Annotated in this window: 49 protein-coding genes; 23 read left to right on the top strand and 26 right to left on the bottom strand. The window is 72.4% G+C overall.

Annotated elements, in window-relative coordinates; translation table 11 throughout:
• Positions 1-492: 492 nt before the first annotated feature.
• Positions 493-1,722, top strand: a complete 1,230-nt coding sequence (locus ACGF3I_RS24845) for an MFS transporter (protein ID WP_393135668.1) — start codon at positions 493-495, stop codon at positions 1,720-1,722.
• 614 nt (positions 1,723-2,336) lie between these two features.
• Here ACGF3I_RS24845 and ACGF3I_RS24840 read toward each other — a convergent pair.
• The 8 genes from ACGF3I_RS24840 to ACGF3I_RS24805 form a co-directional block, all read right to left on the bottom strand.
• The gene (locus ACGF3I_RS24840; RefSeq protein ID WP_393135540.1) at positions 2,337-3,686 is read right to left on the bottom strand and encodes a carboxyl transferase domain-containing protein; all 1,350 of its coding nucleotides are present in this window, start codon (positions 3,684-3,686) and stop codon (positions 2,337-2,339) included.
• Entirely contained in the window at positions 3,679-5,247 is a 1,569-nt protein-coding gene (locus tag ACGF3I_RS24835) for an acyl-CoA synthetase (protein ID WP_393135538.1), read from the bottom strand. The genes ACGF3I_RS24840 and ACGF3I_RS24835 overlap by 8 nt, the downstream gene beginning before the upstream one ends.
• 320 nt (positions 5,248-5,567) lie before the next feature.
• Positions 5,568-6,272 (bottom strand): LysE family transporter, encoded by a 705-nt coding sequence (locus ACGF3I_RS24830; protein ID WP_393135536.1) that lies wholly within the window; start codon positions 6,270-6,272, stop codon positions 5,568-5,570.
• Between the two features lie 104 nt (positions 6,273-6,376).
• Entirely contained in the window at positions 6,377-7,954 is a 1,578-nt protein-coding gene (locus ACGF3I_RS24825) for a GAF domain-containing protein (RefSeq protein ID WP_393135534.1), read from the bottom strand.
• A 57-nt stretch (positions 7,955-8,011) separates the two neighbouring features.
• Entirely contained in the window at positions 8,012-9,049 is a 1,038-nt protein-coding gene (locus ACGF3I_RS24820) for a rod shape-determining protein (RefSeq protein WP_393135532.1), read from the bottom strand.
• 233 nt (positions 9,050-9,282) lie between these two features.
• Positions 9,283-9,849, bottom strand: a complete 567-nt coding sequence (locus ACGF3I_RS24815; protein WP_393135530.1) for a hypothetical protein — start codon at positions 9,847-9,849, stop codon at positions 9,283-9,285.
• A 152-nt stretch (positions 9,850-10,001) separates the two neighbouring features.
• Positions 10,002-10,682 carry a hypothetical protein gene (locus ACGF3I_RS24810; RefSeq protein WP_393135528.1) on the bottom strand — a complete coding sequence of 227 codons (681 nt, stop codon included), beginning with the start codon at positions 10,680-10,682 and terminating at the stop codon, positions 10,002-10,004.
• 549 nt (positions 10,683-11,231) lie between these two features.
• Positions 11,232-11,657 (bottom strand): MarR family winged helix-turn-helix transcriptional regulator, encoded by a 426-nt coding sequence (locus ACGF3I_RS24805; RefSeq protein ID WP_393135526.1) that lies wholly within the window; start codon positions 11,655-11,657, stop codon positions 11,232-11,234.
• Between the two features lie 205 nt (positions 11,658-11,862).
• Here ACGF3I_RS24805 and ACGF3I_RS24800 point away from each other — a divergent pair, with 205 nt between their 5' ends.
• The 4 genes from ACGF3I_RS24800 to ACGF3I_RS24785 all read left to right on the top strand — a co-directional run bounded on the left by ACGF3I_RS24800 (position 11,863) and on the right by ACGF3I_RS24785 (position 15,626).
• Entirely contained in the window at positions 11,863-12,891 is a 1,029-nt protein-coding gene (locus ACGF3I_RS24800) for an NADP-dependent oxidoreductase (RefSeq protein ID WP_393135524.1), read from the top strand.
• A 224-nt stretch (positions 12,892-13,115) separates the two neighbouring features.
• Entirely contained in the window at positions 13,116-13,541 is a 426-nt protein-coding gene (locus ACGF3I_RS24795) for an organic hydroperoxide resistance protein (RefSeq protein WP_100576701.1), read from the top strand.
• Positions 13,542-13,599: 58 nt separating this feature from the next.
• Positions 13,600-14,562, top strand: coding sequence for a prolyl aminopeptidase (gene pip / locus ACGF3I_RS24790; protein ID WP_393135522.1), 963 nt, complete (start codon positions 13,600-13,602; stop codon positions 14,560-14,562).
• 233 nt (positions 14,563-14,795) lie between these two features.
• A complete protein-coding gene (locus tag ACGF3I_RS24785; protein WP_393135520.1) occupies positions 14,796-15,626 on the top strand; it encodes an EI24 domain-containing protein in 831 nt (276 codons plus the stop codon).
• Between the two features lie 52 nt (positions 15,627-15,678).
• Here the strand turns inward: ACGF3I_RS24785 and ACGF3I_RS24780 are convergent, their stop codons facing one another.
• Together ACGF3I_RS24780 and ACGF3I_RS24775 are read right to left on the bottom strand one after the other, a co-directional pair.
• Positions 15,679-16,899, bottom strand: coding sequence for a pyroglutamyl peptidase (locus tag ACGF3I_RS24780; protein WP_393135666.1), 1,221 nt, complete (start codon positions 16,897-16,899; stop codon positions 15,679-15,681).
• A 117-nt stretch (positions 16,900-17,016) separates the two neighbouring features.
• On the bottom strand, positions 17,017-17,619 hold the full coding sequence (locus ACGF3I_RS24775; RefSeq protein WP_393135664.1) for a TetR/AcrR family transcriptional regulator: 603 nt from the start codon (positions 17,617-17,619) through the stop codon (positions 17,017-17,019).
• 237 nt (positions 17,620-17,856) lie between these two features.
• On the opposite strand from ACGF3I_RS24775, the gene ACGF3I_RS24770 reads away from it, so the two are divergent.
• Positions 17,857-20,304: a glycoside hydrolase family 3 protein gene (locus tag ACGF3I_RS24770; protein WP_393135518.1), complete on the top strand. Its 2,448-nt coding sequence runs from the start codon at positions 17,857-17,859 to the stop codon at positions 20,302-20,304.
• 946 nt (positions 20,305-21,250) lie between these two features.
• Here the strand turns inward: ACGF3I_RS24770 and ACGF3I_RS24765 are convergent.
• Positions 21,251-22,153 carry an SGNH/GDSL hydrolase family protein gene (locus tag ACGF3I_RS24765; protein ID WP_393135516.1) on the bottom strand — a complete coding sequence of 301 codons (903 nt, stop codon included), beginning with the start codon at positions 22,151-22,153 and terminating at the stop codon, positions 21,251-21,253.
• Positions 22,154-22,478: 325 nt separating this feature from the next.
• Between ACGF3I_RS24765 and ACGF3I_RS24760 the strand changes: the two genes are divergently transcribed.
• Positions 22,479-22,973 carry a DUF3145 domain-containing protein gene (locus tag ACGF3I_RS24760; RefSeq protein WP_393135514.1) on the top strand — a complete coding sequence of 165 codons (495 nt, stop codon included), beginning with the start codon at positions 22,479-22,481 and terminating at the stop codon, positions 22,971-22,973.
• A gap of 93 nt (positions 22,974-23,066) precedes the next feature.
• On the opposite strand, the gene fabF is transcribed toward ACGF3I_RS24760, so the two are convergent.
• From fabF to ACGF3I_RS24735, 5 genes are all read right to left on the bottom strand, one after another.
• A complete protein-coding gene (fabF, locus tag ACGF3I_RS24755) occupies positions 23,067-24,329 on the bottom strand; it encodes a beta-ketoacyl-ACP synthase II (RefSeq protein ID WP_362717158.1) in 1,263 nt (420 codons plus the stop codon).
• 78 nt (positions 24,330-24,407) lie between these two features.
• A complete protein-coding gene (locus tag ACGF3I_RS24750; RefSeq protein WP_393135512.1) occupies positions 24,408-24,656 on the bottom strand; it encodes an acyl carrier protein in 249 nt (82 codons plus the stop codon).
• A 59-nt stretch (positions 24,657-24,715) separates the two neighbouring features.
• Positions 24,716-25,711: a ketoacyl-ACP synthase III gene (locus ACGF3I_RS24745; RefSeq protein ID WP_393135511.1), complete on the bottom strand. Its 996-nt coding sequence runs from the start codon at positions 25,709-25,711 to the stop codon at positions 24,716-24,718.
• A 12-nt stretch (positions 25,712-25,723) separates the two neighbouring features.
• Positions 25,724-26,641 (bottom strand): ACP S-malonyltransferase, encoded by a 918-nt coding sequence (locus ACGF3I_RS24740; protein WP_393135509.1) that lies wholly within the window; start codon positions 26,639-26,641, stop codon positions 25,724-25,726.
• An 89-nt stretch (positions 26,642-26,730) separates the two neighbouring features.
• A complete protein-coding gene (locus ACGF3I_RS24735; protein WP_393135507.1) occupies positions 26,731-27,927 on the bottom strand; it encodes a PucR family transcriptional regulator in 1,197 nt (398 codons plus the stop codon).
• Positions 27,928-28,023: 96 nt separating this feature from the next.
• Between ACGF3I_RS24735 and ACGF3I_RS24730 the strand changes: the two genes are divergently transcribed.
• On the top strand, positions 28,024-28,680 hold the full coding sequence (locus ACGF3I_RS24730; protein ID WP_393135662.1) for a pirin family protein: 657 nt from the start codon (positions 28,024-28,026) through the stop codon (positions 28,678-28,680).
• Here ACGF3I_RS24730 and ACGF3I_RS24725 read toward each other — a convergent pair.
• Positions 28,667-29,485, bottom strand: coding sequence for a serine hydrolase domain-containing protein (locus tag ACGF3I_RS24725; RefSeq protein ID WP_393135505.1), 819 nt, complete (start codon positions 29,483-29,485; stop codon positions 28,667-28,669). The genes ACGF3I_RS24730 and ACGF3I_RS24725 overlap by 14 nt on opposite strands.
• Before the next feature lie 122 nt (positions 29,486-29,607).
• Between ACGF3I_RS24725 and ACGF3I_RS24720 the strand changes: the two genes are divergently transcribed.
• Positions 29,608-30,078, top strand: a complete 471-nt coding sequence (locus tag ACGF3I_RS24720) for a MerR family transcriptional regulator (protein ID WP_393135503.1) — start codon at positions 29,608-29,610, stop codon at positions 30,076-30,078.
• A gap of 5 nt (positions 30,079-30,083) precedes the next feature.
• The gene (locus tag ACGF3I_RS24715; protein ID WP_393135501.1) at positions 30,084-31,112 is read left to right on the top strand and encodes an aldo/keto reductase; all 1,029 of its coding nucleotides are present in this window, start codon (positions 30,084-30,086) and stop codon (positions 31,110-31,112) included.
• A gap of 20 nt (positions 31,113-31,132) precedes the next feature.
• On the opposite strand, the gene ACGF3I_RS24710 is transcribed toward ACGF3I_RS24715, so the two are convergent.
• From ACGF3I_RS24710 to ACGF3I_RS24680, 7 genes are all read right to left on the bottom strand, one after another.
• Positions 31,133-32,341 carry an acyltransferase gene (locus ACGF3I_RS24710; RefSeq protein ID WP_393135499.1) on the bottom strand — a complete coding sequence of 403 codons (1,209 nt, stop codon included), beginning with the start codon at positions 32,339-32,341 and terminating at the stop codon, positions 31,133-31,135.
• Positions 32,338-33,387 carry an alpha/beta hydrolase gene (locus ACGF3I_RS24705; RefSeq protein WP_393135497.1) on the bottom strand — a complete coding sequence of 350 codons (1,050 nt, stop codon included), beginning with the start codon at positions 33,385-33,387 and terminating at the stop codon, positions 32,338-32,340. Before ACGF3I_RS24705 ends, ACGF3I_RS24710 begins: the two co-directional genes overlap by 4 nt.
• Before the next feature lie 636 nt (positions 33,388-34,023).
• Complete coding sequence (locus tag ACGF3I_RS24700; RefSeq protein ID WP_393135495.1) at positions 34,024-34,707, bottom strand: response regulator; 684 nt, start codon at positions 34,705-34,707, stop codon at positions 34,024-34,026.
• Positions 34,704-36,128 carry a sensor histidine kinase gene (locus ACGF3I_RS24695; RefSeq protein ID WP_393135493.1) on the bottom strand — a complete coding sequence of 475 codons (1,425 nt, stop codon included), beginning with the start codon at positions 36,126-36,128 and terminating at the stop codon, positions 34,704-34,706. The genes ACGF3I_RS24700 and ACGF3I_RS24695 overlap by 4 nt, the downstream gene beginning before the upstream one ends.
• Positions 36,129-36,219: 91 nt before the next feature.
• Complete coding sequence (locus tag ACGF3I_RS24690; protein ID WP_393135491.1) at positions 36,220-37,104, bottom strand: DUF4429 domain-containing protein; 885 nt, start codon at positions 37,102-37,104, stop codon at positions 36,220-36,222.
• 117 nt (positions 37,105-37,221) lie between these two features.
• Positions 37,222-38,433, bottom strand: a complete 1,212-nt coding sequence (locus ACGF3I_RS24685) for an alpha/beta hydrolase (protein ID WP_393135489.1) — start codon at positions 38,431-38,433, stop codon at positions 37,222-37,224.
• A gap of 159 nt (positions 38,434-38,592) precedes the next feature.
• The gene (locus ACGF3I_RS24680; protein WP_393135660.1) at positions 38,593-39,225 is read right to left on the bottom strand and encodes a TetR/AcrR family transcriptional regulator; all 633 of its coding nucleotides are present in this window, start codon (positions 39,223-39,225) and stop codon (positions 38,593-38,595) included.
• A 137-nt stretch (positions 39,226-39,362) separates the two neighbouring features.
• On the opposite strand from ACGF3I_RS24680, the gene ACGF3I_RS24675 reads away from it, so the two are divergent.
• From ACGF3I_RS24675 to ACGF3I_RS24665, 3 genes are all read left to right on the top strand, one after another.
• Positions 39,363-40,961 carry an MFS transporter gene (locus ACGF3I_RS24675; RefSeq protein ID WP_393135487.1) on the top strand — a complete coding sequence of 533 codons (1,599 nt, stop codon included), beginning with the start codon at positions 39,363-39,365 and terminating at the stop codon, positions 40,959-40,961.
• A gap of 172 nt (positions 40,962-41,133) precedes the next feature.
• The gene (locus ACGF3I_RS24670) at positions 41,134-41,517 is read left to right on the top strand and encodes a peptidase inhibitor family I36 protein (protein WP_393135485.1); all 384 of its coding nucleotides are present in this window, start codon (positions 41,134-41,136) and stop codon (positions 41,515-41,517) included.
• Positions 41,518-41,570: 53 nt separating this feature from the next.
• Entirely contained in the window at positions 41,571-41,879 is a 309-nt protein-coding gene (locus ACGF3I_RS24665; protein WP_393135484.1) for a small hydrophobic protein, read from the top strand.
• A gap of 571 nt (positions 41,880-42,450) precedes the next feature.
• Here the strand turns inward: ACGF3I_RS24665 and aceE are convergent.
• A complete protein-coding gene (gene aceE / locus ACGF3I_RS24660; protein ID WP_393135482.1) occupies positions 42,451-45,180 on the bottom strand; it encodes a pyruvate dehydrogenase (acetyl-transferring), homodimeric type in 2,730 nt (909 codons plus the stop codon).
• A gap of 439 nt (positions 45,181-45,619) precedes the next feature.
• Between aceE and ACGF3I_RS24655 the strand changes: the two genes are divergently transcribed.
• From ACGF3I_RS24655 to ACGF3I_RS24630, 6 genes are all read left to right on the top strand, one after another.
• Positions 45,620-46,042, top strand: coding sequence for a DUF3052 domain-containing protein (locus ACGF3I_RS24655; protein ID WP_393135480.1), 423 nt, complete (start codon positions 45,620-45,622; stop codon positions 46,040-46,042).
• Between the two features lie 115 nt (positions 46,043-46,157).
• Entirely contained in the window at positions 46,158-46,616 is a 459-nt protein-coding gene (locus ACGF3I_RS24650) for a peroxiredoxin (RefSeq protein ID WP_393135478.1), read from the top strand.
• A 167-nt stretch (positions 46,617-46,783) separates the two neighbouring features.
• Positions 46,784-47,359 carry a TerD family protein gene (locus ACGF3I_RS24645; protein WP_345260924.1) on the top strand — a complete coding sequence of 192 codons (576 nt, stop codon included), beginning with the start codon at positions 46,784-46,786 and terminating at the stop codon, positions 47,357-47,359.
• A gap of 91 nt (positions 47,360-47,450) precedes the next feature.
• Entirely contained in the window at positions 47,451-48,026 is a 576-nt protein-coding gene (locus tag ACGF3I_RS24640; RefSeq protein ID WP_393135476.1) for a TerD family protein, read from the top strand.
• Positions 48,027-48,186: 160 nt separating this feature from the next.
• Positions 48,187-49,329, top strand: a complete 1,143-nt coding sequence (locus tag ACGF3I_RS24635; protein ID WP_393135474.1) for a DUF475 domain-containing protein — start codon at positions 48,187-48,189, stop codon at positions 49,327-49,329.
• A gap of 162 nt (positions 49,330-49,491) precedes the next feature.
• Positions 49,492-50,229: a Tellurium resistance gene (locus ACGF3I_RS24630; RefSeq protein WP_393135472.1), complete on the top strand. Its 738-nt coding sequence runs from the start codon at positions 49,492-49,494 to the stop codon at positions 50,227-50,229.
• Between the two features lie 28 nt (positions 50,230-50,257).
• Here ACGF3I_RS24630 and ACGF3I_RS24625 read toward each other — a convergent pair whose 3' ends face one another.
• On the bottom strand, positions 50,258-51,055 hold the full coding sequence (locus tag ACGF3I_RS24625) for a TerD family protein (RefSeq protein ID WP_393135470.1): 798 nt from the start codon (positions 51,053-51,055) through the stop codon (positions 50,258-50,260).
• A gap of 207 nt (positions 51,056-51,262) precedes the next feature.
• Between ACGF3I_RS24625 and ACGF3I_RS24620 the strand changes: the two genes are divergently transcribed.
• The 4 genes from ACGF3I_RS24620 (at position 51,263) to ACGF3I_RS24605 (ending at position 56,710) form a co-directional block, all read left to right on the top strand.
• The gene (locus ACGF3I_RS24620) at positions 51,263-52,426 is read left to right on the top strand and encodes an HpcH/HpaI aldolase/citrate lyase family protein (RefSeq protein ID WP_393135468.1); all 1,164 of its coding nucleotides are present in this window, start codon (positions 51,263-51,265) and stop codon (positions 52,424-52,426) included.
• 120 nt (positions 52,427-52,546) lie between these two features.
• Complete coding sequence (locus tag ACGF3I_RS24615; protein ID WP_393135466.1) at positions 52,547-55,123, top strand: phosphoribosyltransferase; 2,577 nt, start codon at positions 52,547-52,549, stop codon at positions 55,121-55,123.
• A complete protein-coding gene (locus tag ACGF3I_RS24610) occupies positions 55,120-55,935 on the top strand; it encodes an HAD family hydrolase (RefSeq protein ID WP_393135464.1) in 816 nt (271 codons plus the stop codon). The genes ACGF3I_RS24615 and ACGF3I_RS24610 overlap by 4 nt, the downstream gene beginning before the upstream one ends.
• A gap of 115 nt (positions 55,936-56,050) precedes the next feature.
• The gene (locus ACGF3I_RS24605) at positions 56,051-56,710 is read left to right on the top strand and encodes an O-methyltransferase (protein ID WP_393135462.1); all 660 of its coding nucleotides are present in this window, start codon (positions 56,051-56,053) and stop codon (positions 56,708-56,710) included.
• Positions 56,711-57,200: the final 490 nt, after the last annotated feature.

Raw genomic sequence — 57,200 nt, 5'->3', positions numbered from 1 at the left:
TGGGGCCCGTGCGACGCCTGTGAAGGTCCTGGGAATGGCGGGGAAAGCGGGGGCCGGATGGTTGACCCGGGCGGGCTCTGGGGCCGGGTGCTGTGAGGTGGCGGGTGTCCGGGGGGCGCTGGGTGGCAGGGGACTCCGGGTGGCTTGGGATTCCGGGTGCCTGGGGCTTCGGGTGTCTGGGGCTCCGGGTGTCTGGGGGGTGCTGGGTCCTGGGGGTGCTGGGCGGGGTTAGCATCCCGCGTGAGCGAACGAGCCGAGCGGCACACCGAAATACCAGCACCGTCCAGCACCACCGCCGGCCCCGGTGCCCCGGGCGGGGGCGATTCCGGCGCCGACTTCGTGAAGGTCGGCGGGGGCGGCTCGTGCGAGGACGGCTCCGGCCTCGGTGTCCCGCGCGAGGACGAGGCCGGTCTCCGTGACCCGTTCGACGGCGAGCCCGGCTCGCACCCCGGTGCCCCGGGCGGGGGCGATTCCGGCGACGGGGCGCGGCCCGTGCGGCGGCGGATACTTGCCGACCTCACGCCCTTCCGCATATCCGCGGACTACCGGCGGCTCTGGTTCGGCAACATGGTCTCCTGGGTCGGCAGCGGCATGACCGCCCTGGCGATCTCCCTCCAGGTCTACGACCTCACCGGCTCCAGCTTCTACGTCGGGCTGGTCGGCATCTTCACGCTCGTACCGCTCATCGTGTTCGGTCTGTACGGCGGCGCCATCGCGGACACCGTCGACCGACGCAAGCTCGGCCTCTACAGTGCGCTCGGTTCGGCCGTGCTCTCCGCGCTGCTCGCGGCCGGCACCTTCGCCGGGGTCGCCAACGTCTGGTTCCTGTACGCGGTGATCGCGCTCCAGTCCGTGTGCCAGGCGCTGAACGGGCCGGCCCGCTCGGCGATGATCCCCAAGCTGCTCCCGGCCGAGCACCTCCCGGCCGCCAACGCCCTCAACTCCCTGATCATGACGACCGGCACGCTCGTGGGGCCGATGCTGGGCGGGCTCGTCGTCGGCTTCGCCGGGTACAGGACGGCGTACCTCATCGACGCCATCACCTTCGGGGCCTCGCTGTACGCGATGTGGCGGCTGCCCTCGATGCTGCCGGACCGGGTCGGCGCCAAGCGGCCCTCCGTCCTGGAGGGGCTGCGGTTCCTGGCCACCCGGCCCAACCTGCGCATGACCTTCTTCAGCGACTTCTGCGCGATGATCCTGGCCCACCCCCGCGCCCTGTTCCCGGCCATCGCGATCCTCTGGTACGGAGGGGACGCCCGCACCACCGGACTGCTCGTCGCGGCGCCGGCGGTGGGGGCGATGCTCGGCGGGGTGTTCTCCGGGTGGCAGGGACGCGTCCACCGGCACGGGCTCGCGGTGCTGATCTCCGTGGGCGCGTGGGGTGCGGCCATCGCGGGGTTCGGGCTCACGCGGCAGCTGTGGCTCGGGCTCTGCATGCTGGGGGTCGCCGGGTTCGCGGACACGGTGTCCATGGTGTTCCGCAACACGATGATGCAGGTGGCCGCGCCCGATGAGATGCGGGGGCGGTTGCAGGGGGTGTTCATCGTGGTGGTGGCGGGTGGGCCCCGGTTGGGGGACTTCCTTGCGGGGACGGTTGCTGATCTCAGTTCGCCCGGGGTGATGGTGGTGGGGGGTGGGGTTGCCTGTGTTCTGGCGGTTGTGGGGTTGGGGGTTGGGCGGCGGGGGTTTGCGCGTTACGACGCGCGCAATCCGGTGCCCTAGCCGTCGCCCTGCTCGCCGAGCCGGCCCTGGGGCTGCGCCCCGGACCCGCTGAGGGGCTCCGCCCCTCGGGCCCCGGGGGGTTTGCCCACCCGCCCGCCCGTACAGGGGGTCGGATGGGCCCGGCCCCTGGGGCTGCGCCCCAGACCCCCTTGAGGGGCTCCGCCCCTCGGACCCCGGCGGGGGCTGCGCCCCCAGCACCCCTACGCGGGGACTTCGTCCCCTGCACCCCCCTCGGGGGCTGCGCCCCCGGACCCCCCTTCGCGCCTGAACGGCGCTCGTCCTCAAACGCCGGACGGGCTGAGGTATCCCGGTGCGGGCCAGCACCAGTCCTGCCAGGGGCGCGGGGAACTGCGCGAGGAGCGAGCACGGTCCGCAGGCGAGCGAGGGGTTAGGGGCGCGAGGAACTGCGCAAACCCCGGGCCCCCCGGCCCTGCCAGGGGCGCGGGGAACTGCGCAAGAAGCGACCACGGCATGCACGTGACCGGTGACCGGGGGCGGGGGCGGAGCCGCGCGGGAGCCGTGCAAACCCCGGCCACTCCCAGTCCCGCCAGGGGCGCGGGGAACTGCGCGAGAAGCGACCACGGTCCGCGGGCAAGCAGGGGCCGAGGGGGGAGTCAGGCTCCCACCACGCCCCTCGCCACCCCCATCCCCACCAACTCCTGCGGCCGCAACCGCAATTGCGACGCCACCCTCCGCACCTCCGACTCCGACTCCGGGCGTTTCAGGATGGCGGCCGCCAGTTCGGGGGCGATCACCGAGAAGTAGCTGTCCGCCGTCACCCAGGTGCGGTCCTGGGACGTCAGGGCCAGTGCTCCGCCCGAGCCGCCCTCGCCGATCACCAGGGTCGTCACCGGCACCCTCGCCGAGGCCACCGCCGCGAACGCGTCCGCGATGGCCGCGCCCTGGCCCTCCCGTTCCGCCGTCGCGTCGTTCGCCGCGCCGGGGGTGTCGATCAGGGTCAGGACCGGGATGCCCAGGCGGTCGGCCAGGCGGATGAGGCGGGTCGCGGTGCGGTAGCCCGCGGGGCGGGTCGCGGTGCCGGTCTGGGCGGCGTACGCGTAACTGCGTCCCCCGTGCAGGCCGAAGCCGCACAGCATGCCCGGGTCCACACCCCCGCACCGGTCGCCCACCAGCTCCTGCCGGTGCGGGAAGTACGCGTCCAGGTAGGCCTCGGCCCGAGGGCGGGCCTGCGCGCGGGCGCGGGTCACCGCCTCCCAGCCGTCCGCCGGGAGCCCGCTCACACCGAACGGCTCGGGGACGGGGGCCGGTTCGCGGAGCGGGCCGGGGTGCGCGGTGGGGGAAAGAAGCGTCAGCCAGCCCGCCAGGACGCCGCGCAGCTCCTCCGCGCGGACGATCGCGTCGATCTGGCCCACCGCGAGCTGGCCCTCCGCGCGGTAGGCCGCCGGGTCGGCGTCGGCCGGGCGCACCCGCGAGCCCGCGAAGCCGATCTGCACGCCCGGCAGGGCCAGCACCACGTCCGCGCCCGCGCCGAGCGTGGCCCAGCCGCCGCCCGTCGTCGGGTCGCGCAGGACCGCGATCTGCGGCAGCCCCGCCTCCCTCAGGAGCGCCGACTGCCGTGCCACACGCTGGAGTTGGATCAGTGCCTGCATGCCCTCCTGCATACGGCTGCCGCCCGTCGCGATCAGGGAGACCAGCGGGAGCCGCCGCGCCCGGGCGCTCTCGTACGCGCTCTCCAGACGGTCGCCCGTGCGACCGCCCAACGACCCGCCCAGGAAGCCGAATTCGAAGGAGATGAGCACGCACGGGCGGCCTTCGACCGTGGCCGTGCCGCAGACCACCGACTCGTCCTCGCCCGTACGCTCCCGCGCCCTCGACCGTGAAGCGCCGTACCCCTCCCAGGCCAGGGGGCCGTCGGCCGGGAAGTCCCGGTCCGGTACGGGCAGTTCCTCGAAGTCCGGCGTGACGGCCGCGATCGCCGCCCGCGCCGACAGCCGCTCAGGCATGCAGTGCTCGCTTCATGATCTTGCCCATGTCGTTGCGGGGCAGCTCGGGCAGGAAGTGCACCACGCGCGGGCGCTTGTGCGGGGCCAGTTGGGACGCCACGTGGTCCATCAACTCCGCAGTAGGCGGAGGCGATTGGGGGTTCCTCGGGACCACCCATGCCACGATGCGTTCGCCCAGGTCCTCGTCCGGTTCGCCCGTCACCGCCGCCTCGCGGACCTCCGGGTGGTCCAGGAGCGCGTTCTCGATCTCGCCCGCGCCGATCTTGTAGCCGCCGCTCTTGATGAGGTCCGTGGCCTTGCGGCCGACGATGCGGACCTGGCCGTCCGCGTCCACGCCCGCCATGTCGCCGGTACGGAACCAGCCGTCCTCGGTGAAGGCCGCCGCCGTCGCGTCCGGACGGTTCAGGTAACCGCTGAACAGGCTGCCCCCGCGCACCTGGATCTCGCCGATGCCGTCGGCCTCGTCGGCCAGGCGCAGTTCGACACCGGGCAGTGGGGCGCCGACGGTGCCGGGGCGGGCCCCGCCGGACGCGCGCTGGGCGCACAGCATCAGCGTCTCCGTCATGCCGTACCGCTCGATCACCGCCCGTCCGGTCGCGTCCGCGATGCGGCGGTGATCGGGTGCGGGCAGCGCCGCGGAGCCGGACACCAGCAGGCGCGCGCCGGCCAGCGCCTTCGTCAACTCCCGGTCGGATCCCACCACTTCGGCGATCCGGTGGTACATCGTGGGCACCCCGAACAGCATCGTCGCGCCCGTGGACAGCTCGCGCGTCACGCCCTCCACCGAGAACCTGCCGAGGTGGCGCACCGAGCCGCCGCGCCGCAGCGGGCCGAGGACGCCCAGGATCAGGCCGTGGACGTGGAACAGCGGCAGGCCGTGCACCAGGACGTCGTCGGCCGTCCAGGCCCAGGCCTCCTGGAGCGCGTCGAGCGTCGCCGCGATCGCCCGCCTCGGCAGCACCGCGCCCTTCGGCGGGCCCGTCGTCCCGGAGGTGTAGATGATCAGGGCCGCCGTGTCGTCCCCGGGCTCGGGGGGCAGGGCGATGTCTTGTACGGGCCCGCCCTCTACGGCGCTGCTCTGTGCGGTGTCCCTCTGCGCGGCGCTGCTCTGTACGGGGCCGCTCGCTGCGGCGCTGCCCTGTACGGGGCCGGGCTGCGTGGCGCTGCCCCGTACGCTCGCGTCCCGTTGCGTGGCCGCCGCCGCGTCCCCTTCGACCTTCACGTCGATGCGCGTCAAGTCGCCCAGCAGGGAGGGGAGTTGGTCGGCCTCGGCCGCCAGCACCACGGTTGGTTCGCTGTCGCCGATGATGTGGGCCAGCTCGCGCTCCCCGGTCTTCGGGTTCAGCGGCACCACCGGTACGCCCGCCACGAGCGCCGCCACCACGCCGACCACCGTCTGCGGGGTCGGCGTCGCCCACACCGCGACCCGCCCGGCGTCCGCGATCCTGCGGGCCAGCGCGCCCGCGGCGGCCGCGAGGCCGGCATGGGTCAGCGAGTGCTCGCCGAAGCGGATCGCCTCCCGCGGCTCGGCGGCGTACAGGGAGGGGAAGAGAGGGGGCACGTACGGGACTCCTCGTTGTCGACGGCGCGGGGCCCGAACCGTGCCGGGTCCCAGGTCGTCGACCCTACGCGGACCCCGCGCGGCACTGTCCGGGCGCATGATCGACATCCTGCCGCACGGGGCCCCGCGTTCTGCTGGAGTCGGGGGAGAGGGGAGGGTGAGGGTCGTCACGGGTGCGGGTGCGGGTGCGGGTGCGGGTGCGGGTGGGGGCGTGGGTGCGGGGGTGGGTGTGGTGCGGGCGTGGGACTCGGGGTGCTGTTACGGGGGTGCCGGGCCCGGCCGGGGCGCGGGATTCGGGCTGCCGTTACGTGATCCGCGCTTCACGGCAGGGGGAGTGCGACCTTCACCGCGTACAGCGCGACCAGGCCGTACCCGGCGCGGAACGTCCAGGCGCGGGCGGCCGGGGAGATGCGGGCGCCCGCGAAGCCGCTCGCGGCCACCAGGAACTGCTGCCAGAGGAACGAGGCCGCGAACACTCCCGCCACGAACACCGCGCCCGCCGCGCCGCCCGCGAGCGAGGCGCCCCGCGCGGTGGTCAGGGCGGCGAAGTACAGGGCGGTGGTCGGGTTGATGAGGGTGAGGGCCGCGAAGCGCCCGAAGGTACGCGCCGGCCCCGCGGCCCCGCCCACCTTTCCGGCACGGCCCACCGTCCCCCGCACCTTCGCGACCCCGCCCCCCGCCCCCGGCGCCATCCCCGCCGAGCCCCCAGCACCCCCCACCCCTTCGTCCCCCGGGTGCCGTGACGCCCGCAGTCCGCGTACCGCGATGGCCGTGAGTACCAGGGCCGAGGCCAGGCGCACCCAGGCCTCCACGCCGGACAGGGTGTGTGCGACCAGGGGGCCCAGGGCCGTGGCGAGGGCCGCGTACGCGAGGTCGACCGTGGCGACGGCCGCCGCCGCGGCCATCGCGCCACGCCGTTCGCGCATGCCCTCCTGGACGAGCAGCACACCGACCGCGCCCACCGGCACGGCCACCCCGAGGCCCGCCGCCGCACCCGCCACCGCCGTCGTCCAGAGCTCGCTCATGGCAGTCACTGTGGGACGCGGGGGGTTCCGTACGCAGCTGGTTTTCCGCGGCCGGGCGGCGGCGCTCATCGGTGGAGCGGGACCGGTCGGCGGGGCGGCGCCGGTCAGTGGAGCGGGGCCTGCCAGGTCAGGGTCGTGCCGCGGATGCCGTCCTCGCGCATGCCGTTGTCGACCACGGTCAGGCGCGCCCCGGGCCGCCCGTCGGGCAGCTCGGCGCCCGCGTCCACGACGACCCGGACCGAGGAGACTCCGGCCCTGCGGTGCGCCGCGGCCAGGGCGCCGCGCAGCGCGGCGACCAGCTGGGTGTCCACCGGCTCGCCGATCAGCGTGTCGACGGCGCCCTCGAAGCGCACCGAGGGGCGGAAGCCCAGCAGCGCGCCCGCGCCGGCCGTCTCGCGCAGGACGCGGCCGCGCAGGGTCGTGGGGGCGTCGGCCGGCGGTTGCTGGAGGGCGAAGATCGCGGTGCGGACCTCCTGGATCGTGGAGTCCAGCTCGTCGACGGCCCGGGTCAGCATCTCGTCGGTGTCGTCGGCCGCGCTCTTCTCGGCCCGGCGCCGGGTGGACTCCAGCATCATCTCGGTCGCGAACAGCCGCTGGACGACCAGGTCGTGCAGGTCGCGGGCGATGCGGTCACGGTCCTCGTACACGGCGAGCTGCTCGCGGTTGTGCTGCGCGTCGGCGAGGACGAGGGCGAGGGCGGCCTGGGAGGCGAACTGCGAGGCGAGCAGCCGGTCGACGTCCGTGTACGGGCGCGCGCCGCGCCGGCGGGGCAGCGCGAGCGTGCCGATCAGCTTGCCGCCGCTCTGCAGGGGCAGCATCATGCTCGGCCCGAAGCGGCTGCGTACGTGGGTGGTCATCCGGGGGTCGGTCGCCGAGTCCTCCAGGAACACCGGCTCCCCGCCGAGGAGTTGGACCAGGACGGGGGAGCCGGGCGCGATCGTCGTGCCCACGATGTCGTCGGGGTCGTCCGGGGCGGAGGCCGCGACGATCTCCATGCCGCCGGCCGCGGTCGGCTGGAGCACCACCCCGGCCGCCGCGTCCGCGAGCAGCCGGGCCCGCTCGGCGACCGTCGTCAGCGCGTCGGCCGCCGTCTCGCCGGTGAGCAGCGAGGTGGTGACGGCGGCGGCGCCCTCGATCCAGCTCTCCCGCAGCCGCACCGTCTCGTACAGGCGGGCGTTGCCGATGGCGATGCCCGCCTGCGCGGCGAGCACCCGAAGCAGCGCGAGGTCGTCCTCGGTGAAGGGACCGCCGCGCTTCTCGGTGAGGTAGAGATTGCCGAAGACCTGGGTGTGCACGCGGATCGGTACGCCGAGGAACGAGTGCATCGGGGGGTGGCCGGGGGGCAGGCCGGCCGAGCGGGGGTCGCTCCGCCGGTCGTCGATGCGCAGCGGACGCGGATCGTGGATGAGGGCGCCGAGCAGCCCGGTGCTGCCGTCGGGCAGCGCGCCGATCCGCTCGCGTTCGGCCTCCGTGAGCCCGGCCGTGAACAGGTCGGTGAGCCGGCCGCGCTCGGGGTCGACGACCCCGAGCGCCCCGTACCGGGCGTCGGTCAGCTCGGCCGCCGACTCCACGATGTGCTGGAGGGTGGTGCGCAGTTCGAGGTCGGTTCCGACACCGAGCACCGCCTCCAGAAGCATCGGCAGCCGGGGCGCCGTGCTGTCCGGACTCTCCGCTTCACTCATCCTTCGAGGATCCCCCACCGCGACGGCCCGCCCCCGCAGGGGCGGTTGTCGTGCCGCTCACTCGGCCAGCGGGTCGAGGACCATCGGCTGGATCCGGCCCTCCAGCATCGAGCCGAGGCCCTGGATCGCGCAGACGTCGGGCCGTTCCGCGATGTGCACCGGCATGCCCGTGGAATCGCGCAGCATCTGGTCGAGACCGGGCAGCAGGGCGCTCCCGCCGACCATCATGATGCCGCGCTCGGCGAGGTCGGCGACGAGGTCGGGCGGGCACGTGCGGAGGACCTTGCCGATGCCGTCGAGGACCGCGGTGAGCGGGGTGTGGATGGCGTTGCGCACGGCGGCCGTGTCGACCAGGACCGAGCGGGCCAGACCGGTCGCCACGTCGCGTCCGTGGATCTCGGTGGACGCCGGGCCCTGCGGGGTGAGGCCGTTGCCGCGCAGCGCGAGCTGGAGCGGACGCACCGACTGGCTCGGCAGCATCAGTTCGTGCTGGTGGCGCAGGTGCTGGATGACCGCGTGGTCGATGGCCTCGCCGCCGACCGGGATGCGTACGGCCGTCACGATGGCGCCGAGCGAGAGCACCGCGATCTGGGTCGTGGCCGCCCCGCACACCATGATCATGGTCGCGGTGGGCTGCTCCACGGGCAGGCCGCAGCCGACGGCGGCCGCGATCAGCGTGTCCACCAGCTCGACGCGGCGGGCGCCGAGGCCGACGAGGGTCTCCATCGCGGCGCGCTGGGCCAGCGGGTCGCTGTCGTGCGGGGTGCAGGCGGCGGCGCGCAGCCGGGGCTTGCGGCGCAGCTGACGGCGCAGCTTGTCGCCGAGCAGGTGACGCAGCATCCGCTGGGCCATCTCGATGTCGACCACGGTGCCGCCGGAGACCGGCCGCGCCACCCGGATGTAGTCGGGCGTACGACCCGTCATCTGCTCGGCGAAGGCGCCGACGGCGATCAGGGCGCCGGTACGGGTGTTGACGGCGGCCACGCTCGGCTCGTCCACGACGAGTCCGGCTCCCTTGACGTAGACCCGGGTTCTCGCGGCCCCGAGGTCGACTGCTACATGGCAACGGCGCAACTGCTCAAGACTGACGGTCACGGCAGATCCTCCCGAGAGCGGTACTTGTTTCGCATCTTGCGACCGCTCGCGGACCGCCGCGCGCTGGGATGCGCCGGTCGGGGTGGGCTCGGCTGACGACCAGCCAGAAAGAGGACGGTGCCTGCTTCGACGGGCTGCGATCGTGACGGGTGCGGGTGCGGGTGCGGGTGCGGGTGCGGGTGCGGGTGCGGGTGCGGGTGCGGCCTCGGCAGCCGTTCCGGCGCGTCCGCGCGCTACGGCAGCAGGCGCTGGAGCAGGCCCCAGGTGAACTCCGCGACGCGCGTGTCCCCGCCGGGCAAGGTGATCGACAGCTGCCAGCGCGTCGGCGCGGAGCCCTCCATCGGGCGGGCCGGGGGGAAGGCGCGTGCCGCCTCGTCCACCGTGCACGACCAGGGCCGCAGGTCCGCCTCCCCGAGCAGCTCGGGGCCCGGTGTGCCGGGGGCCCTGATCAGCCATTCGTTCCACACCGCGCCACCGGGCCCGGCCAGCACCTCGAAGCGCAGGTCGGGCCAGAGCGGCACCGGCCACAGGTGGGCCTCGCAGTCCAGGTCGCCGATCCGGCGCGGGGCCACGGCCTCGGGCGGCCCGAGCACCGACCGGTACCGCGACAGCGCGCCGCGCGAGCGGGCCGAGCGGACCATCGTCTGCCAGCGCCGGTTGGCCTCGCGCATGTCCGCCACCGAGGCGCCCAGCTCCAGCCGGGCCTCCTCGACGAGGCCCGGCTGGTGGTCGGCCATCCGCCGCAGCAGCACGAGTTGGAAGTCCTGCGGACCGAAGGGCCGCGTCACGGTTCCCGTCATGACGTCCATCCTGCCCGGCCCCACTGACAACGCCCCGGTCCGTGGCGATTCGTCACGCGGCCACCCGCCGGGTACGGCTCTTCCGCACAAGATCCACACATCTCCGGTCCCTTTTGTTGCCCGGCCGCCGCATAGCCTCCCTGGGCCATGGACTACTGCCACACCTGCCGACGGCACCTCAACGGCGCACTGGCCTGCGCCGGTTGCGGAACACCCGTCGAGGCGCTGGCGCCCGCGCCGGAGGACGAGCTCCTCGTGTACGCGGGGCCGCCGTCCGCCCGGGGCGCCGAGGTCCTCGCTTCGTCCGGCCACCGGCGTGCCCGCAAGGGGCGGCGGGCGCGGCGGAAGCGGGGCAAGGTGGTCCTGTTCGGCTCGGCCGGGCTCGTTCTGATCACCGGGGCGGTGGGGTTCGTGCAGCTGGCGATGGAGCCGGCCGGGAACGACCGGGCGTCCGCGGTGCGCGAGGACCAGATCTCCGATCCCCAGCCGCTGCCGTCGGGCAGTTCGGCGGGGGTGCCGGCGCGGCCGACCGTCGAGCCGGTGTCCTCGCGGGGGCGGGGTTCTGGTTCGGGCGTGGGTGCCGGGTCGGGTGGTACGGATGTGCCGCGGCACGCCAGTCCCTCGGCCTCGGCCAAGGTGGCGCCCTCGGCCGTCGCCGACGCCCGGCCCTCCTCGGCGGGGTCGGCCTCCGCGTCGCCCGGGGTCTCCGATTCGCCCCGGCCGGGCGAGCCCGGGCCCTCCGCGTCGGCCTCGCCTCCGGCGCCGCCGCCTCCGCCGCCCTCGCCGTCTCCGTCGCCGAGTGCGACGTGCCATCGGTTCTTGTGGTGGTACACGTGAGGGGGGTGGGGGGTTGGCCGGGTGGGGGTTCGGCTGCCCGTCGTGCGTGGCTGGTCGCGCAGTTCCCCGCGCCCCTTTAGGGGGTTTGCGCTGGGCGGGGCTGGTGGCGTGCCGGTTCGGGTGCGGGTCCGATGTGGCTGGTCGCGCAGTTCCCCGCGCCCCTTGGGGTGCCTGGGGTGAGTCGGGGCGCTTTGTGCGGCGGGGCTGCGGGGAGGGCGGTCGTGTGGCTGTCCACCGTGCGTGGCTGGTCGCGCAGTTCCCCGCGCCCCTCGGGGAGTCTGGGGTGAGCCGGGGCGCTTTGTGCGGCGGGGCTGCGGGGCGGGCGGTCGTGTGGCTGCCCGTCGTGCGTGGCTGGTCGCGCAGTTCCCCGCGCCCCTTTAGGGGGTTTGCGCTGGGCGGGGCTGGTGGTGGGCCGGTTCGGGTGCGGGGCCGATGTGGCTGGTCGCGCAGTTCCCCGCGCCCCTCAGGGTGCCTGGGGTGAGCCAGGTTGCGTCCTCCGGGGTGGCTGGGGCGGGGCGCGGTGAGGCCGGGGTGGCTGGGGGCGCTCAGGTGCCCAGCATGCGTTTCAGTAGGTTGCGCAGCACCGTTCGCTCCTCCGGCGACAGCTCTGCCAGGGGTTCTCTCGCGAAGTTCAGGGACTCGCGCAGATCCGTCGCCGTGGTCAGGCCCTCTGACGTAGGGGCGGCCAGTTTGACGCGGCGGTCGGCCGGGTCGGGGCGGCGCTCCACCAGGCCCCGCGCCTCCAAGCGGTCCACGATGCCGGTGATGTTGGACGGCTCGCACTTCAGCTTCTGGGCGATCCGCCGCATCGGCATCGGCTCCAGGGAGAGCAGCCCGAGCACCCGGGCCTGCGCGCCGGTGAGCGCGTGTGCGGCGGCGGCCCGCTCGTACTCCTCGTAATAGCGGCCGACGACCGTGCCGATCAGCTCGACCACTTCGAGGCTCACGGGGTCCATGCGGGGGGAGGGCATGCCCTCAGCCTACCCAGTTACTTGACAATCTCAAATATCCGGGCGCATTGTTCTTTCAGTACCTGAAGCATTCGGGACCGCCCGGGTGACATGACCCGCGCCGCGTCCGGACACCCGTACTGGTGTACCGGCGTACCGGTGACGCATCCGATGCCGTACGTACCCCGATGTATCGACCAGCATTGTTCGCAGGAGGACGCACCCCATGGCCACCTCGTCCGCACTTCCCGCCACCAGCCGTGAATGGCACCTCGTCGCCCGCCCGAACGGCTGGCCCGTACCGGGCGACTTCGCGCTGCGGGAGGCTCCCGTCGCCGAGCCGGCGCCCGGGCACATCCTGGTCAAGAACCTGTTCATGTCGGTCGACCCCTACATGCGCGGCCGCATGAACGACGTCAAGTCCTACGTCCCGCCGTTCCAGCTGGACCAGCCCATGCAGGGCGGCGCGGTCGGCGAGGTCGTCGCCTCCGGCGACGAGCGGTTCGCCGTGGGCGACCAGGTGCTCCACCCCTTCGGCTGGCGCGAGTACGCCGACCTGGACGCCCAGCACGGTGTGAAGGTGGACGGCGAGCTCGCCCCGCTCTCCGCCTACCTCGGCGTGCTCGGCATGCCGGGCCTCACCGCGTACGCGGGACTGCTGGAGGTCGCCTCGTTCAAGGAGGGCGACGCCGTGTTCGTGTCCGGCGCGGCCGGCGCGGTGGGCAGCCAGGTGGGCCAGATCGCACGGCTCAAGGGTGCCTCGCGGGTCATCGGCTCGGCCGGTTCCGACGAGAAGGTCAAGTGGCTCGTGGAGGAGCTCGGCTTCGACGCCGCGTTCAACTACAAGAAGGGCCCGGTCCTGGAGCAGCTGCGTGCCGCCGCTCCCGACGGCATCGACGTGTACTTCGACAACGTCGGCGGCGAGCACCTGGAGGCCGCGATCTCGACGCTCAACGTGCACGGCCGCGCCACCCTGTGCGGGGCCATCGCGGGCTACAACGACACCGAGCCCACCCCTGGCCCGCGCAACATGATGATGATCATCGGCAAGCGGCTCCAGCTCAAGGGCGTCCTGGTCGGCGACCACTACGGCATGCAGGAGCAGTTCGTGGGCGAGGTCGCGGGCTGGCTCGCCTCGGGTGAGCTCAAGTACAACGAGACCGTCGTCGAGGGCATCGAGAACGGTGTCGACGCCTTCCTCGGCATGCTGCGCGGCGAGAATACCGGAAAGATGGTCGTCTCGTTCGGCAAGTAGTCCGAACTCCGCCGGGCCGATGGCCCGGCGCCCGCCGGTCGAGCGGTCTACCAGCCCGCGCCCCCGAGCGACCGGGGTGTGCGCGCCGGCCTCCCGGGTACGCGGTCGGGCGACGTGACCCGTCGCACACTCCGTCTCTCGCTTTCCGCCATCCGATAAGGTTTTTCCACATCCCGGCGGCTGTCAGGCGCGAGCGGCCGCGTACCCAGGAGGAGCACCCCAGCATGTCCATTCAGAAGTCCGAGGTCCTCTACACCGCCGTCGCCACCGCCGAGAACGGCCGCGACGGCCGCGTCTCCACCGACGACGGTCAGCTGGACGTCGTCGTCAACCCGCCGAAGGAAATGGGCGGCAACGGGGCGGGCACCAACCCCGAGCAGCTCTTCGCCGCCGGTTACAGCGCCTGCTTCCAGGGCGCCCTCGGCGTCGTGGCGCGCAACGAGAAGGCCGACATCTCCGGTTCGACGGTCACCGCGCACGTCGGCATCGGCAAGAACGACGACGGCTTCGGGATCTACGTCGAGATCACCGCGACCATCCCGAACGTGGACCGCGCGACCGCCCAGGACCTCATCGAGAAGGCCCACCAGGTCTGCCCGTACTCGAAGGCGACCCGCGGCAACATCACGGTGAACCTCGCCGTCGCGTAACCCGCACCGACCGGAGGACCGCGTCCCGACGGGCGCGGTCCTCCGGCATGCTGACCCCATGACCTTTCCCGAGACGGCCCCGTACGACCACGGCATGCTCGACACCGGTGACGGCAACCTCGTCCACTGGGAAGTCTGCGGAAACCCCGACGGCAGGCCCGCCGTCGTGGTGCACGGCGGACCCGGCTCCGGCGCGGGGCCCTTCTGGCGCCGGTACTTCGACCCGGCGCGCTATCGCGTCGTCCTCTTCGACCAGCGGGGCTGCGGCCGCTCCACGCCGTCCGCCGGTGACCCGGCCACCTCGCTCGCCACCAACACCACCGGCCATCTGATCGGGGACATGGAGCGGCTGCGCGAGCGCCTCTCCATCGACAAGTGGCTCGTCTTCGGCGGCTCCTGGGGCTCCACGCTCGGTCTGGCGTACGCGCAGGAGCATCCGGAGCGGGTCAGCGCGCTCGTCCTCTTCTCGGTGGTGACGACGAGCCGCGCCGAGGTGGACTGGATCACCGAGGGCGTCCGGGTCCACTTCCCCGGGGCGTGGGCCGACTTCCGCGACGCCGCCTGCCCGCGCGAGGGCGAGCGGCTGGTCGACGCGTACGCCCGGCTGCTCGCCGACCCCGACCCGGCCGTGCGTGAGGAGGCCGCCCGCACCTGGTGCCGCTGGGAGGACACCCACGTACGGGCGGCCGGCACCCCGCTGGTCGACGACTTCGGGAAATCGCGCTACGCCGACCCCGCGTTCCGGATGACCATGGCGCGGCTGGTCACGCACTACTGGCGCCACGCCGCCTGGCTCACGGAGGGCCGACTGCTCGACGGGATGGGGGCGTTGGCGGGGATACCCGGGGCTCTCATCACCGGAGGGCAGGACCTCAGCTCACCGCCAGGACCGGCGCGCGACCTCGCCGCGCGCTGGCCGGGCGGTGACCTGCTCGTCCTGGAGGACGCCGGGCACGGCCTCGGCTTTCCCGCCATGGCCCGGGCGGCCCAGGCGGCGCTCGACGACTTCGCCCGCCGCTGAGGCGACGAGCACCCCGTTGACGCGGTGCGCGGGCGGCCCCGGGAGCGCCGGACGGGCCTTGCCTATCGTTGGATGGGCTTCGCCTACCGCCGGATGGGCCTCGTGCGCCGCCGAACCGGCCTCGCGGGCCGCCGAACCGGCCTCGCGGGCCGCCGAACCGGCCTCGCGGGCCGCCGAACCTGCCTCGCGGGCCACCGGATGGGCCTCGTGGGCCGCCGGATAGGGTCGGTGCCATGCGTGATCTAGGGGCGGGCTTCGGATATCTGGTCAAGGGACAGCGCTGGGCGGCCGGGCACGGCAGGTCGCTCGGCGTCGGACTGCTGCCCGGCCTCATCACCCTCGTCCTGTACGCGGGTGCGCTGGTCGGACTCGCCTACGGCGCCGACGACTTGGTGGGCTGGGCGACTCCGTTCGCCGATGGCTGGTCCTCGCCCTGGCTCGGTCTGTTCCGCGGCTTTTTGACCGCGCTGGTCTTCGTGCTCGGCCTGTTCCTCGCCGTGATCTCCTTCACGGCCGTCACGCTGCTCGTCGGCCAGCCCTTCTACGAGAAGCTGTCCGCCGACGTGGACCGGGCCGAGAGTGGCGGGGAGGCCCCCGAGTCGGGCCTCTCGCTCGCCCGCGAGCTGTGGATCTCCGCGCGCGACTCGCTGCGCATCCTGGTGCGGGTCGCCTGCTACGGCGTCCTGCTGTTCGGTCTCGGCTTCATCCCGGTGATCGGGCAGAGCGTGATCCCGGCGATCGGCTTCTGCGTCACCGGCTTCTTCCTCACCGAGGAGCTGACCGCGGTCGCCCTCCAGCGCCGCGGCATGGAGCTGCGGCCCCGCCTCACCCTGCTCCGCTCGCGCCGGCTGCTGGTGCTCGGCTTCGGCGTCCCCCTCGCGCTCGCGTTCGTCGTTCCGCTGGTCGCCGTGTTCCTGATGCCCGGCGCGGTGGCGGGCGCGACCCTGATGGTGCGCGACCTGCTGGGCGAGACGGAAGCCCGCCCGGACGACGAGGAGCAGCCGGACGCGCCGGGTCGCGCGGCCGGGCAGGGGGGCGACGGCGGGGCCACCGTCGTCCAGTGAGGCGGACCCGGCGCCCCCGCCGTCAACGCCCGCACCGTACGGGCGAGTTGGGCTACCGAACCGCGACCCCGACGATCGCCCGCAGCTGGGCCACGATGTCCAGGCGGTTGCGCACGAAGCCGGGGTCGGTCACCGTGCCGGTGTCCGGATCGGTGTTGCCGGGGCCGAACTCCAGGACCGGGGTGTGCACATGGCCACCGGGGATGGTCAGGCCCAGGCGGTCGCGGAGCAGGGTGGCGCGGTAGGCGATCTCGTTGGAGAGGTAGTCGCCGCCGCCCCCGGCCCGCGCGGCCGAGCCCGGGGTCGGGCCGTCGGAGCGGTCCACCGGGGTGGTGGCGCCGGCCGGGACCTCCGTCACGTCGGTGTGGTCGTACACCGGGAAGCGGCCGGTGTGCGCGGCCACGATGTCCTGGTGGGGGAGCGTGGTGCGGGTCCACTGGGGCTGGGACGCCGGATCGACCACGGGGACCGTTCCGGTGCTGGACGCGTTGACGTTGTCCCAGAAGCCGCCCCGCCAGGCCCCGTTGAAGCGCTCGACGTCGACGCGGCCGACGCGGCCCTGGCTCACCGTGGTGAACGCGTCCACCCGGGGCAGTACGGGCGTGAGGGCCCGCTCGACCACGCCGTCCGCGAAGTCCTGCCAGCGCACCGGGAACGTCATCGTCTCGATCCGGGCGCGCTGCCCGTCCGCGGTGCGGATCCAGGTGCCGTCCAGGGCCAGCGCGGTGGCGCCCGACGGGTTGCTGATGCGGATGTCGCGGTCCAGGGTGAACGGATCGAAGCCGGTGACCAGGACCTTCTTGTAGCCACCGCCCGCCGGGTATCCGACGTCGCTCTGGCCGCGCGAGGTCTGTTCCAGGCGGTCGAGGAGCGCCGCCCGCTGTGCGTCGGACAGCGCGAACCCGGCGTTCCAGGACCGCAGTTCACGGGTCATGCCGAGCCGCGCCCAGTACAGCGGACGGTCGTCGTCGCGGCTCAGGTCGCCGCCGGCCGGGCCCCGGCCCTGCGCCCGGTCCACCGCCCGCCGCCACAGCCGCGTCCCCTCCCGCTCCACGAGCCGCGCGGCCGCGTCGTAGGAGCGGGTGGCGGTGACCTGCCGGGCGAACCGCGGTGCCACGTCGGCGAATCCGCTGCGCGCCAGGATCTCCTTGGGGACCGCCCCGTCCAGGCGCAACTCCTCGACCGTGGCCCCCGTGGCTCCCGCGTGGCCGTCCGCGGCGGGCCCGGCCGCGGCCTGGGCCGCGGCCGGGCCGAGCAGTGCGCAGAACGTCATCGCCGCCAGCGCACAGCCGAGCCGCGCCATGCCTATCCGTCGTCGCACCACAGATCCTTCCGTCGAAGTCCGGTGGCGCCCAGTATTCGCTGTCAAGTCCCGTGAGAACAGGGGGACTTATGCGCCGCCGGGGCTGTCCGGGGCGTCCGGGCCGTACAGGAGCGTCACGAAGTCGCGGAAGGCGCCCGCCATGTCCACCGCGCCGGGATCCAGGAGCCACTGGAACTGGAGGCCGTCCATCACCGCCGTGAGCAACGGCGCCGCCCGCTCGGGGCTGAGGCCGCCGGGCAGCCGGTCGCCGAACTCGGCGCGCAGCACCCCCGCCATCTCCTCGCGCACCACGGCGTAACGGCCGGTGAAGAACGGCCGGGCCGGGTGCTCCTCGGTCACCGACTCGCCGAGCAGCGCCGAGAACGTCTGGACGATGCCGGGCCGCATCGCGTTGTACTCGACGAGCGAGGCGAGCAGATCGAGGCGCCAGCCCTCGGCGGAGGCCCGGCGCCCCTGGGTGTCCCACTGGTCGCGCTCTTCGAGGACCGCCACCAGCAGGGCCTCCTTGGTGGGGAAGTAGTGCAGCAGGCCCTGCTGGGTGAGGCCGACCCGCTCGGCGACCGCGCCGAGCGACGCGCCCCGGTAGCCGCGCTCCGCGATGACCTCAAGGGCGGCCCGCAGGATGTCCGCGCGCCGCTCCTCGCTTCTCGCGCTCCTGGTCCTCGCCATGCCCGCCCCCGCTTCGTGCTGTCGTGCTGCCGTCTGGTCGATCCGGTCGATCCGGTCGATCCGGTGCGTCCGCGGCCGTCCGGTCGCTGTCCGGACGCCGTCGGTCCGCCCGCGGACCGGTGTGCCGAGAGGACCGTACGACATCCTATTGTCACGGAAGGATAACTAACCCTACCGCTCTACAGGTAAACCGGTCACCATGGGCCCATCAGCGGACTTCTACGAGGAGGTACGGCCGTGGCAGGCGCACCCGTTTCCACCCCTGATCACACCGAGGCCGTCGAGGCGGCCCTGGGCAGGCTCGACCTGGAGGCCAAGGCGCGGCTGCTCGCCGGGCAGGACATGTGGTCGCTGCCGGCACTGCCCGAGATCGGGCTCCGTTCGCTCGTGATGTCGGACGGCCCGATCGGGGTGCGCGGCGTGCGCTGGAGTGCCGACGACCCGTCCATCGCGCTGCCCTCGCCGACCGCCCTCGCCGCCACCTGGGACCCCGAGCTCGCCCGCCGTGCCGGAACGCTGCTCGCCCAGGAGGCCCGCCGCAAGGGCGTCCATGTGCTGCTCGCGCCGACCGTGAACCTGCACCGCTCCCCGCTCGGCGGCCGGCACTTCGAGTGCTACTCGGAGGACCCCTGTCTCACCGGCGCGATCGCCTCGGGTTACGTGAACGGCGTCCAGAGCGGCGGCGTCGGCACCACCGTCAAGCACTTCGTCGCCAACGACGCCGAGACCGACCGCTTCACCGTCGACAACGTCGTGGACCCGCGCCCCCTGCGCGAGCTCTACCTCGCCCCCTTCGAGACCATCGTCGAAAACGCCCACCCGTGGGGCATCATGTCGGCCTACAACCAGGTCAACGGCACCACGATGACCGAGCACCACCACCTCCAGAACGAGGTGCTGCGCGGCGAGTGGGGCTTCGACGGGTTCATCGTCTCCGACTGGATGGCCGCCCGCTCCACCGTCGGCGACATCCTCGGTGGCCTCGACGTCGCCATGCCCGGCCCCAGGACCGTGTACGGGGACGCGCTCGCCGCCGCCGTCCGCAAGGGGGAGGTGGACGAGTCGGTGGTGGACGACGCGGTGCGCAACGTGCTGCGGCTGGCCGCTCGCGTCGGCGTCCTCGACGGCGTCGAGCCGGCCGTCACCGAGCTGCCCGCCCCCGTCGACGGCCAGGCCCTCGCCCGCGAAGTGGCCCACCGCTCCTTCGTCCTCGTACGCAACGAGCGCGGGACGCTGCCCGCCGACCCGGCCCGCGTCCGCAAGGTCGCGCTCAGCGGGGCAGCGGCCCGTGACGCCCGGGTGCTCGGCGGCGGCTCGGCCACCGTCTTCCCCGAGCGCGTGGTCTCCCCGCTCATGGGCCTGACCGCCGCGCTGCCCGAGGGCGCCGTCGCCTACACCGCCGGCGCCGACCCCAGCGACGAACTCGCCCCCGCCGACCAGGGGTTCGAGCTCCGCGCGGTCTGCCGCGACGCGGCCGGTCAGGTGCTGGGCACCGGTACGCTGCCCAGCGGCCAGGTCCAGTGGATCGGCGACGACCTGCCCGCCGGAGTCACCCACGAGGCGCTGCACTCCATCGAGGTCACCGGCACCTTCACCCCGCGCGAGAGCGGTGAGCACACCTTCGGAACCCGCGGCATCGGCGCCTTCGCGCTGTCCGTGGACGGGCGGGTCCTGTGGGAGGGCGCGCAGTCGCCGAGCAGCGGAGCCGACCCGTTCGAGGCGTTCTTCGGCGCACCCGCCGAGCGCGGCCGTGCCCGCCTCGTCGCGGGCGAGCCCGTCGAGGTGTCCCTGCTGCACACCGTGCAGCACAGCGCCGACGCCCCGCTGTCCGCCGTGATGTTCTCGCTCACCCACCTCGGCCCGCGGCGCGACGCGGACGAACTCATCGCCGAGGCGGTCGAGTCGGCGCGCGACGCCGACCTCGCGGTGGTGGTGGTCGCCACCACCGACCGCGTCGAGTCCGAGGGCTTCGACCGGCACGACCTGCGGCTGCCCGGACGCCAGGACGACCTGGTGCGCGCCGTCGCCGCCGTCAACCCGCACACCGTGGTGGTCGTCAACTCCGGCTCTCCGGTGGAGCTTCCCTGGCGCGAGGACGTCGCGGCGGTGCTGCTCAGCTGGTTCCCGGGGCAGGAGGGCGGCGCGGCGCTGGCCGACGTCCTGCTCGGCCTCGCCGAGCCGGGCGGGCGCCTGCCCACCACCTGGCCGGCCGCGCTGGCGGACGCCCCGGTCACGGAGGTACGCCCGAGGGATGGCCAACTCCCCTACTCGGAGGGCCTGTTCATCGGCTACCGGGCCTACGACCGGGCCGGCGTCGCCCCCGCCTACCCCTTCGGCCACGGGCTCGGCTACACGACCTGGGAGTACGAGTCCCTGGAGGTGACCCCGGCCCTCGCCACGGTGCGCGTACGCAACACCGGGGAGCGGGCCGGGCGCGAAACGGTCCAGATCTACCTCGCGCCGTCGGCCGACCCGGTGGAACGCCCCGAACGCTGGCTGGCCGGCTTCGCCTCCGTCGCGGCGGCCCCGGGGGAGACGGCAGAGGTCGAGATCCCGCTGCGCGGGCGGGCGTTCGAGGTGTGGGACGAGGAGGGGGGCGGCTGGAGTTTCGTGCCGGGGCAGTATGAGGTGCGGGCCGGGGGGTCGTTGGGGGATGTTCGGTTGCGGGTGGTGTTGGGGGTGTGAGGGGTGCGGGGGGGGTGTTGGGGGTGCGGGGTGGCCGGGGGGTGCTCCGGGGCAGCTCCCCGGCCCCCCCCGGTACCCACCGGCCCCGCCCGGCCGGACCGCATTTGCGCAGTTCCCCGCGCCCCTAGCCCCCTGGTTCGTGTGCGGGCCGTGCGTGGCTGGTCGCGCAGTTCCCCGCGCCCCTAGCCCCCTGGTTCGTGTGCGGGCCGTGCGTGGCTGGTCGCGCAGTTCCCCGCGCCCCTGGCGGGACCGGTGCCGGGCAGCACGTGTATCCCGGCCTGCCTTGCGCAGTTCCCCGCGCCCCTGCCCCCCGGTCATCTGCGGACCGTGGTCGCTTCTCGCGCAGTTCCCCGCGCCCCTAAGCAGCACCGGTGCTGGCCCGCACCGGGCACCTCAGCCCGTCCGGCGTTTGAGGACGAGCGCCGTTCAGGCGCGATGCGGGGTTCGGGGGCGCAGCCCCCGAGGGGGGTGCAGGGGACGAAGTCCCCGCCGGGGTTCGAGGGGCGGAGCCCCTCAGGGGGTCTGGGGCGCAGCCCCAGGGCCAGGCACCCTCCAACCCCCGTCACGGGCGGGCGGGTGGGCAAGCCCCTCGGGGGTGCAGGGGGCGGAGTCCTCGCCGGGGTTCGAGGGGCGGAGCCCCTGAGGGGGTCTGGGGCGCAGCCCCAGGGCCAGGCACCCTCCAGCCCGCTGCACGGGCGGGCGGGTGGGCCAGCGCCCTCGGGGGTGCAGGGGGCGGAGCCCCCGCTGGGGTTTGAGGGGCGGAGCCCCTCGGGGGGTCTGGGGCGGAGCCCCAGGGCTCAGCCCGTACAACCCCCTGCACGGGCGGGTGGGTGGGCGAACCCCTCGGGGTCTGGGGCGGAGCCCCAGGGAGCCGGGCCCATCCCCCCCCGCACGGGCGGGCCCCCCAGGGCTCAGGCAATTCGCCCCGCTGCGCGGGACGCCGGGGTCAGGTGGGGGAGGTCACTCGGGCGTAGGCGAGCTCGGCCAGGCGGGTCTGGCCGTTTCGGCTGGGGTGGAACCAGTCCCAGGGACTGAGCTGCTCCCCGTCAAAGGCGTAAGCAAAAACCGCCCCACCGTCATAACGACAAGCCCGATCCCCCGAACACACCTCCCCCAGAACGGAGTTGTACGCCACGACCCGGTCGTACACGGCCTGCCGCCGAGCCTGCGCAGCCGTCCCCAGATCGTCCGCGTCGGCCAGCATCGAAGGGCAGATCCCCAGCTTCCAGATCTGCTTGCCCAGCGGGCTCCCGCGCCCGGTCGCCCACAGCCGCTTCAGATCGGGCACGCTCGCCACGTACACCTGGGACGCGGGGGAGACGGCCCGCAGGTTCTTCAGCGCCCGCTCGAACTCCGCGCGGAACGTGGCCACCGGCGTCATCGCCGCCACATCGGAGCGGCACGCGTCGTTCGCGCCGGTCATCACGGTCACCAGTCCCGGGTGATGGGCCGCGGCCCGGTCCATCTGGGCCGGCAGGTCGGCCATCGTCGCGCCGGTCTTCGCGTGGTTCCAGCTGCGGGTGGCGGCCGAGGGGCCGAGGAGGCGCAGGGCGAGCGAGTCGACCCCGGGGTCGCTCCCGGTCGCCCAGGAGACCTCGGGGCAGTCGGCCAGGACCGTACAGGCGTCGAAGCCGCGGGTGATGGAGTCACCGGTGGCGGCCACCGATGCGGGGTGCGCGTTCCAGGCGGGGGAGTGGCTCGGCGAGGGCTTCTTCGAGGCGGCGGGGCCCGCCCCGGACCGGCCCCCGCCAGAAGTGCAGCCGGCGGCCAGGACGAGGGCCGCCCCGGCTATGACGGCCGTCGTGACGCGGGCACGACGGCCACGAGGCCTTCGGCGGTCGTCCGGCATCCAGGGCCCCCTTCGTGCGGTGGTCGTCGGGCTTTCGCGGCGTCCTCGCGAGTGAAAGCTTGGTGTTCGAAGGCGCTCCGACCGACATTACGACACCCTGGGCACGGCTCCGCGCGGTAGCTTTGGCCCGTCCAGCCAGAGGAACCACGCCAGACGACTCCGGTAAATTACATCACGTCACATACTGTCCCATTTCAGGAGATTAGCTCCCGATGCTGTTTACTGTTGATCCCAGGGGCAGAATGTCAGGTGCTGTCCTGACCGGGAACGGCAGGGGCGCGAGGCCGCTGGGGAAGGCGAACCTCGAACCGCACTGGAGGTCCCGGTGACGACACGTGGAGTTCTCTACGTCCACTCCGCCCCGCGCGCGCTCTGCCCGCACGTCGAATGGGCGGTGGCCGGCGTCCTGGGGGTGCGCGTCCAGCTCGACTGGATCCGCCAGCCCGCCTCGCCCGGCACCTGGAGAGCCGAGTTCTCCTGGCAGGGCGAACCCGGCACCGCCTCCAAGCTCGCCTCCGCACTGCGCGGCTGGCACCTGCTGCGCTTCGAGGTCACGGCCGAGCCCTGCGCCACCGCCGAGGGCGAGCGCTACAGCGCCACGCCCGACCTCGGCATCTTCCACGCCGTGACCGGCATGCACGGCGACATCCTGATCCCGGAGGACCGGCTGCGGGCCGCCCTCGCCCGTTCCCTCCAGGGCGAGACCGACCTGGAGGCCGAGATCGCCAAGCTTCTCGGCAAGCCCTGGGACGACGAACTGGAGCCCTTCCGCTACGCGGGAGAGGGCGCCCCGGTGCGCTGGCTGCACCAGGTCGTCTGAGCCACACCCCACCCCGCGTACGCGAAAGGGCCCCACCGGAGCGGTGGGGCCCTTTCAGCCGTGTACGGCCCGACCCGGAGGGCCGGGGGCCGCTCAGACCGAGCGGAAGGCGAGCACCACGTTGTGGCCGCCGAAGCCGAACGAGTTGTTGATCGCGGAGATCGAACCCTCGGGCAGCTTGCGGGGCTCGCTGCTGATCAGCGCCGCGTCGACCTCGTCGTCGAGGTCGTCGACGTTGATGGTCGGCGGGGCCGTGCGGTGGTACAGCGCGAGGACCGTGGCGACGGTCTCGATGCCGCCCGCGCCGCCCAGGAGGTGGCCGGTCATCGACTTCGTCGCGGAGATCGCCACGTGGTCCAGGTCGTCGCCGAGGACCTTGCGCAGCGCCTTGATCTCGGCGATGTCGCCCTGCGGCGTCGAGGTGGCGTGCGCGTTGAGGTGCACCACCTCGGACGGCTTGAGGTCCGTCGAGTCGAGCAGGTTCTGCACCGCGGCGGCGACGCCGCGGCCGGTCGGCTCGGGCTGCGCGATGTGGTGGCTGTCGGCCGACAGGCCCTGGCCCAGCACCTCGCAGTAGACCCGGGCACCGCGCTTGGCCGCGTGCTCGGCGGACTCCAGGACCACCACGCCGGCGCCCTCGCCCAGGACGAAGCCGTCGCGGGCCTTGTCGTAGGGGCGCGAGGCCTGCTCGGGGTGGTCGTTGTTCTTGGACATCGCCATCATGTTGGCGAACGCCGCGATGGGCAGCGGGTGGATGGCCGCCTCGGTGCCGCCGGCGACCACGACATCGGCGCGCCCGGTGCGGATCATCTCGACGGCGTACCCGATGGCCTCGGCGCCCGAGGCGCACGCGGAGACGGGGGTGTGCACGCCGGCGCGGGCGTTGACCTCGAGGCCGACGTTGGCGGAGGGGCCGTTCGGCATGAGCATGGGCACGGTGTGCGGGGAGACGCGGCGTACGCCCTTCTCCTTCAGCACGTCGTACTGGTCGAGCAGGGTGGTGACACCGCCGATGCCCGACGCGATGACCGTGCCGAGCCGCTCGGGAGCGATGCCCGCCTCGTCGCCCGCGGGGGCGGTGAAGCCGGCGTCCGCCCAGGCCTCCTTGGCCGCGATCAGCGCGAACTGCGCCGAGCGGTCCAGCTTGCGGGCCAGCGGGCGCGGCAGCACCTCACCGGGGTCGACCGCCGCCGGAGCGGCGATGCGGACCGGCAGTTCGGCGAAGCGCTCGCCCTCCAGGGGACGGACACCGGAGCGTCCCGCCAGCAGACCTTCCCAGGTCGAGGCGGTGTCGCCACCCAGCGGTGTGGTTGCGCCGATACCGGTGACGACCACGGTGCGATTGGTCGAGCTCACAGGAAGTTTCTCCACGTGTGTAAGGGACGTGAATCAGCGGCGCCACCGCTGGGTGGCAGCCCGAATTCAGGTCCTGAATCAGGCCTGGTGCTTCAGGATGTAGCTGGCGGCGTCGCCAACGGTCTTGAGGTTCTTGACGTCCTCGTCCGGGATCTTGACCTCGAAGCGCTCCTCGGCGGCGACGACGACCTCGACCATGGACAGCGAGTCGACGTCCAGGTCGTCGGTGAAGGACTTGTCCAGCTGGACGTCCTCGACCGGGATACCAGCGATCTCGTTGACGATCTCGGCGAGACCCTCGAGGATCTCTTCCTGCGTGGCGGCCATGTTGGCGCTCCTTCGGTGTTAATGCTTCGAATTACGGGCTTCCGGAAGATCCGGAGTGCCTAGGGGAGGGTAACGACCGTCGCGGCGTACACGAGACCCGCCCCGAAGCCGATGACGAGCGCGGTGTCGCCGCTCTTCGCCTGTCCGGTCGCCAGGAGCCGCTCCATAGCGAGCGGGATCGAGGCGGCCGAGGTGTTGCCGGTGGTCTCCACATCGCGGGCGACCGTGACGTGTTCCGGCAGCTTGAGAGTCTTCACCATCGAGTCGATGATCCGCATGTTGGCCTGGTGCGGAATGAAGACGTCCAGGTCGTCCGGGCTGATTCCGGCCGCGTCCAGCGCCTGCTGGGCGACCTTCGCCATCTCGAAGACGGCCCAGCGGAAGACCGCCTGGCCCTCCTGCGTGATCGCGGGGAACTTGCCCGAGCTGTCGTACTCGGTCCACGGCACGGTCTGCTTGATGGTCTCCGACTTGTCGCCCTCGGAGCCCCAGATCGTGGGGCCGATGGCCGGCTCGTCGGAGGGGCCCACCACGACCGCGCCCGCGCCGTCGCCGAACAGGAACGCCGTCGCACGGTCCTGGAGGTCGGTCAGATCGCTGAGCCGCTCCACGCCGATGACCAGGACGTACTCGGCGGAACCCTCGACGATCATGCCCTTGGCCAGGGTCAGACCGTAGCCGAACCCCGCGCAGCCGGCCGAGATGTCGAAGGCGGCCGCCTTGCCGGTGCCCAGCTTGTCGGCGATCTCGGTGGCCACCGCCGGGGTCTGCTTGAAGTGCGAGACGGTGGAGACGATCACCCCGCCGATCTGGTCGGCGGCGATGCCGGCGTCGGCGATCGCCTTGCCGGAGGCCTCGATCGACATCGCGGCCACGGTCTCCTCGGCCGAGGCCCAGTGCCGGGTGGCGATGCCGGAGCGCGAACGGATCCACTCGTCCGAGGAGTCGATCGTCTCCAGGATCACCTCGTTCGGCACCACCCGCACGGGCCGGTAGCCGCCCACGCCCATGATGCGCGCGTACGGAGCGCCCTTGCTGGGCCGGATCTTCGACATGGCTCTCGCTCCTTAGGCGGATGCGTGCTCGGCGATGAGCGCGCGAGCCGCGTCGAGGTCGGCGGGGGTCTTCAGGGCGACGGTCTTGACGCCCGGCATCGCGCGCTTGGCGAGGCCGGTCAGCGTGCCGCCCGCGCACAGCTCGATCAGCGCCGTCGCGCCGAGGGCGTTGAACGTCTCCATGCACAGGTCCCAACGGACCGGGTTGGAGACCTGGTTGACCAGGCGGGTCACGATCTCCTGGCCGCTCGTCACGGCCTTGCCGTCCGCGTTCGAGACGTAGGTGAACCTCGGCTCGGCGACGTCCAGGGACGTGGCCGCCTCGGCGAGCTCCGCCACGGCCGGGGCCATGTGGTGCGTGTGGAAGGCGCCGGCCACCTTGAGGGCCACCACGCGGCGCACGCCCTCGGGCTTGTCGGCCTCCAGAGCCGCGAGCTGCTCGGCGGTGCCGGCGGCCACGATCTGGCCCGCGCCGTTCACGTTCGCCGGGGTCAGGCCGAGCTTCTCCAGGTGCGGCACGACGTGCTCGGGCTCACCGCCGAGGAGGGCGGCCATGCCGGTCGGCGTGGCGGCCGCGGCCTCGGCCATGCCCAGACCCCGCTTGCGCACGAAGCGCAGCGCGGCCTCCTCGGACAGGACGCCCGCGAACGCGGTGGCGGTGATCTCACCGACGCTGTGTCCGGCGACGGCGCCGGGGGAGACATCACCCAGTGCCGAGGCGGAGAGCAGGCCCGCGGCGACCAGCAGGGGCTGGGCCACGGCGGTGTCGCGGATCGCGTCGGCGTCCGCCTGCGTGCCGTAGTGGACGAGGTCAAGACCGATGGCGTCCGACCATGCGGCGAGCCGGTCGGCAGCGCCGGGGAGGTCGAGCCAAGGAGTCAGGAAGCCGGGCGTCTGAGCGCCTTGGCCGGGAGCGACGAGTACGAGCACTCTCACACTCTCTCTTGTGGACGGCTCCGCACGCCCGTGGGGACAGGGACGAAGAACCGTCGGGGGAATTGTGGGTGTCCGACAAAAGTCTAGGACTGTGAATCTCCGTCGGCCAGGCGCCCCAGGATCAGCGCGATCCTCAGCGTGAACGCGGAGCGCACATCGGACGGCGACCACCCGGTGACGTCCGTCACACGTCGGAGCCGGTAGCGAACGGTATTGGGGTGGACGAACAACATCCGGGCCGCGCCCTCGAGGCTGCTCGCCTGCTCCAGATAAACGCTCAAGGTTTCCAGGAGCGCGGAGCCGGCTTCCTCCAGTGGTCTGTAGATCTCCTCCACCAACTGCTCGCGCGCGGCAGGATCCGAGGCGATGGCCCGCTCCGGCAGCAGATCGTCCGCGAGCACCGGGCGCGGGGCGTCCTGCCAGGCCGAACACGCCTTGAGGCCGGCCGCCGCCGCCTGCGCGGACCGGGTCGCCGCCAGCAGGTCCGGCACGATCGGCCCGGCCACCACGGGCCCGGCGGCGTACGGGCCGATCAGGCTCTTGGCCACCTGGAGCGGATTGTCGCTGCCGCCCGCGATGACGACGAGACGGTTGCCGAGCACCCCGGTGAGCACCTGCAGCTTGGCGTGCCGGGCGGCCCGCCGGATCGCCTCCACGGTGAGCTCGCTGTCGCCGTCCGGCGCGGTGCCGAGCACGACGCACACGTGCTCCGGCGAGTTCCAGCCGAGCGCCGCGGCCCGGGACACCGCGCCCTCGTCGGCCTCCCCGGACAGCACCGCGTTGACGACCAGGGATTCCAGCCGGGCGTCCCAGGCGCCGCGGGCCTCGGCGGCCTGCGCGTACACCTGGGCGGTCGCGAAGGCGATCTCGCGGGCGTACACGAGCAGGGCCTCGCGCAGGATCGACTCGTCGCCCGGGGCCGCGACCTCCTCGATCGCGGTCTCCATGACCTCGATCGTGGTGCGCACCATCTCGACGGTCTGGCGCAGCGTGATCGCGCGCGTCAGCTCGCGCGGAGCGGTGCCGAAGACGTCGGTGGAGATCGCCTGGGGCGTCTCGGGATGCCGGAACCACTCGGTGAAGGCCGCGATGCCGGCCTGGGCGACCAGACCGATCCACGACCGGTTCTCCGGCGGCATCGCGCGGTACCACGGCAGCGTCGCGTCCATGCGCGCGATCGCGTTGGCGGCGAGCCGCCCCGAGGACTGCTCAAGACGCTTCAGGGTCGCGGCATGCGGATGGGCGTTCTTCGCGGGGTGTACGGGATCGGGTGCTGGCACGGGGACAAGACTGCCTTATCCGGAACACTCCCCGCCGGGCCGGGTCCGCGGTGTCCGGAACCTTCCCCGCCCGCCGGGTCTACGGTGGGGGGCGTGATGTCAGTCAGGCGCGGCGACGAGCGCTACCGAGGCGGGGACCCGGGCGCGGGGATCGAGTCCCTGCACGCCTTCTCCTTCGGCCGGTTCTACGATCCGGACAACCTGCGCTTCGGGCCGGTCCTGGCCCTGAACGAGGAGCGGCTCGCGCCCGGCGCGGGGTTCGAGGAGCATCCGCACAGCCACACCGAGATCCTCACCTGGGTCGTCGAGGGCGAGCTCACCCACCGCGACTCGGCGGGCCACACCACCGTGGTGCGCCCCGGCGACGTGCAGTGCCTGAGCTCCGCCGGCGGCGTCCGGCACGAGGAGCGCAACGAAGGACGGGAGCCGCTGGTCTTCCTCCAGATGTGGCTCGCCCCCGAGGACCCCGGCGGCGAGCCCGCGTACGACGTCGTGCGCGGCATCGCCGACTCCACGCCCTACGCGGTGCGGCCGGCCGGCGCCCTGCTGCACGTACGGCGGGTGGCGGCCGGCGAGCGCACCGCGGTGCCGGACGCCGCGGGCGTGTACGTACACGTCGTACGCGGCCGGGTGGCGCTGGCCGCCGAGGAGCTGGGGCCGGGCGATTCCGCACGGATCACCGGGGCGCCCGGCCCGGAGCTTACGGCGCTGGAGGACGCCGAGGTGCTGTTCTGGGAGCTCAGCGCCGTGTGAACTCGGCGAGCACCGCATCGCTGAAGGCCGGCCACACCTCGGCCGCCCACGGCCCGAACGCGCGGTCCGTCAGGGCGACACAGGCAAGGCCCGCGTCCGGGTCGATCCACAGGAACGTACCGGCCTGGCCGAAGTGGCCGAAGGTGCGCGGCGAGGACGAACTGCCCGTCCAGTGCGGGGACTTGGCGCCGCGGATCTCGAAGCCGAGGCCCCAGTCGTTGGGGTTCTGGTGGCCGTAGCCGGGCAGCACGCCCTTGAGGCCGGGGTACTGCACGTGCATCGCCTCGGCGACGGTGGCCGGATGCAGCAGCTGCGGCACCTGCACCTCGGCCGCGAAGCGCGCCAGGTCCTCGACGGTGGAGACGCCGTCCTTGGCGGGCGAGCCCTCCAGGGAGCTGGCCGACATGCCGAGCGGCTCGAACACGGCCTGGCGCACGTAGTCGGCGAAGGGGATGCCGGACTGCTTGGCGATGTGGTCGCCGAGCTCCTCGAACCCCGCGTTGGAGTACAGCCGCCGGTCCCCGGGCGGCGCCATGACGCGGTGCTCGTCGAAGGCGAGCCCCGAGGTGTGCGCGAGCAGGTGCCGTACGGTCGCCCCGGTGGGCCCGGCCGGCTCGTCGAGCTCGATCGCCCCTTCCTCGTACGCGACGAGCGCCGCGTAGGCGGCGAGCGGCTTGGTGACGGAGGCCAGCGGGAAGCGGTGGGACACCGGTCCGTGCGTGCCGGCAAGCGTTCCGTCCGCCCGCACCACGGCCGCGGCGGCGGTCGGTACGGGCCAGGTCTCGATGATCCGCAGGCTGTCCATGCACAGGAGCCTAGTAGGCACGGTGAGCGGGCCGCGCGGGGGGAACCCGGACCGCGGCACGACACGAGAACGTCACTCGATGGGCTTGCTTGGAGTGCACTCCAAGGTTCTAGCGTGGAGGCATGACGGTGATCGACAGCACAGCGGTGAAGGTGGCGGCGCGGGTCCGGCAGGGCCTGCGCGCGACGGAGCGCCCCCATCCGCGCCCGGACGGCCAGGACCGCTACACGATCAGCGAGGTCGTGGCGTGCACCGGACTCACCGCGCACACCCTTCGCTGGTACGAGCGGATCGGGCTCATGCCGCACGTGGACCGCTCGCACACCGGGCAGCGCCGGTTCACCAACAAGGACCTGGACTGGCTGGCCTTCGTCGGCAAGCTGCGGCTCACCGGCATGCCGGTCGCCGACATGGTGCGCTACGCCGAACTCGTCCGCGAGGGGCCGCACACCTTCGAAGCCCGCCAGGAACTCCTGGAGCAGACCCGGCGCGACGTCATAGCGCGCATGGCGGAGCTCCAGGACACGCTCGCCGTACTCGACTACAAGATCGACTTTTATGCCGGCGCCTGCAAGGCGCCCGAAAGGGCCTGACCACCATGAGCAACAGCCCGCTCGAAAAGATCAGCACCGTCCAGCTCGGCACCGATGGCCCGCAGATCGGCGTCCAGGGCTTCGGCGCCATGGGCATCAGCGAGTTCTACGGCGACACCGACGAGGCCGCCGCCCGCGACACCCTGGAGGCGACCGTCGAGGCGGGCGTCACCCTGATCGACACCGCCGACATCTACGGATCCGGGGCGAACGAGGAGTTCCTCGCGCCGTTCCTCGCCGCCCACCGCGACGAGGTGACCCTGGCGACCAAGTTCGCCATCGAGCGCCGCGCCGACGACCCGCACTACCGCGGCATCAACAACAGCCCCGCCTACATCAAGAAGGCCGTCGAGGCGAGCCTGCGCCGCCTGAACGTCGACGTCATCGACCTGTACTACATGCACCGCCGCAACCCCGAGGTGCCGCTCGCCGAGTCCGTGGGCGCGATGGCCGACCTGGTGCGCGAGGGCAAGGTCAAGTACCTGGGCCTGAGCGAGGTCACCGGCGCCGAACTGCGCGAGGCGCACGCCGTGCACCCGATCGCCGCCCTCCAGTCGGAGTGGTCGGTCTTCAGCCGCGACGTCGAGCGCAGCGCGGTGCCGGCCGCCGCCGAACTCGGCGTCACCTTCGTGCCGTACTCGCCGCTCGGCCGGGGCTTCCTCACCGGCGCCTTCGCGGACGCGGGCAAGGACCTGAGCGCGGGCGACTTCCGCGCCTTCCAGCCGCGCTTCACCGGCGACAACGCCGCCGCCAACGCCGCCCTCCTCGAACCCCTGCACAAGATCGCGGCGGCCCACGGCGCGACGACCGCGCAGGTCGCCCTCGCCTGGGTGCACCAGCGCTCGCAGGTCCACCACCTGACCGTCGTCCCGATCCCGGGCACCCGCAAGCGCAGCCGTCTCCTGGAGAACACCGGCGCCACCCGCCTCACCCTGAGCGCCGAGGAACTCACGCTCCTGGAGCCCATCGCGGGCCAGGTCGCCGGCGACCGCTACCCCGACATGTCCTCCACCTCGGCGGCCCGCGAGCAGTAGGCCCCCCACCGCGCCGGGCCTCACGCGAGCCCGAGCGCGAACACCGCGAAGCCCGCCGCGAGCAGCCCCGCCGCTGCCCGGCGGGCCTTCGTCGCCTTCGTCCAGGGCGCCTCGAAACCCCGCGCGTACCGGGCGATCAGCACCAGCAGCACCGCGAACACCGGCATCCAGGCCAGCCGTTCACCGATCCACGCCCAGCTGTCGGGCGCGGTGGTGAGACCCGGCACCCGCCCGGCGAAGGACGCCGGCACGGCCGCCGCGAGCAGCGCCGTCTGGTGCCAGCACAGGATGGTCATCGCGGACAGGTTGACCACCACGACGGGCGCCCACAGGGCGGGCCGGCGCAGCCAGCCGGCGATCCGCTCCCGCAGCAGGATCGCGGCGCCCGACTGGGCCGATGCCAGCGCGAGCACGAGCAGCGACGGCGGATGCGAGTTGGTCCGCGCCGCGCCGGGCACCCCGACCATCGAGGCCGGGTAGTGGAAGACGACGAGCAGCACGGCGAACAGCAGCGCCCCGCCCCCGAGCAGCAGCCGCGCACCGCGCCGCCCGATCCTCTTCTCCCCCCAGCAGACGCCGAGTTGATAGGCGAACAGCCATCCCGGCAGGATGTTGACGAGGGACAGCCAGGACGGCATCGCGTCGGCGAGGGGCCCGTACCGCAGGAAGTCCACGAGCGCGACGACGGCGAGCAGCGGCGCCGCGGCCCACCCGCCGAGGGCGCGGGCCGCGCGCACGCAGTACGGCGTGAGCGCGGTGACCGCGACATACACCCCCACGAACCACAGGGGCTGGATGACGAGCGTCGATCCGGTGCGCAGGGTGTCGTGCGGGACGCCGAGGGCGTAGAGCACGGGGATCATCGCGGCCCACACCGCGGTCACCCCGAGCACCGGCCGCCCCAGCCGGGCGACCCGCCCCCGGAGCCAGGAGCCGGTGCTGCCCTTCCTCCGGCGGAACGAAAGGACGGAGGCGTAGCCGCCCACCAGGAAGAAGATCCCCAGCATCTGCAGGATCCAGGAGGCCGGGGCGAGCGCGCCGAACGCGGACAGCGGGCTGGCGTTGTGCAGCGAGCCCTGCGCGTCCCGGGTGAATCCGCCGAGCAGCCAGTGCCCGGTGGGCACGGCGAGCAGGGCGAGGGCGCGCAGCCCGTCGATGGCGCGGTCGCGGTGGGCGGGGGTCGCCGCTTCGATGCGGGCGACGGCCCTGGTCAGTGCGGGGTGCTTCATCGGACGTCTCCCAGGGCGATGGCGGCGAAGGAGCGCAGGGACTCGGTGCCGGGGGCGAAATAGCCGGTGTGGCCCACGGCGTCGGCGGCGGGCACCCGGCGCGCGCCGAAGGCGGGGTCCGTGGGGTCGGTGCCGTGGCCGAGGCCGGCGAACTCGACGTGCGGCACGTCGTCGATCCAGTCCGAGGGGTCCTTCGCGGCCCAGACGCGGGCGCCGGTGCCGAACTCCGCCGCGGTGTCGGCGCGCATGCCGGGGGAGCCGAGCGCGACGATGTCGACGGCGTCCAGGTCCTTGTCCCGGGCGGCGAGGCCGCAGACCACGGAGCCGTAGCTGTGGCAGAACAGGACGGGATCGGGGGCGCCGACCGCGTCGAGCCCCTCGGTGAACCGGGCGAGCCGCCCGGCCCCCGCCTCGGCGAGCCGCCCGGACGCGGCGTCGAGACCGACCCCGACCGGTGTGGTGTAGCCGACCCAGGCGATCACGGCGACGCCGCCGTGGGTGGCGCCCCGCAGGGCGGCCGCCATGCCGGCGGGGGTGCCGTAGCGGTCGTTCGTACGGTCGAAGGTACGGGCGTCGATGTCGGACCCCGGCACGACGACGGACACGTGCTCGGCGTGCTCCAACTCCCCGTACACCTCGGCCACTTGACCCCGCCCCCGGGGATCGAAGGCAAGAATGTGCCGGTCGCTCGCGGCGAGCCGGGTGTACCGCGGGTCGTGCGTCGCGGTGAGGGCGATGCGATTGGCCTCGTAGCGCAGCGGCACCGGGGCGCCGTCGAGGTTCCCCACGACACCGGGATGCCGCCGGACCAGCTCCTGGCTGCGCCCCTCGCTCAACTCCCCGAAGAACGAGGCGACTTCCCGCGGGGTCGCGGTGACGGGATCGGGCAGCGGGTGCCCGTGGGCCCTGTCCGCCCGCCAGGCGGCGGTACCGGGCGGCGGCCCGGTGACGGCCTCCTGCGTGGTGGCCCCGGCCCACCCGCCCGTCCCCACCCCCACCCCGACGACGAGCGCCCCCGCCACCAACACCCTCCGGATCCGCCCCATGCCCCGACTCCCTCATCCCGTCCGTATCTCCGACGAGGGGGAAGGTAGGGAGGGGGTGGGGGGTGGGGCGTCGTGCTGGGGGGGTGGTGTGGGGGTGCTACTGGGGTAGGGGGTGGATGGGGGGTTTTCCCCACCCCGCCCCTTCCCGAGACCCTCCGGGGGTTGGATCCGACGTGCGGGCCGTGGTCGCTTCTCGCGCAGTTCCCCGCGCCCCAAACCTGCGTTCGTCCGCGGACCGTGCGTGACTGGTCGCGCAGTTCCCCGCGCCCCCAACCCCGCGGTCGTGTGCGGACCGTGCTCGCTTCTCGCGCAGTTCCCCGCGCCCCTAACAGGACCGGTGCGGGCCAGTAAGCGCATCCTCAGCCCGTCCGGCGTTTGAGGACGAGCGCCGTTCAGGCGCGATGGGGGGTGCAGGGGGCGGAGCCCCCGCTGGGGTTTGAGGGGCGGAGCCCCTCAGGGGGTCTGGGGCGCAGCCCCAGGGCTCAGCCGGTACAACCCCCTGCACGGGCGGGCGGGTGGGCGAATCCCCCGGGGTTTGGGGCGGAGCCCCAGGGAGCCGGGCCTCCAACCCCCTGTGCAGGCGGGCGGGTGGGCAAGCGTCGCCGGGGTCTGGGGCGGAGCCCCAGGGGGCCCCGGTCAGCCGGGGTCGCCGGGGCGGACCACGCCCGTCTCGTAGGCGAAAATCACCGCCTGCGCCCGATCCCGCAACCCCAACTTCCCCAACACCCGCCCCACATGCGTCTTCACCGTCTGCTCGGCCAGCACGAGCCGCCCCGCGATCTCCAGATTGGACAACCCCCGCGCCATCAGCTCCAGCACCTCCGCCTCCCGAGGCGTGAGCCCGTTGAGCCGCAGCGCCACCGCCCCCCGCCGCGGAGCGGGCCGCTGCGCCGCGAAGTCGGCGATGAGGCGCCGCGTGACGGACGGCGCGAGCAGCGCATCGCCCGCCGCCACGACCCGTACCGCTGCGATGAGATCGGCCGGAGGCGCGTCCTTGAGCAGGAACCCGGACGCCCCCGCGCGCAGCGCCTCGTACACGTAGTCGTCGACGTCGAAGGTGGTCAGCATGAGCACCTTCGGCCGGTGCACCACCCCCACCGGCGGGTCGACGATCGCGCGCGCCGCGGCGAGCCCGTCCATCTCGGGCATGCGGACGTCCATGAGGACGACGTCCGGGTGGACGGAGCGGGCGAGGTCCACGCCCTGGCGCCCGTCGGGCGCCTCGCCCACGACGTCGATGTCGGCCTGCGCGGACAGCAGCGCGGCGAACCCCGCACGGACCATGGCCTGGTCGTCGACGATGATCACGCGGATGGTCAACTGGCGTCCTTCGCAGCGGAGTTGGGAAATGGGTCGGGGTCGGAAGGAGCGGACGTTCCCTCGACGGGCGACCCCTCGATGGACGGTCCCTCGACGGGCGCCCCCTCGATAAACGGTCCCTCGACCGGCGACCCCCCGATGGTCGACCCCGCGACGGGCGCCCCCAGCGGCAGCCGCGCCACCACCCGGAACCCCCCGCCCGGCAAGGGCCCCACATCCAGCGACCCCCCGGTCAACCGTACGCGTTCGCGCATCCCGACCAGCCCGTGCCCCGTCCCCGCCCCCGACGGTTCGAGGGGCGAACCGGGCCCCGCCGCGGGCCCGTTGACGACGACCACCGTCAGATGCCGGCCGTCGCACGTCACGGAGACGCGGGTCGCGGCGCCCGGCGCGTGCCGTACGACATTGGCCAGCGCCTCCTGCACGATCCGGTACGCCGACAGGTCGACCGCGGGCGGCAGCGCCGGCAGGCCGGCGGCGAGCGAGAGCGTGGCGTCCTGCCCGGCCCGTACCGTCGCCTCGACCAGCTGCTGGAGCCGGTCCACCCCGGGCTGCGGCGCCCGCTCCCCACCGCCCGCGGCCTCCCTGCCCTCGCTGCGCAGCACCGAGAGCAGCCGCCGCATCTCGCTCAGCGACTCCCGCGCCGCCGACGCGATGGACGCGAACTCCTCGCGGGCCGCCTCGTCGAGCCCGCTCAGCCGGTACGGCGCGGAGTCGGCCTGCACGGTGATCACCGACATGTGGTGGGCCACCACGTCGTGCAGCTCGCGCGCGATCCGGGCGCGCTCCTCCAGAAGGGTGCGCTGGGCCCGCTCGGCCTCGCTGATGGTCTCCTGCTCCGCGAGCAGCCGCTCGGCCTCCTCGCGCTGGTGCACCGCGCCGGTGAAGGCCAGGACCACGCCCGAGAGCACGATCAGCAGGACGTACGTGCTGCTGGAGCCCGTGGGCGGAAAGGCGCCGAGGGCGAGACCGGCCGCGCTCGTCACCAGCCACACCGCCACCAGCGTGCGGGTCGACTCGCGCAGCCCGAGGCACACCATGAGCAGGAGGTGGCCCACGATCACGGCCGGCGGCCACGGCCAGGAGCGGGACACCGTGTCGGCGTCGTACAGGAGCACCGCGCCCAGCACGTCGAAGGCGAGGATGATCACCCACGCCTGGAGCGGGCGGGTCACGGCGAGCACCAGCGGCACCGTCTGGGCCACTCCCAGTGCCCCGGCCCAGCCGCCGCCCAGGTGGTAGTCGTTGATCAGGACGGTGATGGTGACCGGCAGCAGCGCCGCCACGGCCGAGCCGGTCACGACGTACGGACTCCACCGCTGCCAGCGCCGTGGCGCCCGGGAGAACAGGGGCCGGGTGGCCTCGGCGGGGGGCCGCAGCAGCTCGCGCACGCGGTGGACGAGGGGTGTGGTGGTCTTCATGACCCGGCCAGCGTAGGCAGGCCGCAGGCCGCCGCGCGTCATACCGGGGTGCCACCCGCACCCCGGACCCAGGTATCACGGCCCCCAGGTGTCACAGCTCCGCCAGCAGCTCCGCCTTCTTCGCGCTGAACTCGTCGTCCGTCACCAGGCCCGCCCGGTGCAGGTCACCGAGGTGGCGGATCCTTTCCGCGATGTCGGCGGGGTCGCGCCGGCCCGCCGCGGCCGGCACCGTCTGGTGCGGGATCGCGGGCCCGCCCCCGCCGCGTACCGCCGCGAGGACCGCCGCCGCGAACGGCAGCGACTCGTGCACCGGGCCGTAGCCGAGGCCGAAGACCACGGACGCCGGGTCGCGGTCGGCCTGTGCGGGGGCGCCGCCCGGGTCACCGCCGCAGTCGGACGCGCGGCGCAGCAGGCGCAGATGCCCGTCGAAGACCTCGGGGGAGCGCCACTCGACGCCGCTGAGCGCGGCGACGGGGAAGTTCTGGTCGCCCGCCTTCCACTTTTCCGACGAGGCGCCCGTCCAGAACCAGCGGAACGTGACCTGACGCCCGTCGAACGCGGCCCTGCCGTCGTACGCCTTGAAGTGCAGCGGGGTCTCGGGCGCCGCCACCAGATGGCGCTCGGCGGGCTTCGCCGCGTCCGGCGCCAGCGAGCCGCGCAGTTCGTCCGCGTAGTACTCGGCGAGCGTCTCGCGTTCGGCGGGCACAACCAGGCGATAGGGGTCGCAGGCCTCCTTCAACTGGCCCGCCGCGGCGTCCATCAGCGGGTCGGCGCCCGGTCTCGGCACCGCGTGCAGCACGACCGTGCCGCGTTTGCCCTGGGACAGCGACACCGACTCCAACGCCTCGTAGGGGATGCGCCGTTCGCGCAGCGCCTGGAACAGCTTCGGCGCACGGATCCCCCGTTCGAAGCGGATGAGCACGGAGTCGGACTCGAACTCCCAGGTGGCATGAATTCCGGCCAGCACATCACCCATGCGCCTCATCGTAGGCGGCGCACGCCCGCGCGTCCCCCTTCGGAGAAAACCCCGTTGTCGCGCGCGACTCCGGGCGAACCCACGGCGTCTACCCGTGTCCGCCCGCAAGTGCGTCCGTCAAGCCGCCGACCGGTCGAAAATATCGCTGCCGCAGTCGGTGTCGGACGCGGCGCAGCCGACCGTCTGATACGCGCCAACTCCGATGGCGGCGAAGTTGGCCAGGCTCTGGGTGCCGGGTTCGAAATACCCGGTGTGCCCGATGGCTCCGGTGGCCGACAGGACCCGGGCGCCGAACGCCGGCGACACCGGGTCGGCGCCGTGGCCGAGGCCCGCGACGTCCAGATACGGCACGTCCTGGATCCAGTCGTCCTTGTCGCGCATGGCCCAGACCCGGGCCCCGGTGTTCAGCTGCGCGGCGTCGCGCACCCGCATGCCGGGGCTGCCGGCCACCGCGATGTCGCTCACGCGGGACGGCAGTTCGCGCGTCGAGACCCCGCACACCACGGAGCCGTAGCTGTGGCAGAACAGCTCGACCGAGGAGTTCCCGGGCAGCGCGCGCACCAGCGCGGAGAGCCGCACCGCGCCTTCCTCGGCCAGCCGTCCGATCGCCGCGTCCATGCCGAGACCGGCCGGCGCGGTGTAGTCGGCCCAGGCGATCACGGCGGTCCTGGTGTCCGGGGACGCGGCGTGCTCGGCCGCGTACAGGGACTCGGCCATGCCGACCGGGGCGGTGTTGCGACGGCTGGACTTCTCGAAGGTCAGCACATTGGTGTCGACACCGGGGACGATCACCGAGACCCGCTGGGCGCGGTCCAGGTCGCCGAAGACCTCCGCGACCCGGCCGGTGTCGGAGGGGTCGAAGGCGAGGATCTGGCGGTCGTCGTCGAGCAGCGAGTCGAACCGGTGCATCCGGCGCCCCGCGTCCTGGCGGCCGTCGGCCGAGAGGCGCGGGTCGACCATGCGTTTCTCCTCGACCGCGCGCGCCTCGGCCAGCGCGAGCCGGTTGGCCCGGTAGCGCAGCGGTACGGGGGCGCCGTTGAGGTTGCCCACGACCAGCGGGTAGCGGTCGGCGAGGCGGTCGCGTTCGGCGGCGTCGATCGAGCCGAAGAAGTGGGCCAGCGCCGGGGCGGAGGCGTCCGCCCCGGGCAGCTTGTGGCCTTCTATGGTGTCGCGCGCCCAGGCGGCGAGGGCCTTGGTGCGGGGCTCGGAGTCGCCGGAGTGGCCGCGGATCGCCGTCCAGCCGGAGGTCGCGAGCATGACGAACACGACGGCGAGCGCGAGCAGCGCGCGCCAGGCGTTCAATGTGGGGGAGGAGTCGAAGGAAGTCACTGCTGAACACAGTAGGAGACCCTGAAGGTCCACTGGGCTGACAGTGACTCAGATCACGTTTGAACGGGGAGCGGCCTCACCTTGAGCGCGCGCGGGCGCACGCTCCGTTCCCCGGGAGGGCTGTTTCGAGCCACTCCGCAGCCCGTCGGGTGATGCCGCTCACGTGCGCCAGTCGTCGGCCAGCGCCGGGCCCAGATGGTCCAGGTAGGCGGCGGTCAGCTCGCGGATCGCGAGCACGCTCGGGTCCCCGCCCTGACCCCACAGGCCGCCCGCCACGCGCATCACCCCGGTGAAGGCGGCCACCGCCACCCGGGGCCTCGGATCCGCGTCGATGTCGAGGCCCTCGCGTTCCGCGATCAGCCGCGCCACCTGCTCCTCCAGCTCCGCCGAGCGCCGCAGGTGGACCGCGAGCAGTGCCGGCGTCGATTCGATCACCTGGTACGTCCGCATGTAGAGGGTGACCGGCACGACGGGGGACAGCAGTTCCTCGATGGTGTCCCAGGCCGAGAGCGCGGCCCGGCGCATGGCCGTGAACGGGCCCTCCGCGGAAGGCCGTTGGCGCAGCGCGTCGACGAAGTGCGACTCGATCGTGTCCTGCGCCGCGAAGACCACGGCCTCCTTGTTGGCGAAGTAGCGGAAGAAGGTGCGCTGCGACACGTCCACGGCGTCCGCGATCTCGTCGACGGTCGTCCGCTCGTACCCCCGGGTGGTGAACAGTTCGAGGGCCGCCCGCAGCAGGGCGTCGCGGGTGCGCTGCTTCTTCAGCTCGCGCAGGCCGCCCGCGGGCGCCATCGGCTGCTGCTCCACCGTCACTTCGAAGTCCTCTTTCGGTCAGTTTGGCGTGTTCAGTCTAGCTGTGAGCGACGTGACAGTTACCGACTTGTGAAATGGTTTGTCAACTGTCAGCGGCTGACACTAGCCTCGATCGCATGACTAGTCAGACCACCGTCGAAAAGGCGCCACAGGACGAGATACCGGGGCCGGCCAAGGGGCTGCGGGGCCACCCCTGGCTGACGCTCTTCGCCGTGGCCATCGGCGTGATGATGGTCGCGCTCGACGGCACCATCGTGGCGATCGCGAACCCCGCCATCCAGAAGGACCTCGGAGCCTCCCTCCAGGACGTCCAGTGGATCACCAACGGCTACATGCTGGCCCTGGCCGTCTCGCTGATCACCGCGGGCAAGCTCGGTGACCGGTTCGGCCACCGCCAGACCTTCCTCATCGGCGTCGTCGGCTTCGGCGCCGCCTCCGGGGCCATCGGCCTCTCCCACAGCGTCACCTTCGTCATCGCCTTCCGGGTGCTCCAGGGCCTGTTCGGAGCGCTCCTGATGCCGGCCGCGCTCGGACTGCTGCGCGCCACCTTCCCGGCCGAGAAGCTGAACATGGCGATCGGCATCTGGGGCATGGTCATCGGCGCCTCCACCGCCGGCGGCCCGATCCTCGGCGGTGTGCTCGTCGAGCACGTCAGCTGGCAGTCGGTCTTCTTCATCAATGTGCCGGTGGGCCTGATCGCGCTGGTCCTCGGTCTGCTGATCCTGCTCGACCACCGGGCCGAGAACGCCCCGCGCTCCTTCGACATCCTCGGTATCGGGCTGCTGTCGGTGGCGATGTTCTGCATGATCTGGGCGCTCATCAAGGGCTCGGAGTACGGCTGGGGCAGTGGGAAGACCCTCCTCTTCATCGCGGTCGCGGTGCTCAGCTTCGTCCTCTTCGCCCTGTGGGAGACGAAGGTCAGGGAGCCGCTGATCCCGCTCGGCCTGTTCCGCTCCGTGCCGCTGTCGGCGGGCACGATCCTGATGATCCTGATGGCGTTCGCCTTCATGGGCGGCCTCTTCTTCGTCACCTTCTACCTGCAGAACGTGCACGGCATGTCGGCCGTCGACAGCGGGCTCCACCTGCTGCCGCTCACCGGCATGATGATCGTCGCCTCGCCCGTCGCCGGTCTCCTGATCACCAAGTTCGGCCCGCGCGTCCCGCTGGTCGGCGGCATGGTCTGCACCGCGGTCGCCATGTTCGGCATGTCCCGCCTGACCATCGACACCGGCACCGTCACCATGTCGATCTGGTTCGCGCTGCTCGGCATGGGCCTGGCCCCCGTCATGGTCGGCGCCACCGAGGTCATCGTCGGCAACGCGCCGCTGGAGCTGTCCGGTGTCGCCGGCGGCCTCCAGCAGGCCGGCATGCAGGTCGGCGGCTCGCTCGGCACCGCGGTCCTCGGCGCCGTGATGTCCTCGCAGGTCACCTCCAAGCTCCCGGACAACTGGGCCGCCGCCCAGCTGCCGCCGCTGAGCCCCGAGCAGTCCGCGGGGCTCTCCAAGGCGGTCGAGGTCGGCATGGGCCCGGTCCAGCCGGGCACCCCGCCGCAGGTCGCGGCCAAGATCGCGGGCGTCGCGCACGACACGTTCGTGTCGGGCATGAGCGCCGCGTTCACCGTCGCCGGGATCGTCGCGGTGCTCGCCGCCGCGGTCGCGATGTTCACCAAGCGCGGGGTGAACGCGGAGGCGGGCGCCGGCGTGGGCCACATCTGATCCCGCCCCACCCCGTCAACTCCGTTGTACGAAAGCCCCGCCGGGCGCGACCCGGCGGGGCTTTCACCTATTCGGATGGTTGTGCGCGCCGCTCCGCGCAGACCGGAACCGCCCCCGGGTGCCGACCGTTCTCCGAGTCCAACTGATCGAATCGACACGGGGGTTGACATACATGCGCACGACCATGACCACGCCCATGACCACGGCGGCGGCCCTCCTCGCCGCGACCGCCCTCCTGCTGCCCGCCGCCCCGCAGGCCGCCGCGGCCCCGCGCCTGGGCGACTGCGCGGCCGGCGAGCTCTGTCTGTGGACCGGGCCCGCCTTCAAGGGGGCGCGCCAGGTGTACGACCTGACGCGCATCGAGATCGAGAGCTGCACCCCGCTGCCGCCGGGCACCGACGTCCAGTCCCTGGCCAACCGCACGGGGCGGCCCGTCACCGCGTACCAGTCGGCCGAGTGCGAGGAGACCGCGGAGTTCGACACCTACCCGGGCAAGGGCACCTGGGCGCCCCAAGTCCCGTACCGAATGCGGGCGTTCAAGGTGTGGGAGCGCTGAGACGTGGTACCCGAACCAAAGGAGGCCGAGCCGACCAACCTCAGGGAGTGATGATGGCGGGCTTCGGACACAGCACGCGTACGCGCAGGACCCCCCGGTCACGGAACCGCATGTGGCCCCGGACCGGGCCGGACCGCGCAACGCTCGGCATCATCGGACTGGTCTGCGCGATCGCGGGATTCTTCGTCCTCGGGATCGTGCTCGGACCCGTCGCGATCGTCTGCGGCTGGCAGGCCATGGGGCGCCGCTGGAACTCCGGCTCGGTGCCCGCCCTGGTGGCCGTGATCCTCGGAGCCATCGACACGCTGCTGTCCCTCATCGCCCTGATAGCGACGGCGTCCCTGGGCAACGGCATCGTCTGACCGTGCCGTAAGAGGAAGGGTGATGGTCCCCCCTGGGGGACCATCACCCTCCCCCTCTGCGCGCGAAAGCCGGGCAGCCTCCGACCAAGCCGCTCGGGCCCACCTACAGGGGCGCGGGGAACGGCGCGAGAACCGACCACGACCGGCACGTCCGATCCGAGCCCGCGGCAGCAATGGAGCCGAGGCTGAGCAGCCCTCACCACCGCGACCCCGCCCCACCTACAGGGGCGCGAGGAACGGCGCGAGAAGCGCCCACGACCGGCACGTCCGATCGAGCCTGCGGCAGCGGCGGGGCCGAGGCCGAGCAGCCCTTACCACCGCGACCCCGCCCCACCTACAGGGGCGCGAGGAACGGCGCGAGAAGCGACCACGACCGGCGCGACCGATCCGAGCCCGCGGCAGCAATGGAGCCGCGGCCGAGCAGCCCTCACCACCGCGACCCCGCCCCACCTACAGGGGCGCGGGGAACGGCGCGAAAAGCGACCACGACCGGCACGGGCGATCGAGCCTGCGGCAGCGGCGGGGCCGGGGGAGAAACCCCGCAGCACCCACCGCACCCCGCACCCAATCCCTAGGCGTCCCCGCCGGCAGCCCCCGGATCCGCCGAAGCGACATCCAGCAGCTGGTACCGATCGACCGCCTGCTTGAGCGCGGACCGGTCGACCTTCCCTTCCCGCGCCAGCTCCGTGAGGACGGCCAGCACGATCGACTGCGCGTCGATGTGGAAGAAGCGCCGCGCCGCACCCCGCGTGTCCGCGAAGCCGAACCCGTCCGCGCCGAGCGACTGGTAGGTGCCCGGCACCCAGCGCGCGATCTGGTCGGGAACGGCCCGCATCCAGTCGGAGACGGCCACGAACGGCCCCTGGGCACCCTGGAGCTTCCGGGTGACATAGGGGACGCGCTGCTCCTCCTCGGGGTGCAGGAGGTTGTGCTCCTCCACCTCGACGGCCTCGCGCCGCAGCTCGTTCCAGGAGGTGGCGGACCAGACGTCGGCCCGTACGTCCCACTCCTCGGCGAGGATCCGCTGCGCCTCGACGGCCCACGGCACGGCCACGCCGGACGCCATGATCTGCGCCGGGACGGAGCCCGCGGTGCCCGGGGCGTAGCGGTGGATGCCCTTGAGGATGCCGTCCACATCGACGTCCGCCGGCTCGGCCGGGTGCTGGATCGGCTCGTTGTAGACGGTGAGGTAGTAGAAGACGTCCTCGCTCTGCGGGCCGTACATCCGGCGCAGACCGTCCTGGACGATGTGCGCGATCTCGTAGCCGAAGGCGGGGTCGTAGGCGACACAGGCCGGGTTGGTCGAGGCGAGCAACTGCGAGTGCCCGTCCGCGTGTTGCAGACCCTCACCGGTCAGCGTCGTGCGTCCGGCGGTCGCGCCGAGCACGAATCCGCGCGCCAGCTGGTCGGCCATCTGCCAGAACTGGTCGCCGGTGCGCTGGAATCCGAACATCGAGTAGAAGACGTACACCGGGATGAGCGGCTCGCCGTGCGTGGCGTACGCCGAGCCGGCGGCGATCAGCGAAGCCGTGCAGCCGGCCTCGGAGATGCCGTCGTGCAGCATCTGCCCGGTCGGCGACTCCTTGTAGGCGAGCAGCAGTTCGCGGTCGACGGCCTCGTATTGCTGGCCCAGCGGGTTGTAGATCTTGGCGCTCGGGAAGAACGCGTCCATGCCGAAGGTGCGGTACTCGTCCGGCGCGATCAGCACGAACCGCTTGCCGATCTCCTTGTCCCGCATCAGGTCCTTCAGGATGCGGACGAACGCCATCGTGGTGGCGATCGACTGCTGGCCCGAGCCCTTCTTGGCGACGGCGTACGTCTTGTCCTCGGGCAGCGCGAGCGGCTTGGACCGCACGACGCGGGTCGGCACGTAGCCGCCGAGCCCGAGCCGGCGGTCGTGCATGTACTGGATCTCCTCGGACTTGCGGCCGGGGTGGTAGTACGGCGGCGCGCCGGACTCCAGCTCGCGGTCCGTGATCGGGATGTGCAGCCGGTCCCGGAAGCCCTTGAGGTCGTCGACCGTCAGCTTCTTCATCTGGTGGGTCGCGTTGCGGCCCTCGAAGTTCGGGCCCAGCGTCCAGCCCTTGACGGTGTGCGCCAGGATCACGGTCGGCTGGCCCTTGTGCGCCTTGGCCGCCGAGAACGCCGCGAAGATCTTCTTGTGGTCGTGGCCGCCGCGCCCGAGGTGCAGGATCTGCTGGTCGGTCATGTTCTCGACCATGGCGCGCAGCCGCTGGTCGTCACCGAAGAAGTGGTCCCGGATGTAGGCGCCGGTCTCGGTGGCGTACGTCTGGAACTGGCCGTCCGGCGTGGTGTTCATCCTGTTGACCAGGATGCCGTCGCGGTCCTGGGCGAGCAGCGGGTCCCAACTGCGGTCCCAGATCAGCTTGATGACGTTCCAGCCGGCGCCGCGGAACTGCGACTCCAGCTCCTGGATGATCTTGCCGTTGCCGCGGACCGGGCCGTCGAGGCGCTGGAGGTTGCAGTTGACGACGAAGGTCAGGTTGTCCAGGTTCTCGCGGGCCGCGATGGACAGCTGGCCGAGCGACTCGGGCTCGTCCATCTCGCCGTCGCCGAGGAAGGCCCACACGTGCGAGTTGGAGGTGTCGGCGATGCCGCGCGCCTCCATGTAGCGGTTCATCCTCGCCTGGTAGATCGCACCGAGCGGGCCGAGGCCCATCGAGACGGTCGGGAACTCCCAGAAGTCCGGCATGAGCCGGGGGTGCGGGTAGGAGGAGAGCCCGTGCGGCGCCTTCGACTTCTCCTGGCGGAACGCGTCGAGCTGCTGCTCGCTGAGCCGGTCGAGGAGGAAGGCGCGGGCGTAGATGCCGGGGGAGGCGTGGCCCTGGAAGAAGATCTGGTCGCCGCCGTCCTCCTCCTTGCCGCGGAAGAAGTGGTTGAAGCCCACGTCGTACAGCGAGGCGGAGGAGGCGAAGGTGGCGATGTGGCCGCCCACGCCGATGCCGGGGCGCTGGGCCCGGGAGACCATCACGGCCGCGTTCCAGCGGGTCGCGTTGAGGACCTTGCGCTCGATCTCCTCGTTGCCGGGGAAGAACGGCTCGTCCTTGGTGGCGATCGTGTTCACGTAGTCCGAGCTGCGCATCTCGGGCACGGCCACGCGCTTCTCGCGGGCCCGCTCGATCAGCCGGAGCATCAGATAGCGGGCTCGTTCCCGGCCGCGCTCGTCGACGGCGGCGTCCAGGGAGTCGAGCCACTCCTGGGTCTCTTCGGGATCGAAGTCCGGGACCTGGCTCGGCAGGCCGCCAATGATGATCGGGTTGCGATCGGATCCGGAAGCCACGCTGTTCCTTCACTGTCGGGGGATGCGGAAGACAGCCAATTCTGCGCCGCATCCCATCGTGTACCGCTGGGGCGCAAACGTCATCTCTACTGAGAGGTAACTCAGGGGTAACCGTCACCGGAGCAGGAAGTAGGCTCAGGGCCTGGACGGGTCGGGCCAAATCGCAACCTTACGCTCAACCCGGCCATCCGTTCCCGAAGGGTGTTCGGCCCCGATTGGAGTACCCAAAGGAACACAGTGGTGCAAACAGTCACCAAGGGTGTGGGATGCGTCACCGAGGGGGATGCGGATGTCCCTGAACACGGCCACACTGACCCCCAAAGGGCGGGTTAGGAAGCCGGGTACTTGCGAGATTCGTCCCGCCCGTGTGGACTACGCCCAATGCCACGCGTATGCGCGAGGCTGCAGAACTTACCGAATCAAGATCAGGAGGCAAGCCGTGAGCGCGACCGCGGACCACGCGGAGGAGCGGACCAACCCGGCCATGAGGCTGGGGTTCGAGCCCGGACAGGTGGTCCAGGAGATCGGTTACGACGAAGACGTCGACCAGGATCTCCGCGAGGGCATCGAGTCCCTGATTGGCCAGGATCTCGTCGACGAGGACTATGACGACGTCGCCGACGTCGTACTGCTGTGGTTCCGCGACGAGGACGGCGACCTGACGGACGCCCTGGTGGACGCCATCGGTCTCCTTGAGGACGGTGGCGCGGTGCTGCTGCTGACGCCGAAGACGGGCCGTGACGGCTACGTCGAGCCCAGCGACATCAACGACGCCGCGCAGACCGCAGGTCTGTCGGCCGCCAAGAGCGTCAGCGTCGGCAAGGACTGGTCGGGCACCCGCCTGAAGTCACCCAAGCGCTGAGCCGCCCCTCACGCCCCACCGGGCCCCCTCAGGCACCAGCCTGCGGGGGCCCTGTGCATGTGCGGTGCGTAGGGTGGGTGTCACCGATACGGCCCATTGAAGGGAAGGCGTTTCCATGGCTATCGAGGTCGGCACCCTGGCCCCGGAGTTCGAGCTCAAGGACAACCACGGCCGGACCGTGCGGCTGAGCGACTTCCGCGGCGAGAAGAACGTGGTGCTGCTCTTCTACCCGTTCGCCTTCACCGGCGTGTGCACGGGCGAGCTGTGCGAACTGCGCGACAACCTGCCGAAGTTCGTCAACGACGACACCCAGCTGCTCGCCGTCTCCAACGACTCCATCCACACCCTGCGCGTCTTCGCCGAGCAGGAGGGCCTGGAGTACCCGCTGGTCTCCGACTTCTGGCCGCACGGCGAGGTCAGCCGGGCCTACGGCGTCTTCGACGAGGACAAGGGCTGCGCGGTCCGCGGCACCTTCATCATCGACAAGGAGGGCGTCGTCCGCTGGACGGTCGTGAACGGCCTGCCGGACGCGCGGGACCTGAACGAGTACCTCAAGGCGCTCGACACCATCTGAGCGCGGCGCACCACCCCGGCCCCGGCGGCCGGCCGACACCGCGCGGGCGTTCGGCCCAATCGTCTGTTTGCCCCGGGAACCGGTCACTAGGATCCATTCGTTGATCCGATGCCAACGCACGACGGGGACGCTGACCAAGCCGGCCCCTCACACCATTGGGAGGACTCGTGGGAGTCAGCCTCAGCAAGGGCGGCAACGTCTCGCTGACCAAGGCCGCCCCCAACCTGACCGCGGTCATCGTCGGTCTGGGCTGGGACGCACGCACCACCACCGGGGGTGACTTCGACCTGGACGCGAGCGCCCTGCTGACCAACGACCAGGGCAAGGTCACCAACGACTCGAACTTCGTGTTCTTCAACAACCTCAAGAGCCCCGACGGCTCCGTGGAGCACCAGGGCGACAACCTCACCGGCGAGGGCGAGGGCGACGACGAGGTCATCAAGGTGAACCTGGCCGCCGTCCCGGCCGATGTCGCCAAGGTCGTCTTCCCGGTCTCGATCTACGAGGCCGAGAGCCGCCAGCAGTCCTTCGGCCAGGTGCGCAACGCCTACATCCGCGTGGTCAACCAGGCGGACAACAGCGAGCTCGCCCGGTACGACCTGAGCGAGGACGCCTCGACGGAGACCGCGATGGTCTTCGGCGAGCTGTACCGCAATGGCGCGGAGTGGAAGTTCCGCGCCATCGGCCAGGGTTACGCCTCGGGCCTGCGCGGTATCGCGCAGGACTTCGGCGTCAACGTCTGAGCCGACCCGCTTACTCGTCCGGCGCCGCACCCTCACGGTGCGGCGCCGGACGCGCTCACCACCTGTTCCACTTCTCGGGGAGGACACGATCATGGGCGTCACGCTCGCCAAGGGGGGCAATGTCTCCCTCTCCAAGGCCGCACCGAACCTCACCCAGGTGCTCGTCGGTCTCGGCTGGGACGCGCGCTCCACCACCGGAGCCGACTTCGACCTCGACGCCAGCGCCCTGCTGTGCGCGAACGGGCGGGTGCTCGGCGACGAGTACTTCGTCTTCTACAACAACCTCACGAGCCCCGAGGGCTCGGTCGAGCACACCGGCGACAACCTGACCGGCGAGGGGGAGGGCGACGACGAGTCGCTCATCGTCGACCTCACGAAGGTGCCCGCCGCCTGCGACAAGATCGTCTTTCCGGTCTCGATCCACGACGCGGACAACCGCGGCCAGACGTTCGGCCAGGTCGCCAACGCGTTCATCCGCGTGGTCAACCAGGCCGACGGCCAGGAGCTGGCCCGGTACGACCTGAGCGAGGACGCCTCGACGGAGACCGCGATGATCTTCGGCGAGCTGTACCGGTACGGCGGCGAGTGGAAGTTCCGTGCAGTTGGCCAGGGGTACGCATCCGGCCTGCGGGGCATCGCTCTAGACTTCGGGGTCAACGTCTCCTAAAGAGATCGCCCGGATGCCTTCAAGTCGAGTGCCGTCAGGGGCGGTCCCTGCCGGGGGTCCGGGGGCCCACCCCCGGGAGACAGCAGCGTAAAGCCGTGCGCGGCGCGGGGGGACACCCGCTCTACGCGGGGTCGGCCCGCTCTACACGATGGGGAAGTCAGTGCTTCTGAAAACCTTCGGCTGGTCATTCGTGATCACCGCGATCGGCCTGGCCCTGGCCGTGCTGTACGACGGCTGGACGGCCCTCGGGGTCGTCGCCATCCTGGCCGTGCTCGAAATCTCGCTGTCCTTCGACAACGCGGTGGTCAACGCCGGAATCCTGAAGAAGATGAATGCCTTCTGGCAGAAGATCTTCCTCACCATCGGCGTGCTCATCGCCGTCTTCGGCATGCGCCTGCTCTTCCCCGTCGTCATCGTCGCCATCAGCGCCAAGGTCGGCCCCATCGACGCCGTCGACCTGGCGCTGAACGACGCCGACCGCTACCAGCAGCTGGTGACCGACGCGCACCCGTCGATCGCCGCCTTCGGTGGCATGTTCCTGCTGATGATCTTCCTCGACTTCATCTTCGAGGACCGCGACATCAAGTGGCTGGCCTGGCTGGAGCGCCCGCTGGCCAAGCTCGGCAAGATCGACATGCTGTCGGTCTGCATCGCCATGATCGTCCTGCTCGTCGCCGCCATGACGGTCGCCACCCACGCCCACCAGCACGGCGGCGTCCACGTCGACAAGGCGCAGACGGTGCTGATCTCCGGCATCGCCGGTCTGATCACGTACCTCGTCGTCGGCGGTCTCTCGGGCTACTTCGAGAACCGTCTCGAAGAGGACGAGGAGCGCGAGCACGAGGCCGAGGAGGAGGCGCAGCGCACCGGCAGCACGGTCTCCGCCGTCGCCATGGCCGGCAAGGCCGCGTTCTTCATGTTCCTCTACCTGGAGGTCCTGGACGCGTCGTTCTCCTTCGACGGCGTGATCGGCGCCTTCGCGATCACCAACGACATCGTCCTCATGGCGCTGGGCCTCGGCATCGGCGCGATGTACGTTCGGTCGCTCACCGTCTACCTGGTCCGCCAGGGCACCCTCGACGACTACGTCTACCTGGAGCACGGGGCGCACTACGCGATCGGTGCGCTGGCCGTGATTCTGCTCGTCACCATCCAGTACGAGATCAACGAGGTCATCACCGGCCTCGTCGGCGTGGTCCTCATCGCCTGGTCCTTCTGGTCCTCCGTGCGCCGTAACAAGCGTCTGGAGGCCGAAGGCGGCGAAGGCGCGGGGGACAGGGCGGAAGTCGGCTCCGGGGTGTGACCCCGGTGCTTCCGGAGCGCACGCCCTGGCGCGTGTGATCCGCCGCCGATCGAGGAACGCTCTCTGCGGGGCGGTCACGAGGCTCCGGCCTCGCCGGCCGCCCCGCGGTGTCATGCCGGCACCGTGTGCGGGGACGGTTCACGGACCTATGGGGTGGGGGCAATGGCGTTCTGGGACGGCCTGCTGCGAGGCAGGGCCTCACAGTTCGACTCGGGCAGCGCGGCGACCAACACGATCGAGCTGACCCGACGGCACAACACGGTCTCGCTGGGCAAGCAGGGCGCCAACACCGGCAGCCTGCGCGTCAATCTGTCCTGGCGGATGCGGACCTCCGACTTCGGGGGCAAGTCCGAGCAGAGCGGGCGGCTGCTGCGCCATCCGCTGCAGTTCTTCAAGCCGGAGATGGTCCAGGGGCACACCCAGTCGATGGTCAACGTCGACCTCGATCTCGGCTGCCTCTACGAGCTCCAGGACGGCACCAAGGGCGTCGTCCAGCCGCTCGGCAACTTCTACGGCGCCACCAACAAGGCGCCCTACGTGGAGTGCAGCGGCGACGACCGCTTCGGCTCCGCCTCGGGCGAGACGGTCTTCGTCAACCTCGACCACCGCGACGAGATAAAGCGGCTGCTGGTCTTCGTGTACATCTACGACCAGACCCCGGCCTTCGACCGCACCCACGCCAAGGTGACGCTCTACCCGAGCAACGGCCCGCGCATCGAGATCGAGCTCGACGAACGCGCCCCCGAGGCCCGCTCCTGCGCGGTCGTCTCCATCGAGAACGTCAAGGGCGACATGGTGGTGCGGCGCGAGGTGAAGTTCGTGTACGGCTTCCAGGCCGAGCTGGACCGGCTGTACGGCTGGGGCCTGCAATGGGGCCGCGGCTACAAGACCAAGGCCTGAGCCGCGGCCGGCCGGTCGGCGCCGGGCGCTAGGAGCGGATGAACTGCGGCCCCATCGGCGGCAGCACGAACCCCGGGTCCGGGGCGGGGGCCGGCCCCGGATAGCCGTACGCGGGCTGCGGCGACGCGGGCTGCGGATAGCCGTAGGTGGGCTGCACCGCGGGCGGCTGCGACGGGGGCGCGGGGTGCGGGTAGCCGTAGACGGGCTGCGCCGCGTGCTGCGGCAGCGGCTGGGGCACGGACGGCGCACTGGGGGCGCTCGGCGCGCTGTCCGCGCCGTCGGAGTTCTCGCCGTCGTCCACCGAGATGCCGTACTCGGTCGCGAGGCCCACCAGGCCGGTCGGGTAGCCCTGGCCCACCGCGCGGAACTTCCAGCCGTCCCCGCGGCGGTACAGCTCGCCGCAGATGATCGCCGTCTCCTCGCCGGTCTCCGGCTTCACGTCGAACAGCGCCACCGGCTCGCCGCCCGCCGCGTCGAACAGCAGGATCCGCAGGTCACGGACGGCGCGGAAGGTCGCGCCGTCCGACGAGGCGGTGATCAGCACCCGGTCGACCGACCGGTCGAGCGCCGCCAGATCAACCTCGACGGTGTCGGTGAGCCCCTCCGGGACGCGCTTCTTGGGCAGCCTGCGCACCAGGCCCGAGGGGTGGCGCGGTTGGTTGTAGAACACGAAGTCCTCGTCCGAGCGCACCCGGCCGTCGGCGGCGAGCAGCAGCGCCGAGGCGTCCACGTCCGGGACGTCGGCGCCGGGCGACCAGCGGAGCACGGCCCGAACGGCCGGGGCCTCCAGCGGGACGTTGGACCCCTTCAGCATCGCGTGCGTCATGCCGGTCATCCTGCCTTCCCGCGGGCCCCCCGGACAACGCGGGGCCCGGCCCGGTACGCCCCGTGAGCTACGCACCGTGCCGCACGGGGCGAATGATGCAGACGAGTTACCTGAATTTCACGCACTTGGGGAACTCTTGACACGTGTTCCTACGTACTATTACCGGCCACCCAAAATATCGGCCGTCAGGCAGTACAGGGGATATGTATGCGGCATTTCGGGCACGTCGCGCCGGCTGCGCGGAAGAACCTCTTCCACCGGGAGCCCTGCGAGTTCACCGCGAGCTCGTCGGCACGCGTGCTGTCGGCCGCCCTGGGCGCCACGCTCTACAGCCCGGCGACGCGGCCCACCCTCGCCGACGACGTGCTGAAGCAGGCCCGTCGCGGCGTCGTGTCCATGGTCCTCTGCCTGGAGGACTCGATCGACGACGCCGAGGTGGTGGCCGCCGAGGCCAACCTGGTGCGCCAGTTCGCCGAGCTGGACACCCGCGGCGACGAGGTCCCGCTGCTGTTCATACGCGTCCGTGAACCGCTCCAGATACCCGATCTGGTGCACCGCCTCGGCGCCTCGGCCCGCCTCCTGTGCGGCTTCGTACTGCCGAAGTTCACCGAGGACCGCGGCATCGCCTTCCTCGAAGCGCTCACCGCCGCCGAGTCCGCCTCCGGACGCCGTCTGTTCGCCATGCCCGTCCTGGAATCGCCCGAGCTGCTCCATCTGGAGAGCCGGGCCGAGACCCTGGCCGGAATCGCGCGCACGGTGGAGAAGTACCGCGAGCGCGTCCTCGCCCTGCGCCTGGGCGTCACCGACTTCTGCGCCGCCTACGGGCTGCGCCGCTCGCCCGACATGACCGCCTACGACGTCCAGATCGTGGCCGGCGTCATCGCGGACGTGGTGAACGTGCTCGGCCGCGCGGATGGCAGCGGCTTCACCATCACGGGCCCGGTGTGGGAGTACTTCCGGCTCCAGGAGCGGATGTTCAAGCCCCAGCTGCGCCGCAGCCCCTTCCTCGAAGGCCGCGCCGAGGAGCTGCGCACCGCGCTGATCGAGCACGATCTGGACGGACTGCTGCGCGAGATCGAACTGGACCGCGCCAACGGCCTGCTCGGCAAGACCTGCATCCACCCCTCGCACGTCATGCCCGTACACGCCCTGTCGGTGGTCAGTCACGAGGAGTACAGCGACGCCCAGGACATCCTGCGGCCCGAACGGGGCGGCGGCGGGGTGCTGCGCTCGGCCTACACGAACAAGATGAACGAGGTGAAGCCGCACCGCGCCTGGGCCGAGCGCACCCTGCTGCGGGCCGAGGTGTTCGGCGTCGCGGCCGAGGACGTCGGTTTCGTGGACCTGCTGGCGGCGGGCCTCGCGGTGTGAGGAACAGGACGAAGGAGTCATCGGTGACGGCCCGCGAACGGCGCGGAGCAACCGTGGGCGGCGGTCCCGGCAACCGGGTGGCACACCCATCAGTGCGGGCGAACAGAGGGACGGAACAACGTGGTTGAGTGGTCGGGAACGTGGGTCGCGGAGCGCCTCGGCGTCGAGCTCGTCGGGGACGAGCGGCTGAGCTCCCTGCTCGGCCTGGCCCTGCGCCGCAACCCCAAGCGGGCCCATCTGCTCGTCTCCAACGTGCTCGGCAAGCACGTGCCGCAGCTGCCCTCGGTGGTGTGGCGTGCCGGGTACGAACTGGGCGTACGTGTAAGGGAGTTGCTCGGCGACGAGGCCGCCGCCCGGGCCGTGGTGCTCGGGTACGCCGAGACCGCGACGGGCCTCGGCCACTCGGTCGCCGACGGCCTGGCCCTCGCCCCCTGCCTCCACTCCACCCGCCGCCCGGTCGCGGGAGTGGCCACGGCGGGCGGTTTCGAGGAGGCCCACTCCCACGCCACCTCCCATCTGCTGCTCCCCGAGGATGCCCGGCTCCTCGCGAACCAGGGCCCGTTGGTCCTGGTGGACGACGAGTTCTCGACCGGCAACACGGTCCTCAACACCATCCGTGACCTGCACGCCCGTCATCCGCGCGACCACTACGTGATCGTCGCCCTGGTCGACATGCGTTCCCCGCAGGACCGCGACCGCCTGACCGCCTTCGCGGCCGAGACCGGCGCCCGTGTCGACCTGATCGCGTCGGCGTCGGGCACGGTCCGGCTTCCCGAGGGGGTCCTGGAGAAGGGGCGGGCGCTGGTGGAGGAGTACGAGGGGGCGAGCCGGGGGGATCTGCTGCGCAAGAGCAGCGCTCTTCCCCTGAGCCCCACACCCCCGCGCAGCGAGAGCGGCGCTCCGGGCGCGGGGAGGGTCTCGCGCGTCGACCTCGGCTGGCCCGCGGGCCTGCCCGACGGTGGACGCCACGGGTTCACCCCGGCGCACCAGGCCCGTCTCGAGGCGGCGCTGCCCGCCATGGCGGCCCGTCTCGAGGCGGCCCTCGGCGGGGGCGCCGACGGGCCGCGCCGTGTCCTCGTCCTCGGCTTCGAGGAGCTGATGTACGCGCCGCTGCGGCTGGCCGTCGCCCTGGAGGAGCTCGGCGGGGCCGGGGGGCCCGGGGAGTCCGGCGTGCCCGGGGTGCCGGTGGCGTCCGGGGCGTCGGAGGCGGGCGGGGCCGGCCTCGAGGTGCGCTACTCCACCACCACCCGCTCACCCGTGCTCGCGGTGGACGACCCCGGGTACGCCATCCGCACCCGGCTCGCCTTCCCGGCGCACGACGACCCGGCCGACGGCCCCGGCGAGCGGTACGCCTACAACGTGGCGGGCGGCGGTTTCGACGCGGTCGTGGCCGTCGTCGACTCGGTCGCCGACACCCCTCAACTGCACGCCCCCGACGGCCTGTTGGCCCGGCTCGCCGACCACATCCCGCACGTCGTGCTCGCCGTGCTGCCCTCGTACGTACCCGAAGGTGCCCCCATGCCCGAGCCGCTGCGCGGTCCCGCGTTCTCCTCCTACGCGCCCGACGAGGTGGGCTGGCTGCTCAAGGACCTGTCCGGGGTGGAGCTGGAAGCCCCCACGGAGGAGCGCGAGGAGGCCATCCAGAGCGGCGGCGCGCACTACGCGGAGTCCCTGCCGGTCGAGTACCAGCCGAGCCCGCAGTACCAGGAGCTGTTCCGGACCGCGCTGGACGCGTCGGCCGGCCGGATCGCGCGGGCCGTCGGAGTGGTGACCGAGACGATCCTGGCCGAACTTCCCCAACGCCGACAGCGCCGGGGGGACCCCCATCCGCGCCCGGTGCTGGTCTCGCTGGCGCGGGCCGGCACGCCCGTCGGCGTCCTGATGCGCCGCTGGGCACGGCACCGCCACGGCCTCGACCTGCCGCACTACGCGGTGTCGATCGTGCGCGGCCGGGGCATCGACCCCAACGCGCTGCGCTGGCTCGCCGCCCACCACGACCCGGCCGACGTCGTGTTCGTCGACGGCTGGACGGGCAAGGGCGCGATCACCCGTGAACTGGCCGCCGCGCTGGGGCAGTTCCCCGAGTTCGCGGGCTTCGACCCGGAGATCGCGGTGCTCGCCGACCCCGGCTCCTGCGTGCGCACCTTCGGCACCCGGGAGGACTTCCTGATCCCGTCGGCCTGCCTCAACTCGACCGTGTCCGGGCTGATTTCCCGCACCGTGCTGCGCCAGGACCTCATCGGTGCCGGCGATTTCCACGGCGCGAAGTTCTACCGCGAGCTGGCCGGAGCCGACGTCTCCGGCGACTTCCTCGACGCCGTCGCGGAGCGCTTCACCGAGGCCGAGGCCGATGTGGACCGCGAGGCCAAGGCGCTGTGGGACACCGACCGCACCCCGAGCTGGGAGGGCTGGGCCGCCGTGGAGCGCATCAGCGAGCAGTACGGCATCCACGACGTCAACCTGGTCAAGCCGGGCGTCGGCGAGACCACCCGGGTGCTGCTGCGCCGGGTCCCGTGGAAGATCCTCGCCGGGCGCGGCGCCGGGGCGGACCTCGACCATGTGCGGCTGCTCGCGGAACAGCGCGGGGTGCCCGTCGAGGAGGTGGACGGGCTGCCCTACAGCTGCGTCGGCCTCATCCACCCCCAGTACACCCGGGGCGCCACCGGCGCCGACGGCAAGGCGGTGACGGCCAAGTGAGCACGCCGCTCCCGCTGGTCGCCAGCGACCTCGACCGCACCCTGATCTACTCGGCCGCCGCCCTCGCCCTCACGATGCCCGACCACCGCGCGCCACGGCTGCTCTGCGTCGAAGTGCACGAGCACAAGCCGCTCTCGTACGTCACCGAGCACGCGGCGCACCTGCTGACCGAGCTCAAGTCGGCGGCCGTCTTCGTGCCCACTACCACCCGCACCCGCAAGCAGTACCAGCGCATCCAACTCCCGGGCCCGCCCTCGCAGTTCGCGATCTGCGCCAACGGCGGGCACCTGCTGGTGGACGGCGTGTCCGACCCGGACTGGGCGCGCGCGGTGAGCGCACGCATCGCCGCCGAGTGCGCCTCCCTCGCCGAGGTACGGGCTCATCTGCGGGCGACCGCCGACGCCTCCTGGCTGCGCAAGGAGCGGGTCGCCGAGGACCTGTTCGCCTACCTCGTGGTCGAGCGGGAGCTGCTGCCGGACGGATGGGTCAAGGAACTGGCCGCCTGGGCCGAGCCGCGCGGCTGGACGGTGTCGTTGCAGGGCCGCAAGATCTACGCGGTGCCGAAGCCGCTCACCAAGAGCGCGGCGGTCCGCGAGGTGGCCCGGCGCACCGGCGCCGAACTCACCCTCGCCGCAGGTGACTCGCTCCTCGACGCCGACCTGCTGCTGGCCGCCGACCAGGGCTGGCGCCCCGGTCACGGCGAACTCGCCGAGGCGGGCTGGCAGGCGCCGGGCACCGAGGCGCTGGCCGAGCGCGGGGTGCTGGCGGGCGAGGAGATCCTGCGCCGCTTCCTGGCCCGCGCGGCACGCTGAGAGAGGGGGCCGCACGGGTGTGCCGGGAGGCGGGCCCGGCGGACCCGCGCGGCACGCTGAGAGAGGGGGCCGCACGGGTGTGCCGGGAGGCGGGCCCGACGGGTACGGTCACCGCATGACCAAGGGAAACAGCACCAAGATCACCGCTGAGCTGTACGCCTACCTGCTGGACCACAACCCGCCGCTCGACGCGGTGCAGCGGGAGCTCGTGGCGACCACGTACGAGCGGCTGCCGGAGCAGGCGGGCATGCAGTCGGCCGAGGAGCAGGGCCCCCTTCTCGCCTTCCTGGTACGCCTGGTGAATGCCCGTCACATAGTGGAGGTGGGCACCTTCACCGGCTTCTCGGCCCTCGCCATGGCGCAGGCACTGCCGAGCGACGGCAAGCTGATCGCCTGCGACGTCTCCGAGGAGTGGACGGCGTACGGCAAGGAGGCATGGGCCAAGGCGGGCGTGGCCGACCGCATCGACCTGCGCATCGCCCCGGCCCTCGACACCCTGCGCGCCATGCCCCCCGAGCCCCACATCGACCTGGCCTACCTGGACGCGGACAAGGGCAACTACATCGCGTACTGGGAGGAGTTGGTACCGCGGCTGCGCCCCGGGGGCCTGATCGTGGCGGACAACGTGCTGTTCCACGGCGAGGTGGTGGATCCCGGGGCGACGGGGTCGGCGGCGGGGATCCGGGCGTTCAATGAGCATGTGGTGGGGGATGGGCGGATGGAGAGTGTGATGTTGGGGGTGGCTGACGGGGTTACGTTGGCGCGAAAGAGGTAGGGCTGTACGGGGCGCCCGGCCTCTCGCGCCGTTCCCCGCGCCCCTTGGGCCCCGGCCATGTGCATGCGCATGCGTATGTGCTTGTGCTTGTGCGGACCGTGCTCGCTTCTCGCGCAGTTCCCCGCGCCCCCCAGGCGGTGCTGGGGGTTGCCCGGGGTTTGCGTAGTTCCCCGCGGCCTTGGGCTTCCTCGGTCCTGTGCGGACCGTGCTCGCTTTTCGCGCAGTTCCCCGCGCCCCTGGCAGAATTGGAGCGGGCCCGCATGCGCAGCACAGCCTGTCTCGCGCCGTTCCCCGCGCCCCTGGCAGGACTGGAGTCGGCCCGCATGCGCAGCCCGGCCTGCCTTGCGCAGTTCCCCGCGCCCCTTAACGGGACCGGTGCTGGGCAGCACCAGGTCACCTCAGCCCGTCCGGCGTTTGAGGACGAGCGCCGTTCAGGCGCGATCGGGGTTCGGGGCGGAGCCCCGAGCAGGGGTGCAGGGGGCGGAGCCCC

This window comes from Streptomyces sp. NPDC048111, assembly GCF_043202815.1.
Lineage (GTDB): Bacteria > Actinomycetota > Actinomycetes > Streptomycetales > Streptomycetaceae > Streptomyces.
This window is presented reverse-complemented; position numbering and strand designations above follow the sequence as displayed.

Excerpts from the sequence above, each read along its gene's own strand:
- ACGF3I_RS24840 (WP_393135540.1), bottom strand. The coding sequence starts at position 3,686 with ATGCCTGAGCGGCTGTCGGCGCGGGCGGCGATCGCGGCCGTCACGCCG.
- ACGF3I_RS24830 (WP_393135536.1), bottom strand. The coding sequence starts at position 6,272 with ATGAGCGAGCTCTGGACGACGGCGGTGGCGGGTGCGGCGGCGGGCCTC.
- ACGF3I_RS24825 (WP_393135534.1), bottom strand. The coding sequence starts at position 7,954 with ATGAGTGAAGCGGAGAGTCCGGACAGCACGGCGCCCCGGCTGCCGATG.
- ACGF3I_RS24815 (WP_393135530.1), bottom strand. The coding sequence starts at position 9,849 with ATGACGGGAACCGTGACGCGGCCCTTCGGTCCGCAGGACTTCCAACTC.
- ACGF3I_RS24805 (WP_393135526.1), bottom strand. The coding sequence starts at position 11,657 with ATGCCCTCCCCCCGCATGGACCCCGTGAGCCTCGAAGTGGTCGAGCTG.
- ACGF3I_RS24800 (WP_393135524.1), top strand. The coding sequence starts at position 11,863 with ATGGCCACCTCGTCCGCACTTCCCGCCACCAGCCGTGAATGGCACCTC.
- ACGF3I_RS24795 (WP_100576701.1), top strand. The coding sequence starts at position 13,116 with ATGTCCATTCAGAAGTCCGAGGTCCTCTACACCGCCGTCGCCACCGCC.
- pip (WP_393135522.1), top strand. The coding sequence starts at position 13,600 with ATGACCTTTCCCGAGACGGCCCCGTACGACCACGGCATGCTCGACACC.
- ACGF3I_RS24785 (WP_393135520.1), top strand. The coding sequence starts at position 14,796 with ATGCGTGATCTAGGGGCGGGCTTCGGATATCTGGTCAAGGGACAGCGC.
- ACGF3I_RS24780 (WP_393135666.1), bottom strand. The coding sequence starts at position 16,899 with ATGACGTTCTGCGCACTGCTCGGCCCGGCCGCGGCCCAGGCCGCGGCC.
- ACGF3I_RS24775 (WP_393135664.1), bottom strand. The coding sequence starts at position 17,619 with ATGGCGAGGACCAGGAGCGCGAGAAGCGAGGAGCGGCGCGCGGACATC.
- ACGF3I_RS24765 (WP_393135516.1), bottom strand. The coding sequence starts at position 22,153 with ATGCCGGACGACCGCCGAAGGCCTCGTGGCCGTCGTGCCCGCGTCACG.
- ACGF3I_RS24750 (WP_393135512.1), bottom strand. The coding sequence starts at position 24,656 with ATGGCCGCCACGCAGGAAGAGATCCTCGAGGGTCTCGCCGAGATCGTC.
- ACGF3I_RS24745 (WP_393135511.1), bottom strand. The coding sequence starts at position 25,711 with ATGTCGAAGATCCGGCCCAGCAAGGGCGCTCCGTACGCGCGCATCATG.
- ACGF3I_RS24730 (WP_393135662.1), top strand. The coding sequence starts at position 28,024 with ATGTCAGTCAGGCGCGGCGACGAGCGCTACCGAGGCGGGGACCCGGGC.
- ACGF3I_RS24725 (WP_393135505.1), bottom strand. The coding sequence starts at position 29,485 with ATGGACAGCCTGCGGATCATCGAGACCTGGCCCGTACCGACCGCCGCC.
- ACGF3I_RS24720 (WP_393135503.1), top strand. The coding sequence starts at position 29,608 with ATGACGGTGATCGACAGCACAGCGGTGAAGGTGGCGGCGCGGGTCCGG.
- ACGF3I_RS24715 (WP_393135501.1), top strand. The coding sequence starts at position 30,084 with ATGAGCAACAGCCCGCTCGAAAAGATCAGCACCGTCCAGCTCGGCACC.
- ACGF3I_RS24710 (WP_393135499.1), bottom strand. The coding sequence starts at position 32,341 with ATGAAGCACCCCGCACTGACCAGGGCCGTCGCCCGCATCGAAGCGGCG.
- ACGF3I_RS24705 (WP_393135497.1), bottom strand. The coding sequence starts at position 33,387 with ATGGGGCGGATCCGGAGGGTGTTGGTGGCGGGGGCGCTCGTCGTCGGG.
- ACGF3I_RS24695 (WP_393135493.1), bottom strand. The coding sequence starts at position 36,128 with ATGAAGACCACCACACCCCTCGTCCACCGCGTGCGCGAGCTGCTGCGG.
- ACGF3I_RS24690 (WP_393135491.1), bottom strand. The coding sequence starts at position 37,104 with ATGGGTGATGTGCTGGCCGGAATTCATGCCACCTGGGAGTTCGAGTCC.
- ACGF3I_RS24680 (WP_393135660.1), bottom strand. The coding sequence starts at position 39,225 with ATGGCGCCCGCGGGCGGCCTGCGCGAGCTGAAGAAGCAGCGCACCCGC.
- ACGF3I_RS24675 (WP_393135487.1), top strand. The coding sequence starts at position 39,363 with ATGACTAGTCAGACCACCGTCGAAAAGGCGCCACAGGACGAGATACCG.
- ACGF3I_RS24670 (WP_393135485.1), top strand. The coding sequence starts at position 41,134 with ATGCGCACGACCATGACCACGCCCATGACCACGGCGGCGGCCCTCCTC.
- ACGF3I_RS24665 (WP_393135484.1), top strand. The coding sequence starts at position 41,571 with ATGGCGGGCTTCGGACACAGCACGCGTACGCGCAGGACCCCCCGGTCA.
- ACGF3I_RS24650 (WP_393135478.1), top strand. The coding sequence starts at position 46,158 with ATGGCTATCGAGGTCGGCACCCTGGCCCCGGAGTTCGAGCTCAAGGAC.
- ACGF3I_RS24640 (WP_393135476.1), top strand. The coding sequence starts at position 47,451 with ATGGGCGTCACGCTCGCCAAGGGGGGCAATGTCTCCCTCTCCAAGGCC.
- ACGF3I_RS24630 (WP_393135472.1), top strand. The coding sequence starts at position 49,492 with ATGGCGTTCTGGGACGGCCTGCTGCGAGGCAGGGCCTCACAGTTCGAC.
- ACGF3I_RS24625 (WP_393135470.1), bottom strand. The coding sequence starts at position 51,055 with ATGACGCACGCGATGCTGAAGGGGTCCAACGTCCCGCTGGAGGCCCCG.
- ACGF3I_RS24620 (WP_393135468.1), top strand. The coding sequence starts at position 51,263 with ATGCGGCATTTCGGGCACGTCGCGCCGGCTGCGCGGAAGAACCTCTTC.
- ACGF3I_RS24605 (WP_393135462.1), top strand. The coding sequence starts at position 56,051 with ATGACCAAGGGAAACAGCACCAAGATCACCGCTGAGCTGTACGCCTAC.